Source organism: Kocuria sp. ChxB, from assembly GCF_044359605.1.
GTDB classification, from domain to species: domain Bacteria; phylum Actinomycetota; class Actinomycetes; order Actinomycetales; family Micrococcaceae; genus Kocuria; species Kocuria rhizophila.
Genome location: NZ_CP121123.1, coordinates 1,890,465 through 1,948,135 on the forward strand (window position 1 = coordinate 1,890,465; position 57,671 = coordinate 1,948,135).

Below are 57,671 nucleotides of genomic sequence, written 5' to 3' on the forward strand. Positions count from 1 at the left end.
GTTCGTGGTACACGAAGCGGAACAGGTCCTGCGGGTCCAGCTCCGGCTTGGAGGACATCGCCTCGCGCAGCCGCTTGGCCATGGCCTCGGCGTGCTCGGAGATCTTGCCGGTGACGTCCTCGTCCAGCGCGCCCTGGTCCTGAAGGTAGCGCTGCATGCGGGTGATCGGGTCCTTGGCCACCCACTCGCTGACCTCGTCGCGCTCGCGGTAGCGGGTGTCGTCGTCCGCGTTGGTGTGCGCCTGCATGCGGTAGGTCATGGCCTCCACGAGCAGCGGGCCGCCGCCCTGGCGGCACAGCTCGATGCCACGCCCCAGGACGGAGAGCATGGCCGCGAGGTCGTTACCGTCCACGCGCTCACTGGCCATGCCGTAGCCCACGCCCTTGTGGGCCAGGGACGGCGCGCGGGTCTGCGAGGACAGCGGCACGGAGATCGCGTAGCCGTTGTTCTGCACCAGGAACAGCACGGGCAGCTGGAACACGGCGGCGAAGTTCAGGGCCTCGTGGAAGTCCCCCTCCGACGTCGCCCCGTCACCGCACATGGCCAGCGTCACCGTGTTCTCGCCGCGCAGCTTGGCGGCGTGGGCCACGCCCACGGCGTGCAGCAGCTGTGTGGTGAGCGGGGTGGCCTGGATGGAGACCTTGTACTGCTTGGGGTCGTAGCCGCCGTGCCAGTCACCGCGGTAGGTGCTCATGACCTCCAGCGGATCCACACCGCGGGACATCACGGCCACGGAGTCGCGATAGGTGGGGAACAGCCAGTCGTCGTCCTCGAGGCACAGGGCGGCGGCCACCTGGCACGCCTCCTGGCCGTGGCTGGACGGGTACACGGCCATGCGGCCCTGGCGCACCAGCGCCATGTTCTGGTCGTTGATGCGACGGCCCACCACGAGCTTCTCGTAGGCGTTGAGCAACCGCTCGGTGTCCGGCATGGGGTACTCGTGGCCGGGCTCCTGGCCCTGCTCGGACTCGGGGACGGCGGTGCCGTCCGGGTTGAGCAGACGGATCTCCTTGCTGGCGGGCAGCATGTACTGCTCGGGCGTGATCCCGAAGTTCTTGGAGGCCTCCACCGCCGGATTCACGGGCGGGGTGGGCTCCCGGGTGGCGGACTCGCCACCGGCGGGGATGGGCTCGCTCATGGTGCGTCCCTTTCTTCTCTGGGTGGAACTCGGTGGTGCCGCGACGGCCGCGGGCAGGATCGAGCGGCAACGCGTCGGACACGTCGTCCGGTCAGTATGGGCAATCGGGGCACTCCGTCTCCACACCGGGGGGAATCCGTGGACGGTAGACTCCCCGAAGGGGTTTCCCGTGGACGAATTGCTCGTGAGTGACGGGCGCCATGCGGAAATGTCTTGCACGTCACACTCGTCACGTCCGAGCCACGCGGCCGCACTGTCGGCGCGGTGGGTGGACCGGCGGCGGGCCGACGCGAGCGGCCCCGGGAACGGGTGGTGCGGCGTCGTCGGCGGGTGCTGCGGCGCGGGCCGCGGAAGGGGCGACGGCGCAGGGTGCCGCCCGGCGGCGTCGCCGTGACAGGGCAGGGTCCGCAGACGGCGGGAAAGGTGGAGCGGGTGGCGCAGAGCAAGCGCGTGGAACTGGACGAGACGGACCGGCGGATCCTGGACGAGCTCACGCGGGACGCGCGGCAGTCCGTGACCGCGCTCGCGGCCACGGTGCACATCTCCCGCGCCCACGCGTACGAGCGCATCCGCCGGCTGCACGAGCAGGGCGTGGTGCTGCGCTACACCGCGGTGATCGACCCCGCCAAGGCGGGCCTGGAGGCCTCCGCCTACGTGACGCTGCGCCTGAAGCAGAACACGTGGGACACCCTGGGGCCCAAGCTGCGCCGCATCCCGCAGGTGCAGCACGTGGCGCTCGTGGGTGGCACGTTCGACGTGATGCTGCTCGTGCGCGCCCGGGGCACGGGGGAGCTGCGGGACGTGATCTTCGAGCGCATCCAGCCCATGCCCGAGGTGGTGGACACCCAGACGTTCCTGATCTTCGAGGACGTGGACGTGGGTGGCTGAGCCCGGGGGTGTCTCGCCCTGAGCGGAGTCCGTGGCCCAGCCCCTCAGCACGCTGACATACTGGCACCGACAACGGCGGTGCGGCACCGCCTCCGGGTCACCCACCCGGCCACGACACGGACGATGCGGGGACGACACATGAGTGAGAACGCACGGCTGGCACTCGTCACGGGCGCCACGGGCTACATCGGCGGCCAGGTGGCCCAGGAGCTGCTGCGCCGCGGCTGGCGGGTGCGCCTGCTGAGCCGCAGCGCCGAGAAGGTCCGCAACCTGCCCTGGGGGGACAGCGTCGTCGCCGAGGGCCGCTCCGCCGGCCCCGGTGAGGCCGAGGTGGTGGAGGGCAATGCCTCCGAGGCCGCGGACGTCGCACGCGCCCTGCAGGACGTGGACGTCGCGTGGTACCTGCTGCACTCCATGGGGGACTCGGACGACTTCGTGCGCGAGGAAGTGGAGATGGCCGAGACCTTCGGCACCGCCGCGCACGACGCCCACGTGCAGCGCATCGTGTACCTGGGCGGGCTGCACCCGGACGACGAGCCCGTGGACCAGCTCTCCGACCACCTGCGCTCCCGCGTGGAGGTGGGCCGGGCGCTCATGGACTCCGGGGTGCCCACCGCGGCACTGCAGACCGGCGTGGTGATCGGGGACGAGTCCTCGTCCTTCATCATGATCCGCCACCTCGCGGAGCGGCTGCCCGGTGCCATCGCCCCCCGGTGGGTGCGCAACCGCATCCAGCCCATTGCCGTGGCGGACGTGGTGCACTACCTGGTGGGAGCGGCGGACCTGCCCGCGGACGTGAACCGCACGTTCGACGTGGGCGGGCCCGAGGCCATCGAGTACGCGGACATGCTGGACCAGTACTCCCGCGCCGTGGGCAAGGGCCCGCGGTTCATGATCACCGCCCCCGTGACCACCGCGGAGCTCGCGGCCAACTGGATCGGGCTCGTGACACCCATCGACACCAAGCTGGCCCGGCCCCTGGTGGGCAGCCTGCAGCACGACACCGTGATCCACGAGCGGGACCTGGACGACTACATCGGGGCACCCCCGGGCGGGCACACCCCCTTCGCGGACGCGGTGCGCGCCGCGGTCACGGACCTGGACCTCAACCGCTGGCGGCGGGTCTTCCTCTCGACCTCGGCGGCCGTCGCGGCCACGGCAGTGGTGGGCACGCTCGCGAGCGACCCCGGGTCGACGTGGTACGAGAAGCTGCGCAAGCCGCGCTTCCAGCCCCCGGGCTGGGCGTTCCCCGTGGCGTGGACCGCGCTCTACGCGGACATCGCCGCCATGGGTTCGCTGTCCATCGCGGACCTGGGGGAGGAGGGCCGCACGGACGAGCAGCGGGCCTACATCGCCGCGCTCGGCGTGAACCTGGCGCTCAACGCCGGGTGGAGCATCCTGTTCTTCCACCGCAAGAAGCTGCGGGCCGCGGCCGTGGAGTCCGTGCTGCTCGCGGTGAGCAGCGCGGACCTGGTGCGCCGCAGCGCCAAGGTGTCCCCGGAGAAGGGTGTGGTCCTGAGTCCCTACGCCGGGTGGACCGCGTTCGCCTCCGTGCTCTCCACCACCATCAGCGTGCTGAACCCGCGCCGCAAGTAGCCCGCGGCCCGGTCTGCCGCGCGGCCCGCACGGGCCCGGGCAGTCCCGGGCGGCGGGTCTCGAACATCCCCGACGGATCGCACCGCCGGGCGGAAAGGAACCTCGGTGACGGAACATCGGGTCAGCCCCTACGGGGACACCACGGCGGCCACGCGCAAGCGCACGGTCTGGGTGGTCATCGGCACCGGCCTGGTCGCGGCCGCGTGCCTCGCGTGGTCGCTGCGCATTCCCGCGGGAGACCCGTGGTTCTACCCCGCCACCTTCATCCTGGCCGGCGTGTACATCGCGGGCAGCTCGATCGCGATCCGCATGACGGGCGAACGCCTGCCCTGGCGGGTCACCCCGCGGGGCATGCGGGACGCGGTGGTGGGGGGTGTGGTGCTCGCGGTGGTGTTCATCGCCGGCGGTTTCATGGTCCGCTTCATCCCGTTCCTGAGCGAACCGGTGCACGAGCTGCTCAACCACGCCCGGGTGGGAAGCCTGGTCATGGTGGCCCTCACCACCGCGGTCAACGGTGTGGCCGAAGAGGTCTACTACCGCGGGGCGCTCTGGCGGATCCTGCCACGGGGCCGGCGGATCCTCGTGACCACCATCGCCTACACAGCCGTGACCTCGCTCGCGGGCATCCCGCTGCTCGCCCTCGCGGCCGCCGCGCTCGGTGCGTTCGTGGGCTACCTGCGCGAGCGCACCCGCTCGCTCGTCCCCGGCATCGTCACGCACCTGATCTGGTCCCTGACCATGCTCTTCGTGCTGCCCTACGTGGTCTGAGCCACCACGACGCCGCACGTCCGGGGGCCGCGCTCGCGGCCGGTCTGCGGTGGGTGCGGCCCTCGCCCCTCCCAACGCACGGTGGGACCCGCCCCGCGCCGGGACCGCGCCTGGCCGATCGAGGTGGCCCGGCGGCGTCGTCCCCGGGGCGTGGTGCGGGGCGGCCGCGCTCAGGCGGGGCGGGTGAAGGCCAACCACATGGTGGGGATGACCTGCTGGGCGCCGCGCCCCGTGCCGCCCATGGCCATGTGGTCCGTGAGCTGGCCGGAGTAGCTGGTGAGCAGCATGCGGGCCACGTCCCCCGGGGGCACGGTGAACTCGAGGTGCTGGGTGGCGGCCACCCGCACGAGCGCCTGCTCGATGGCCCGGTACACCCGCTCCCGGATGGGGGCCATGCGCTCGCGCACCTCCGGCGAGCGGAACGCCGCGATGGACAGCTCCACCCGCAGGGCCTGCTGGTTCACGTTCGCCACCTGGTCCGTGACGCCCTCGATGATGCGGGTCACCACCTGGTCCACGTCCAGGCCCGAGCCCAGCCAGTGGTCCAGCTGCGACCCCAGGGTCTCCTCCAGCTGGGCTGCGAGGTCGTCGAACGCGAGGATTGCGAGCTCCCGCTTGGACTCGAAGTTGGAGTAGAAGGCCCCGCGCGTGAACCCGGCGGCCGCGCACAGGTCGTTCACGGAGGCGCCGTCGATGCCCTGCTGGGCGAACACGGCCGGGGCGGAGCGGATCAGTTTGAGCCGCGTAGCACTGCGGGAACGTCTGTCCGGCGCGGCCTCGGGTGTGGCAGTGTCACTCCCGAGGGGCTGCCCGCCCCTCCCGAGACCGGCAGTGGGTGCGGCGGGTTCTTCTGTCTGGTTGCTCACGTGTCCCTCGGTTCGTCTTCCCTTCTCGATACATCAGTGTATCGTGTTCACGAATCCCAATACATTCGTGTATCCCCCTGTGCCAGGAGAAACCGGTGACACCCAAACACGCACCCGCCCACTCGTTCCGGGCCCGACTCGGCCGGCCGTTCGGCCAGTTCGGGTTCTGGCTGCTGCCCATGCTCGCCATCATCGCGGTGGGGGTGATCGGCACCGCCCTGTACCTGGGCGGGCTGTCCAGCCCCGACAAGAACTTCAAGGAGTTCCCCATTGCCGTGATCAACCAGGACAAGGGCGCTGAGGTGCCCCAGGCCAACGGCAAGACCACCCAGGAGAACCTGGGCACGGACCTCGTGAGCGAGTTCGTGGACAAGGCCGCGGAGGACGACAAGATCGACCTGCGCGAGCTGAGCATGGACGAGGCCAAGGAGCAGCTGGACCGCGGTGAGCTCTACGCGGCCGTGGTGGTCCCCGAGAGCTTCTCCGAGGACACCGTGAGCCTGATCGAGGGCTCCCTCACCGAGGGCAACGCCGCCCGCCCCGAGGTCACGGTCTACACCGATCCGCAGGCCGGCTCCCTGGGCACTCGACTGGCCACGGGCGCCGTCGAGCCCGGGGTGCAGGAGGCCAGCAAGGCGCTCGGCGAGCAGCTCACGGAGTCCGTGGCTCCCGCCGAGGACGCGGCCTACAACATGGTGCTGCAGCAGCTGCAGCAGAGCCAGAAGCAGCAGTCCGAGCAGCTCTCCCGCCAGGCCGCCCAGGGTGGCCCCGAGGTGCAGCAGTTCGCGCAGCAGGTGCAGAAGTCCCAGGAGGGCTCCGCCGAGCAGATCGCCAAGGAACTCGCCCCCACCGTCAGCTCGGTGGCCAAGGACACCCTCAAGGACCCCGTGAACATGGTGTCCAAGGCCTACAACGACCTCCCGGACGGCACCGCCCTGGGCATGAGCGCGTTCTACTACTCCATCCTGCTCCTGGTGGTGGGCTTCTCCGGCTCCGTGGCGCTGAACCTGCTCATGGACGGCCGGATGGGCATGGCGCCCTTCGAGATGGGCCCCTTCTTCAAGGACTACCCCCGCGCGGTGCTGCCCCGTCCGGTGGGCTTCCTCATGAAGTGGCTGACCTTCGTGGTGGCCGCCCTGCCCGCGTCCGCGCTGATGATGTGGGTGGCCTCCGCCGTGGGCATGCCCGTGCCCCACGGCTTCCTGGTGTTCCTGCTCGGGTGGCTCGCGATGTCCACGGTCTCCGCGATCGTGCTGGCACTGATCTCCGTGGGCGGCAGCGTGGGCATGCTCCTGTGCCTCGTGTACCTGGTGTTCATGGGCCTGCCCTCCGCGGGCGCCGTGGTGCCGCTCGAGGCCGTGCCGGGCTTCTTCCGGGCCATCGCCCCGTTCGAGCCGCTGCACCACATCTTCACGTCCGTGCGCTCCGCGCTGTTCTTCGACGCGATCCCGGAGGCGGGCCTGACCACGGGCGTGATCGGGCTGTCCATCATGCTGGTGGTCGCCCTCCTGGTGGGTCTGCTCGGCGGCTGGGCGTACGACAAGCGGGTGGGGCTGCGCGGTGCCGACGGCCCGGCCAAGCACAGTGCCGACGCCGCGGTGGCCCCCTCGGAGAAACCCCTCCCCAAGAGTGCGGATAACCCCTCCGTCCCGATCGGTGCGTCAGAATAGGCTGGGAGCACACACAGGACGTCGGCCACGCAGGCCCTTGCAACGACACCGATGGAGACCAGATGAGCAACGAACCGCAGCAGCCGCGCCCCGACTACCGTTCCGGAGCCACCGGTGGCGAGCATGCTTCGGCCCCGCGTGAGCCGGGTTCGGCCGACGCCCGCGGCGCCGGCGAGCAGGGTTGGACGCAGCACCAGGGCCAGCAGGGGTACATTCCGAACCAGGGTGCCCCGCGCTACTCGCAGCCGCAGGGCGGACAGCCGCAGGGCGAGCCCCGCTACGCGCAGAACCCCGGCGGCCAGGGGCGGCCCCAGGGTGATCCCCGCTACGCGCAGAACGCCGGGGGCGCTCCGTACGCACCGCACCAGGGGTACGCGCAGAACCCCGGTGGCTACCAGGGCGACCCCCGCTACGCCCAGCAGCCGGGCGGGTACCCCGCGGGCGCCCGCGGCCCTCAGGACGACGAGAAGACCGTGGCGGTGCTGACCCACCTGTCCAGCCCGATCGCCGCGATCATCTCCGTGGGCTGGCTGAGCTTCCTGGGTCCGCTGATCGTCTGGTTCATCTACAAGGACAAGAGCCCGTTCCTGCGCCAGGCCGCGGCGGGGGCGTTCAACTTCAACGTGTCCCTGTGGCTGCTCAACCTGATCGGCTGGATCTGCGTGTTCACGGTGGTGCTGTCCCCGCTCGGCTTCCTGCTGATCGCGGCGTACTGGATCATGCTGTTCGTGTTCCACATCATCGCGGCGGTCAAGGCCGGGGGCGGCAAGGCCTACCGGTACCCCATGCAGCTGCCCATCCTGCGCTGATCCCACCGCGCCGCCCGCTCCGAGCGCCCGCGGCCCGTTCCCCTCGAACCGCCCGGGGAAGCCTCATGGCTTCCCCGGGCGGTTCGTGCGTGTGGTGGGTCTGGCACTGGGCAGATTGTTGAACAACCTGTAGTGTGCAGTGGTCAGCCGCCGTGTGGCTCTGCTCACACCGACCCAGGGATGGATCCATGGCCTCTGCCTCACCACAGCCGCACGACCCCGTGCCGCACGACTCCGCGCCCCACCGCGACTCCGTGTCGCACCCCGACCTCGAGACGACGGCCCCGGGTGCCATGGCCGCGCAGGGTGCCCCCAAGAACTCCGGTCACCGCAGCGCCCTGCTGGGTGCCATGTTCCTCATGGCCACCAGCGCGATCGGCCCGGGATTCATCACCCAGACCACGGTGTTCACGGTGCAGCTGGGCGCCGCGTTCGCCTTTGCGATCCTGGTGTCCATCCTGGTGGACATCGCCGTGCAGCTGAACGTGTGGCGGGTCATCGGCGTCTCGGGCATGCGGGCCCAGGAGCTGGCCAACCAGGTGCTCCCCGGAGCCGGGTACGTCCTGGCCGCGCTCGTTTTCCTCGGTGGTGCGGTGTTCAACATCGGCAACATCGCGGGAACCGGGCTGGGACTCAATGCCATGCTGGGCATGGATCCCAAGCTCGGCGGGGCCATCTCGGCCGTGATCGCCATCCTGGTCTTCCTGTCCAAGCGCGCGGGCCTCGCCCTGGACCGGATCGTGGTGGCGCTGGGCGCCGTCATGATCCTCATGATGCTGTACGTGGCCATCGTGGCGGCACCCCCGGTGGGTGAGGCGCTCAAGAACACCGTGATGCCGGGGGAAGTGGACTTCCTGGTCATCACCACGCTCATCGGCGGCACCGTGGGCGGGTACATCACGTACTCCGGCGCCCACCGCATGATCGACTCCGGCGTCACCGGAGTGGACAGCGTCCGTGAGATCACCCGCACGTCCGTGCTGGGCATCCTGGTCACGTGCGTCATGCGCGTTCTGCTGTTCCTGGCGATCTTCGGGGTGGTCGCGAGCGGCGTGGCGCTGGCCGGGGACAACATGGCCGCGGACGCCTTCCGGGCCGCCGCCGGGGAAATCGGCGTGCGGATCTTCGGAGTGGTGCTCTGGGCCGCCGCCCTGACCTCCGTGATCGGCGCCGCGTTCACCTCCATCTCCTTCGTCACCTCCTCCACGGGCAGCCCCCGCACGCGCAACCTGCTCACGGTGGGCTTCATCCTGGCGTGCGGAGTGATCTACCTGGTGCTGGGCCAGGCCCCGCAGACGCTGCTGGTCTTCGCGGGCGCGTTCAACGGCCTCATCCTCCCGTTCGGCTTCGCGATCCTGCTGTGGGTGGGCTGGCGCCGCCGGGACCTGCTGCAGGGCTACCGCTATCCCGGGTGGCTGCTGGTCGTGGGTCTGATCGCGTGGGTGCTCTCCGTGTTCCTCGCCGTCAACTCCCTGGCCGGGCTCTCCAAGCTCTGGGCCTGAGACCCCCGGACAGGACAGGGCGCGCACTGATGGAGACCACGCTGACCCCCGCCCAGGCTCGGGAGCGCTTCCGAGCGGGACTCGTGCGCCCCACCGCGGGCATGGCCCCGGGCCACGCCCAGGCGAACCTCGTGATCGTGCCGCGGGAGCTGGCGTTCGACGTGCTGCTCTTCGCGCAGCGCAACCCCAAGCCGTGCCCCGTGCTGGGTGTCCTGGACGCGGGGGAGACCACGGGTCCGTTGCTGGCCGGCGGGGACATTCGCACGGACGTGCCGCAGTACGTGGTCTACGAGAACGGCGTGGAGGTGGACCGCCCCACGGACATCACCCCGTACTGGCGGGAGGACCTGGTCACGCTCATGCTGGGCTGCTCGTTCACGTTCGAGGACGCGCTGCAGGCGCACGGCATCCGCCTGGCCCACATCGACCAGGGTGCCAACGTCCCGATGTACCGCACCTCGCGGCGTTGCGAGCCGGCGGGGCGGCTGTCCGGGCCGCTCGTGGTGTCCATGCGGCCGGTCCCGGCGGCACAGGTGGCGGACGCCGTGCGGATCACCTCCCGCTACCCGGCCGTCCACGGCGCGCCCGTGCAGGTGGGGAACCCCGGGGCGCTGGGGATCGCGGACCTGGGGTCACCGGACTTCGGCGACGCCGTGCGGATCGCCCCCGGCGAGCTCCCCGTGTTCTGGGCGTGCGGGGTCACTCCGCAGGCTGCGGTGATGGAGTCGGCTCCGCCGTTCGCGATCACCCACGCCCCGGGTCACATGCTCGTCACCGACGCCCGGGACGCCGACTACCAGGTGCCCTGACGGGGCGCGGAGGCGAGGGGACCGTGCCCTGGCTCACCCCCGGGGTGGTCCACTCTGCGGGGCACATCTCTGCGGGGCACACCGACAGCAGCCCCGACCGGCGGTGTCGCGGGGTTCTCCGGTGACGCCCGCGGCGGGTCGTCGGAGGACCTGGCCGGCCGACCTCACCCGAGCCGGGTGAGGATCTCGTCCCGCGCCGCGCCCAGGGAGTCCCGCAGCAGCTCTGCCGCGTGGCTCCGGTGGCCGGACTCCAGCGCGGCGAGCACCTCGGCGTTGCGCACGGCGTAGCGCGCGTGGAACTCCCGGTCCTCGAGCATCGCGTGGAACACCAGGCGCATTCTGGCCAGGGCACGGTCCATGTCCCGGAGCAGCGCGGGCGACCCCGCGGCTTCCACGAGGCACCGGTGGAACCGCTGGTTCGCGTCCGCCATGCCGGCCACGTCCGCGCCGTCCCGCGCCGTCAGGGCCGCGGCGACGATCGAGCGGAGGCGCGTCAGCAGCCCCGCGTCCACGGTTCCCCACAGCACCGCCCCGGACTCGAGGATGCCCCGAGCGGCATAGAGGTCCCGGACGTCCTCTGCGGTGGGTTGCGCCACGAACACGCCCCGGTGGGGGATCCGCAGCACCAGACCCTCCGCCGCGAGCATGGCGAAGCACTCCCGCAGGGTGTTGCGGGAGATCCCGAGCTCGGCGGCCACGGCGTGCTCGGACAGTTTGGCACCCGGAGACAGCGCGCCGTCGGCGATCAGGGCCCGCAGCCGGGCGGCGGCGTGGGCGCCGGCCTGGGCCTCCTCCTGCGGCTCGGGCGCGGCGGACGGGCCGCTCACGCGATCTCCGCGATCTTCTGACCCGTGCGCACGGCGTCGCCCTCGGACACGTCTCCACGGCGGAGGGTTCCGGCGCGGTGGGCCTTCACGGGGGTCTCCATCTTCATGGCTTCCACCACCAGCACGGGCTGACCCTCCGTGACCTCCTCACCGTCCTGCGCGAGCCACGTGACCACCGTGCCGTTCATGGGCGCGGTCACGGCTGTCTCGTTCTGCGCGTCCGACGCCGGTGCCGCACCGTCCTGCCCCGGCTCGCCCTGAACCCCGGCGGCGCCGCGGACCAGGGCCTGGGCAAGGCGCGCGGGCAGACCCACCCGCACTGCGCGCCCGTCCACCTCGAGCGTGAACGTGGTGCGCTGGGCGGCTTCGGGATCGAGGTGGGGGGAGGTCTCGAGGTCCTGCGTGAACTCGTCCTCGATCCAGGTGGTGTAGACGCCCAGCTGATCGGGGGAGGTGAACGCGGGCTCGTCCAGCACGGCGCGGTGGAAGGGCACCACGGTGGGCAGCCCGCGGATCGAGAGCTCGCGCAGGGCGGCGCGGGAGCGCACCACGGCCTGGGCCCGGTCCTCGCCCCACACGATGAGCTTGGCCAGCAGCGAGTCGTACTCGGCGGGGACCACGGAGCCGGAGCGCACACCGGTGTCCACGCGCACCCCCGCGCCCGTGGGGGCCTCGAACGCCTCAACGGTGCCCGGGGTGGGCAGGAAGCCCAGGGCGGGGTCCTCCGCGTTGAGCCGGAACTCGATCGCGTGGCCATGCGGGGCGGGGTCCTCGGTGGTGCTCAGCGGCAGGCCCTCCGCGACTCGGAACTGCTCACGCACCAGGTCCACTCCGGCGGTCGCCTCGGTCACGGGGTGCTCCACCTGAAGGCGCGTGTTGACCTCCAGGAAGGAGATCAGCCCGTCCGGTGCCACGAGGTACTCCACCGTGCCAGCGCCGGTGTAGCCGGCCTCGCGGCAGATGGCCCGGGCGGACTCGTGCAGCGTGGTGCGCTGCTCGTCCGTGAGGAACGGCGCCGGGGCCTCCTCCACGAGCTTCTGGTGACGGCGCTGCAGCGAGCAGTCGCGCGTGCCCATGACCACCACGTTGCCGTGGGTGTCCGCCACCACCTGGGCCTCCACGTGGCGCGGGCGGTCCAGGAACCGCTCCACGAAGCACTCCCCGCGTCCGAACGCGGTGGTGGCCTCGCGCACGGCGGCGTCGAACGCGGACTCCACGTCCGCGAGCTCCCGGGCGATGCGCATGCCGCGTCCGCCCCCGCCGAAGGCCGCCTTGATGGCGATCGGCAGGCCGTGCTCCTCCGCGAACGCGCGGGCCTCGGCGGCGTCGGCCACGGGACCGTCCGTGCCCGGGACCAGCGGGGCGCCCGCTCGCACGGCGATCTCCCGCGCGGTGACCTTGTTGCCGAGCGCCTCGATCACGTCCGCGGTCGGGCCGATCCACGTGAGGCCGGCGGCCACGACGGCGCGCGCGAAGTCCGCGTTCTCAGAGAGGAACCCGTACCCCGGGTGCACGGCGTCGGCCCCGCAGCGTTCCGCCACGGCCAGCACGGCGGGGATGCTGAGGTAGGTGTCGGCGGAGGCGGAGCCGGGGAGGGCATATGCTTCGTCGGCCATGTGGACGTGCATCGCGTCCGCGTCCGGCTCGGAGTACACGGCCACCGAGCTGAGCCCGGCGTCCGAGCAAGCGCGCGCCACGCGCACGGCGATCTCCCCGCGGTTGGCGATCAGAACCTTCTTCATGCGGTGTCTCCTGACGTGGGCTGCTCCGCGGGGACGGTCGCGGTGGGGGTGGGCGTCGTTGCGGATTGCGGCATCCCGCGCTCGGTCGTGTGGGATGCAGAGGCGGTGCTGGGTGCCAGTGCCGCCCCGTGGGTCGGTCCGCCCTCCGGTGGCCTCGTCGCCCGTTCCCGGATGCCGCGAATGCCCGCTGGGGGCGTCGAGGTGGGACGGGTGCGCTGCATCATCCCGTGGTTCTGCGCACCGCCTTGGGGGCTCGAGAGCGCCGCGTCCCCGGGTGGGCGTGTGACCGGGTGGAACCGCACCGCAGAACCGGGGAGCAGCTGCGCCGCGAGCGGCAGGTCCTGCGGCAGCACCACCGCGATCACGGGATAGCCCCCGGTCACGGGGTGATCCGCGAGGAAGAGCACCGGCACACCGGAGTGGGGCACCTGCAGGGAACCGGCCACCACGCCCTCGCTGGCCAGTTCGTCCTCTCGGCTACGCGCGAGACCGCCCTCCGGTGGTGTCTCGAAGCGCACGCCCACGCGGTTGGAGTCACTGCTGACACGCCACGTCCGCTCGCGCAGCGCGGAGAGGGCCTCGGGGCTGAACCAGTCCTCACGGGGGCCCGGGAGCACGCGGAGCACGGTGGTCTCCGCCGCGGTGGGAACGTGCACCGCCGGTTCCTCGGGGTGGCCCACGGCTCGGCCCGGCGCGGCCGGGCGCACCGGCAGCACGTCACCAGCGGCCAGGGGAGCGGGCCCGATCCCGGACATCACGTCCGTGGCACGGCTGCCGAGCACCGGGGTCGTGTCGAGACCTCCGGAGACCGCGAGGTAGCTGCGCAGCCCCGCGCTCGGGGTGTCCAGGGTGAGCTGCTCGCCGTCGTACAGGGCGAACGGCGTGCAGAACGGGGCGGCGCGCTCGGTCTCCCCGCCGGTGATCCGGGCGCCCACGGGCGCCCCGGTCAGGGCGAGCACGTGGTGGCCCCGGGCCGTGAGTTGCAACCCGCCCATCGTGACCTCGAGGACCGCGTTTGAGCTGGCATTGCCCACGATCCGGTTGGCCTGCATCGCGGAGGCGCGGTCCGCCGCACCGGAGGCCACCACGCCCAGGTCCCCCAGTCCGGGGCGGCCCAGGTCCTGGATCAGGGTCTGCATCCCGGGGTTCTCGACCACCAGGGCGTGCCCACCGTCGTCAGCGAGGGAGCCATCCGCCGCGCTGATGGGTTGCAGACCGTCGGCGTGCTCACGGCCGGACGTGTCGCGGCCCGGGCCCGCGGTGTCCTGGCCCGGGCCGTCCCCCGACTGAACGGCGGGAGCCGAGTCCCCGGGAAGCTGCGGGCCGCCGCGCGGGTCCGGGGCGGCGTCGTCGGCCAGCGTCACGAGCTCGCGCACGGCCCGGTAGCGCACGGTGTCCCCAGGGCGGATCAGCGCGGGGGAGTCCCGGTGGGTGTCCCACAGGACGGCGTCCGTGCGCCCGATCAGCTGCCACCCGCCCGGTGAGCGCTGGGGGTAGATCGCGGAGAAGACGCCCGCGAGCGCCACGGACCCCGCGGGCACGGCGGTGCGGGGGGTGTCCCGGCGGGGGACGTCCAGGGGGTTGCCCGGTGCGCTGAGGTACGCGAAGCCGGGGGCGAAGCCGCCGAACGCGGCGGTCCACTCCGTGCCGGTGTGGGTGTCCACCACGCCCTGCTCGCTGAGCCCGGTGAGCCGGGCGACCTCGGCGAGGTCGGCGCCGTCGTAGACCACGGGGATCTCCACGGTCTTGCCCCCGGCCTCCCGCTTCTCGCGGGGTTGGGCGGTGGCGACACCGCTCGCGGCCCTCCGCGCCGACCGTGCGTCCGTGAAGGTCACCAGCACGGTGCGGGCGGCGGCAGTCACGTCCGTCTGCCCGGCGAACGGGTGCGCGGTGAGGTGCGCGTGCCAGCGCACGACGTCGGCGAGCTCGCCGCAGTCGAGCAGGAACGCGTGGGTTCCGGCCCAGCGCAGCTCCGGGGCCGGGCGGACCTCGGCGGACGAGGAGGGAACCGTTCCCGTCGTGCCAGGGCGGCCCGTCTGCTGGGCGCCCGGTCCCTGCGCGGCGCGGGGTGTCTGCCGGGGGCGGGGCGCGCTCATGCGAAGGACCGGACGGTGATCCCGGCGCGGTCGAGGCCCGCGCGGACCTCGGCGGCCATCGCGGCGGCGCCGGGGGTGTCCCCGTGCACGCAGATGCTCTCCGCGTGGATCCGCACGGTGGAGCCGTCCACCGCGGTGAGCGTGCCGTCCTCGGCCAGGCGCACCATGCGCTCGGTGACCTGGGCGGCGTCGTGCAGCACCGCACCCGGGTCCCGCCGGGAGACCAGCGTGGCCTCGGGGGTGTAGCCGCGGTCCGCGAACGCCTCCGGCACGGCGCGCAGCCCGGCTTTCTCCGCCGTGCGCAGGGCCACGGAGCCGGGCAGCAGGAGGAGGGGGAGGTCCCCGCCGAAGGCCTTCACGGCGTCCACCACGGCCTGGGCGTGGGCCTCGTGGTGCACGATCGTGTTGTAGAGGGCGCCGTGGGGCTTGACGTAGCGCACGGTGGTGCCCGCGGCGCGGGCCACGGCCTCGAGCGCGCCCATCTGGTACAGGACGTCGTCCGCGAGCTCGGTGGGAGAGCAGTCCAGGAAGCGGCGCCCGAAGCCCGCGAGGTCCCGGTAGGCCACGTGCGCTCCCACGGTGACCCCGGCGGCCACGGCGTCCCGGCAGGTCTGCGCCATCACGGAGGGATCTCCGGCGTGGAAGCCGCAGGCCACGTTGGCGCTGGAGACGGAGCGGAAGATGGCGGCGTCGTCCCCCATGCCCCATGCGCCGAACGACTCGCCCATGTCGCTGTTCAGATCCATGACCGTCATGCGTGACCTCCGTCTCATCGGGTGTGACCCCCCAGCATGCCCGATGGGCCGCAGATTGTTCAACAATCCACCCCGGAATATTTCTCCGGGGCGCCGAATTACAGAGGTAGTTCAAATTTGAAGCACCAGGGCGGGGGACGGTCCCGCCGCGAAGGAGGCAGGCGCCATGCAACTCGGAGTCTTCACCATCGGGGACGTCACCCGGGACCCCACCACGGGCCGGACCCCCACCGAGAACGAGCGCATCAAGGCCACGGTGGCCATGGCCCGCAAGGCCGAGGAGCTGGGGATGGACGTGTTCGCCACCGGCCAGCACCACAACCCGCCGTTCGTGGCCCCCGCGAACCCGCCCGTGCTCATGGCGGCGGTTGCGGCGCAGACCGAGTGGATCCAGCTGTCCACGGCCACCACGCTGATCACCACCACGGACCCGGTGCGGATCGCGGAGGACTACGCGTACGTCCAGCACCTCGCGGACGGCCGCGTGGACCTCACCATGGGACGCGGCAACACCGGCCCGGTCTACCCGTGGTTCGGCAAGGACATCCGTCAGGGCATCCCGCTGGCCGTGGAGAACTACCAGCTGCTGCACCGGCTGTGGCGCGAGGAGGGCGTGAACTTCTCCGGGCGCTTCCGCACACCGCTGCAGGGCTTCACGTCCACTCCGCGGCCCCTGGACGACGTCCCGCCGTTCGTGTGGCACGGCTCCATCCGCTCCCCGGAGATCCCGGAGCAGGCGGCGTTCTACGGGGACGGGTTCTTCCACAACAACATCTTCTGGAACAAGGAGCACACCGAGCGCATGGTGGCGTTCTACCGCCAGCGCTACGAGTACTACGGCCACGGCTCCGCGGACCAGGCGATCGTGGGCCTGGGTGGGCAGGTGTTCATGGCCAGGAACTCGCAGGATGCGGTGCGCCGGTTCCGGCCGTACTTCGACAACGCGCCGGTGTACGGCCACGGGCCCTCGCTGGAGTCCTTCATGGAGCAGACGCCGCTGACCGTGGGCTCGCCCCAGCAGGTCATCGAGCGCACCCTCTCCTTCCGGGAGTACGCGGGCGACTACCAGCGCCAGCTGTTCCTGGTGGACCACGCGGGCCTGCCGCTCAAGGACGTCCTGGAGCAGATGGACTTCCTGGGAGAGGAGGTCTTCCCTGTGCTGCGCAAGGAGTTCGACGCCGCCCGGCCGGCCCACGTGCCGGAGGCCCCCACCCACGCGTCCCTCGTGGCGCGCCGCGCGGCGGGGGAGGATCCTGTCCCGGGCGGCGGGCCGGACTCGCAGGCGGCCAGGGACCGGGCAGCCAAGGACCGGGCCGCCAAGGATCGCGCGGCCGCGGAGGAGGCGGCGTCCCGTCAGGGCACCGGTGGCACGCAGGACCCCACGGCGTAGCGCGGGCCACCGGGGCAGACCTCGAGGGGGGCCCGCCCTGCGGAGGGCGGGCCCCGGGCGGTGAGGACGTGCAGCACAGAGAAGTCAGGAGAGACATCATGACCGAACACTTGAAGATCACCGTGGTGACCGCGGGCCTGTCCGAGGACGCGTCCACCACGCGCCTGGCGCGGGCGATCGCGCGGGCCACGAGCGGCGTCGTCGCCCGCGGTGGTGGGGAGCCCGAGGTGCGCGTGGTGGCCCTGCGGGAGATCGCCCACGGGATCACGGACGCCATGCTGACCGGGACGGCTCCCGCCGCGGTGCAGGACGCGCTGGACGCCGTGCTCGCCGCGGACGGGCTGATCGCGGCCACGCCCACCTACAAGGCGAGCTACTCCGGGCTGTTCAAGGCGTTCTTCGACCTCTTCGACGAGGGCGCCCTGGAGAACCTGCCCACCGTGGTGGCCGCTACCGGCGGCTCCCCGCGGCACTCGCTGGTCCTGGACACCGCCCTGCGCCCGCTGTTCAGCCACCTCAAGGCGCTCACCCTGCCCATCGGGGTGTACGCGGCCACCGAGGACTGGGCGGACGCGTCCCTGCAGGCGCGCATCGAGCGGGCCGGGGCGGCGCTCGCCGGCATGCTCGGAGCCGGGGCGCCGGGGCACGACGCCGCCGGGCCGGGTCCCGCGGACGGCACCGGATCCGGGGCCACGGGGGACGGCGGCTCCGCCGCGGACGATGCCTCCACGGAGTCCGTGGGGGCCCGGCGGAACGCGCCGTCGCGCCCGGATCGTTCCGCGCGGGACGAGTTCGCCGCGGTGCCGAACTTCGAGGACCTGCTGGCGGCGGTGCGAGGATGAGCTCCATGCCCTCAGAAGCACGCCGTCCCGAGGACCGCTCCGAGCCGACCGCCGCGGGGTCGACCACCGGCGCGGAAGGGGCCGATCGCTGGGACACGTGGCGGCTCTACTTCGAGACCACGGCGCGGCTGACGTCCCGGGTGGAGGAGCGGCTCAAGGCACAGGGCTGCTCGCTCATGGAGTACCAGCTGCTCCTGCTGCTCCACGAGGCTCCCGGGCGCTGCCTGCGCATGGGTGAGCTGGCCCGCCGGATGGTGTTCTCGCCGTCGCGGCTGAACTACCAGGTCAAGGTGCTGGGCGAGCGGGGCTGGGTGCAGCGGCGTCGTGCGCCCGGTGACGGCCGCGGTTGGGAAGCCGCGCTGACCGTCGAGGGCGCACAGGCGTTCCGGCGCCTGCGCCCGGACCACGCGCGGGACGTGGAGGAGCTCTTCTTCGCCGCGCTCACGCAGGACGACGTCGCCCGGCTGGGAGACATCATGGCTCGCCTGGCGCGAGGGCTGGGGGAGGGGCGGAGCGCTCCGGAACGTCGGTAGTGCGGGCGCGGCGCAGCACCACGGGCGGCGCGGTCACCGTGGACGGGTGCCGGTGTGGCGGCGGTCAGCCGATCCAGTAGCGGCGGGTGGGGCGGTCGTTCCCGTCCTGGACCACGTTCTCCAGCACCCCACCGCAGGCCTCGATCGTCGCGGCGGAGGCCGCGTTGTCGTCGGCGCACGTGACGAGCACCCGCTCCACACCGGCCGCACTCAGGCGCTGCACCGACTGCCGCAGGATCTCCGTGGCGTACCCGCGCCGCCGGAACGCGGGGCCCACGCCGTATCCCACGTGCCCGCCCACGCGGCGCAGGTGGTCGTTGAGCTCGTAGCGGATGGAGGTTCGGCCCACGATCTCGCCATCCACCTCCGCGAGAAGGTACTCCGCTCGGACGAACCCCGGGGCCAGGTCCTCTCCCTGGGACGCGCGGTCCACGGCCGCCAGGACCTCGGGCCACGTCCCCTCGTCCAGGACGAACGAGAAGTCGTCGCGCAGCAGCTGCTCGTGCAGTGCGCGGACCGCAGACTCGTCCTCGGGGGTGGGCTCTCGCAGCGTGAGCGTCATGGCCCCATGGTGGCACGCTCGCTCCTGGTGCCCCGCCGGTGGTCGTGGCACACTTCCGGTGTCGAGATCCCCCGGCAGTCCCCACCACGGCAGGGAGAGCACCGTGAGCGAAACACCGCAGACGACGACGCCCGCACCCGGCAGCGCGCCCGGTGCCGCGGCGTCGGCCCCTGAGCAGACCCCCGAGCTGCCCGGCGGCGTGGTCCACGATCTTCCTGCGGACCTCGCCGAGGCCCTGCTGACGGAGCCGGAGACCGCCGAGCTGTGGCGCGGGCTGACGCCCCTGGGCCGCAACGAGTTCGTGTGCTGGGTGGAGGACGCCAAGAAGCCCGAGACCCGCGCCCGCCGCATCCGCCGCACGGGCGAGGAGATGCACGAGGGCAAGCGCCGCCCGTGCTGCTGGCCCGGCTGCAAGCACCGGGAGCGCACCGGGCGCTGACACCGGGGCGTCCGTTCCGGCGGCCCCCGTTGTGGTTCAGGCGCGAGAGGCCGCCGGGTCCGAGTGGGTCCTGCGTCGCACACTCTGCCCGCTGACCAGCGGTGATGCCGTTCCAGGCGGGCGCGCGGGCGGCGTCGTCCCCGCCTGGGCGGCACTGCCGAGGGGCTGACGAATGGCGCGAAATGGTGAGCCGCACGACACGATCGGGCGGCGCAGCGCTTAGGCTTCCTCTGTGCACCTCGCGGGTCCTGTGCGGAGTGCGTCATCCTCGCAACCGAGAAAAGGTGTACATCCATGGCCTCGCACCCTTCCGACACCCAGCCTTCCGGCGGGCCGGAGACGCGCGCCCAGTTCGTGGCCGAGCAGGAGGGGTACAGCAAGGGGCTCACCACGCGGCAGATCAACATGATCGCGATCGGCAGCTCGATCGGCACGGGTCTGTTCCTGGGTGCCGGTGGCGGGCTGGCCTCGGCCGGTCCCGCCCTGTTCATCCTCTACGCGGTGGCCGGGTTCTTCGGCTACCTGATCCTGCGGCAGCTCGGCGAACTGGTGATGCACCGGCCGTCCTCCGGCTCCTTCGTGTCCTACACCCGTGAGTTCTACGGGGAGAAGAGCGCGTACTTCGTGGGGTGGATGTACTGGCTCTCCTGGGCCTCCACCACGGTGGTGGACGCCACCGCCATGGCCATCTACGTCAAGTGGTTCGGGCAGTACAGCCAGTTCATCGCGGACCTGCCGCAGTGGCTGCTGGCCGCGGTGGTGCTCGTGGTGGTCATGGCCACCAACCTGATCTCCGTGAAGGTCTTCGGGGAGATGGAGTTCTGGTTCGCGGTGGTGAAGGTCTCCGCGCTGGTGGTGTTCCTGATCGTGGGCATCTGCTTCGTGCTCTTCGGGACCCCCACGGGCGCACCCACCGGGTTCTCCCTGATCAGCGAGAACGGGGGCTTCCTCCCCAACGGTCTGCTGCCCGCGCTCGTGGTCTCGCAGGGTGTGGTCTTCGCGTACTCGGGCATCGAGCTCGTGGGCATCACCGCGGGTGAGACCAAGGACCCGCGCAAGACCATTCCCAAGGCGATCAACACGGTGATCCTGCGCATCGCGCTGTTCTACGTGGGCTCCGTCCTGCTGCTCACGCTGCTGCTGCCCTACACGGCGTACTCCGCGGACGAGTCCCCGTTCGTCACGTTCTTCGACTCCATCGGGATCCAGGGCATCGCGCCCATCATGCAGCTCGTGGTCATCACCGCGGCGCTGTCCTCCCTCAACGCGGGGCTCTACTCCACGGGGCGCATCGTGCACTCCATGGCCATGGCCGGCTCCGCGCCCAGATTCACCGGCAAAATGACGCGCTCGGGTGTTCCCGCGGGCGGCATTCTGCTCACGGTGGGCGTGGGAGCGCTCGGTGTGATCCTCAACTACTACGTCCCGGAGGACGCCTTCAGCATCGTGCTGAACATCTCCGCGATCGGCATCCTGGTGGGCTGGGCGGCCATCACGCTCCCGCACCAGAAGTTCGTGCGCCTCGCCCGGCAGGGCCACTACGAGCGTCCGGCCTACCGCTCACCGTTCGCGCCCTGGACCAACTGGCTCACCATGGTGTTCCTGGTGGGCGTGCTGGTCCTCGTGGCCTTCGACTACCCGCTGGGCACCCTCACGGTCGCCTCGATGGCGCTCGTGATCCCCATCCTGATCGTCGGCTGGTTCATGGTGCGCAAGCGCGTGCGGGCCATCGCGGCCGAGCGCGAGGGCTACACGGGCGCGTTCCCCGTGGTCGTGGGGACTCCGGGTGCGGAGAGCGAGCGACGCCGCGCCGCCCGTCGTACCGAGCGCCCCGGGGACGTGGACCGGCAGTAGCCGCCCCGTCCCCCTCGTCCGAGGACGCCGCCCAGTCCTCCGCGGTCGACGACGCCGCCCCGGCCGCTCCGGGGCGGCGTCGCCATCCGTGGGGTCCAGCGGGGGACGCGCTCACCGGCCCCGCAGCGCCGAGGCGGTCGTGAGGGCCACGAGCAGCATGGCGGCCACACCCAGTCCCGAGAAGCCCACGGCGGCGAGCACGGGACCGGCAAGGGCCCCGCCGGCCGCGCCGCACAGGTTCATCACGAGGTCCGAGGTGCCCTGAAGCCCGGGCCGGTCGTGGGCCGCCACGGACTCGGTGACCATGGTGGAACCGGCCACGGTGGACGCGGACCAGCCGAGCCCCAGCAGGACGAGTGCGGCGAGCACGAACCCGTGCTGGTCCGAGCCCAGCCAGGTGAGCACCAGTGCCGCCACGAGAAGCCCCTGCCCCAGCAGCACCGTGCTCGCACGTCCGATCGTGTCCGCGAGCCATCCGAACACCGGCGAGAGCGCGTACATCCCGGCCACGTGCAGGGAGATGGTCAGCCCCACCACGGACAGCGTGGCGCCGTGGCTGGTCAGGTGCACCGGGGTCATGGACATCACGCTCACCATCACCGCGTGGGACAGCGCGACCACCAGCACGGCTCGCCGCGCCGCGGGCACGGTGCGCAGCAGGGTGAACCCGCCCGCGGGGTCCGGCCTGTTCGCCACGGACCCGCCCCGGGCCAGGGCCACGGCCAGGGGGTCCGGGCGCAGCCCCACGAAGTACACCGCGGCACCCAGGCACTGCGCGCACAGGGCGATCACGAACCCGCCCGTGAACGGCGGCAGCCCCAGCGCGCGGCCGATCGCCTCGCCGGGACCGAAGAGGTTGGGGCCCACCACGGCTCCCACGGTGGTGGACCACACCACCAGGGAGAGGTCCCGCGCCCGCGTGCGGGGGGCGGCCGCGTCCGTGGCCGCGAAGCGGGACTGCAGGTTCAGGGCGGTGCCCGCACCCAGCAGCCCCATGCCCACGAGCAGCACCGGGAGCACGTTCAGGGTCGAGGCCACCACGATGACGGCAGCCCCCAGGACCGCCACGATGGCCCCGGTGGTCAGCGACACCCGGCGGCCACGGCGCTGCGCGAGCCGCGCCAGCGGGATGGCCACCAGCGCGGCACCCAGGGTGTTCATCGTGGACGCCATGCCGGACAGCGCGCTGTTCCCGGAGACCTCGGTGATCAGCAGCGCCCCCAGCGCTAGCGTGGCCCCGGTGCCGAGCCCGCCCAGGATCTGCCCCAGCGCGAGCACGGTCAGCACCCGTTGCTGGAATCCCGGCCCGGGGTCCTGCCGCTCGGCGCTCGCGGCCCGCGTGGTGGCACTCATGACCGCATCATCGCGGACGACGCCGCCGCGCGCCACCGTGCCGCCCGCACCGGGCCCGCCGTGCCGCCCGCATCGGGCCCAGCGTGGCAGCGGGCGCAGCGTGCGGGCGCCAGGGCGGCGGGTTGGTGCGCGTGCGGTGGGCTGGTGTGTCTGCGGTGGGCTGGTGCGTGTGCGGGGGAGACCGGCGCTCCTACCAGGGGCGGACGGCCGGACAGGACCCGGTACGCGGCGCGCGGGGGCTGCGGAGCGGCGTCGTCGTTGCGCGGCCCCGAGCCTGCCCGCATAGGCTGGGGCGCATGAGACAGCTCGGCGACATCTCGTTCCGCACACGCAAGTGGGTCAAGCCCGAGGACCTCAACGCCAACGGCACCCTGTTCGGGGGTTCGCTGCTGCGGTGGATCGACGAGGAGGCCGCGATCTACGCGATCGTGCAGCTGGGCAACCGGCGGGCGGTCACCAAGTACATGTCGGAGATCGAGTTCGTGTCCTCCGCCGTGGAGGGGGACCTCATCGAGATGGGCCTCACGGCCACCCGGTTCGGGCGCACGTCCCTGACCATGCGCGCTCAGGTGCGCAACATGATCACGCGCGAGCTGATCCTGAGCATCGACAAGATCGTGTTCGTGAGCCTGGACGAGAACGGCGAGCCCGTGCCGCACGGCTACACGGAGATCACCTACGACCGTGACCGCATTCCCGCACCCACCAGCCAGAGGAGGCCGCAACCGTGAACCAGCTGACAGCGCAGAGGATCACCCCGTCCTGGATGCACCACGCCGAGGGGCCGTGCTGGAGCCGGACGTGGGGCGGGCTGGCCTGGGTGGACATGCTCGCCGGGGACGTCATGACGTTCACCCCGGAGGACCAGCCGCGCCGGCAGCACGTGGGGGATGTGGCCGCGTGCGTGCGTCCCCGGGCGGGCGGCGGGCAGATCGTCGCCGTGGGACGGGGGATCGTCCTCACGGATGCCACCGGAACGGTGGAACGCGAGATCGGTCTGTGGGACACCCCGGACATCCGCATGAACGAGGGCGGTGTGGCCCCGGACGGCTCCTTCTACGTGGGCTCCATGGCGTACGACCAGGCCGAGGGCGCCGCCACCCTGTACCGCGTGGCCACGGACCTCACGTGGGAGCCCGTGCTCAAGGGCGTGAGCATCTCCAACGGGATTGCGTGGTCCCCGGACGGCACGCTGGCCTACTACAACGACACCCCCACCCACGAGGTCTCCGTGTTCGACTGGAGTGCTGAGGGAGGGCTGCGCAACCGCCGCACGTTCGTGGCTCCCGTGCTGGACGAGCACGCCGCCGCGGCGGCCACGGACCCGGAGGAGACCTACGAACCGGGCAGCGTGTCCGTGAGCCCGGACGGTCTCACCGTGGACTCCGAGGGTGCCGTGTGGGTGGCCCTCAACGGTGCGGGCCAGGTGCACCGCTACCTCCCGGACGGCACCCTGGACACCGTGGTCACGGTGGGCGCCAAGCAGACCACCGCATGCGCCCTGGGCGGCGAGGACCTGCGCACGCTCTACATCACGACGTCGCGCGAGAACCTCCCGGACCACGTCCAGCCCACTGCGGGCTCGCTCTACGCCGTGCGCGTGGCCGTCCCCGGGCAGGTCACCGCGGCGTTCGGGGGCTGAGCCCCCTGTCACGTGCCCCGCGGCTCGGCGGGGCAGTGCGGCGCCGGGCGAAGGGAGGGCGGCGGTTCCGAGGCCTCGTCCCGGTGCCGGGTCTCCCGGCCGCACCGTGTGGGGTGCCCCGCTCGAGACGGCGCCCCGAATGACGGAGCGCCCGGTGCCACGTGGATCGTGGCACCGGGCGCTTCGTCCGTTCCGTCCGGTCCTGCGGAGCTGCCCGTGGGACCGGTCCCCGCTCAGCCGGCCGTGAGCAGACCCGCTCCGGGGATCGCCGCCAGCAGCTGGCGGGTGTACTCCGTCTGGGGATTCTCGAACACGGAGTCGGTGGAACCCCGCTCGACCAGTGAACCCTTCTGCATGACGCACACGTTGTCCGCGATCTGGCGGACCACCGCGAGGTCGTGCGTGATGAACAGGTACGTGAGACCCAGCTCGTGCTGCAGCTCGGCCAGCAGGTTGAGGATCTGCGCCTGCACCAGCACGTCCAGTGCGGAGACGGCCTCGTCGCAGACCACGAGCTCCGGGTTGAGCGCGAGGGCGCGGGCGATCGCCACGCGCTGGCGCTGGCCACCCGAGAGCTCGTTGGGGTACCGGGCGAGCATGGACTGGGGCAGGGAGACCTGGTCCATGAGCTCCCGGACCTTGTTCTCCCGCTCCTTGGACGTCCCCACGCCGTGGACCTTCAGCGGCTCCTCGATCGTGCGGTAGATGTTGTACATCGGGTCCAGGGAACCGTAGGGGTCCTGGAAGATCGGCTGCACCCGGCGCCGGAAAGCGAACATCTCCTTGCCCTTGAGTCGCGCCACGTCCTGGCCGTCGAAGACGATCGACCCGGAGGTGATCGGCTCCAGGCCGAGCATCATCTTGGCCACGGTGGACTTGCCGGAACCGGATTCACCCACCACCGCGGTGGTGGTGCCGCGGGGAATGTCGAAGGACACCTTGTCCACCGCCGTGAAGTCCTCGGACCGGCCCCAGGACCCGCGCAGCTTGTAGACCTTCGTCAGATCCTTGACCTGGACGAAGTCCTGTCGCAGCGCGGTCTGCATGGCCGTCTGCGGGCGCTCCGCGAGCAGGTCCTCGGACTCCTCCCCGCGGGTGCGGGCCACCTCGATGCGCCGGGACGCCAGCGAGGGCGCGGAGTCCACGAGCTTCTGGGTGTAGGGGTGGCGCGGGGTGCGCAGCAGCTGCAGCGCCGGGCCCGCCTCCACCACGCGGCCCTTGTACATCACCACGACCTTCTGGGCGCGCTCCGCGGCGAGGCCCAGGTCGTGGGTGATCAGCAGCACCGCGGTGCCCAGCTTGTCCGTCATGGTCTGGAGGTGGTCCAGGATGGTGCGCTGCACCGTGACGTCCAGGGCCGAGGTGGGCTCGTCCGCGATCAGCAGCCTCGGCTGGCACGAGAGCCCGATCGAGATCAGGGCTCGCTGGCGCATGCCACCGGAGAACTCGTGCGGGTACTGCTTCGCGCGCTTCTCCGCGTCCGGCAGACCGGCCTGGCTCAGCACCCGGGCGACGTCCTCGTCCTTCGCGGGCAGCCCGTTGGCCTTGAGCGTCTCCCGGACCTGGAAGCCCACCTTCCACACGGGGTTGAGGTTGGACATCGGATCCTGCGGGACCATGCCGATCTGGCTGCCGCGCAGCTTGACCTTGCGCTTCTCGCTGGCGTGCGTGATGTCCTCGCCGTCGAAGATGATCTGACCCGAGTTCACGCGGCCGTTGGCGGGCAGCAGCCCGATCGCGGCCAGGGCCGACGTGGACTTGCCCGAGCCGGACTCACCCACGATGGCCACGGTCTCCCCGGGCATCACGGTGAAGTTCGAGTCCTCGACGGCCTGCACCTCGCCCGTGGCGGTGGTGAACGCGATCCCGAGATCGCGGACCTCCAGCAGGGGACGGTTCTTCTCCTCAGACATGTTCATCACTTCTTCCGGGCCTTGGGATCCAGCGCGTCACGCAGCGCGTCCCCGAGCATGATGAAGCTCAGGACGGTCAGCGAGAGTGCCAGGCCGGGCCAAAATACGGGCATCGGGTTCGAGCGGAAGGCGTCCTTCGCGTCCGAGATGTCGTTGCCCCAGCTCATGGTGCTGGCCGGGAGGCCGATGCCGAGGTAGGACAGGGTGGACTCGGCCACGATGAACGTGCCCAGCGAGATCGTGGCGATCACGATCACCGGTGCCATGGCGTTCGGGATGATGTGGCGCACCAGGATGCCGAACGAGGAGACGCCCAGGGAGCGGGCGCTGACCACGTAGTCCGCGTTGCGCACCTCGACCACCGCCCCGCGCATGATGCGCGCGATCTGTGGCCAGCCGAAGAGCACCAGCACCACCACCAGGGTCCAGACCCCGCGGTTGGCCTTGAAGAACGGCAGCTGCATGACCACGAGTGCCCCCAGGATCAGGGGCAGGGCGAAGAAGATGTCACCCAGTCGCGCGAGGATCGCGTCGAGCCAGCCGCCGAAGTAGCCGGCCAGGGCACCGATGATGCCGCCGATGATGACCACACCGATGGTCGTGAACAGGCCCACCATCAGCGAGGCCCGGGTTCCGGCGATCACGCGCGAGTACACGTCGCAGCCCTGGGCGGTGAAGCCCATGGGGTGTCCCGGGGTGGCCTTGCCGTTGGAGTTCTCGAGCAGGCACTGGGTCGAGGCCGCGGAGGGGTCCTCGGTCCAGAACAGCTGCGGGAAGAGGGCCACCACGATCACCAGGACGATCAGCAGCGCCGCGATGATGAAGGTGGGCTTCTTCCGCAGCTGCCGCCAGGCATCGCGCCACAGGCTCACGGGCGCGCCCTCGGCCGAGCGGGAGTCCGTGGCCGCCACGGGAGTCTGTGCCACGTCCGCGACGAAGTGCTCCATCATGACGCCGGTGCTCAGCCCACCCAGGTCCTTCTGGTGGGAGCCGGCCGGGGCGTCGGCGGTCTCCCGGATCTCCCGGGCGGCGGCCTCGTGGGAGCGGGCCTCGGGGTTCAGGTCCCGGCCCGCGGAGTCGTTGTTCTCGAAGTTGTTCTCAGGCATAACGGATCCTCGGGTCGAGCCAGGCGTAGAGGAGGTCAACCAGCAGATTGGCCACGCAGAAGATGATGACCATCACGGACACCACGGAGACGACCATGGGTGCGTCCCCGAGGGTCAGGGCCTTGTACAGCTGATTGCCGATGCCGGGGACGTTGAAGATGCCCTCGGTGACGATCGCGCCGCCCATCAGAGCTCCCAGGTCCATGCCCAGGAAGGTGGCCACGGGGATCATCGAGTTGCGCAGGATGTGCACCCGGATCACACGGCCGCGGGTCAGGCCCTTGGCCGTTGCGGTGCGCACGTAGTCCGCGCTGGCGTTCTCCGCCACGGCGGTGCGGGTCAGGCGCAGCACCTGGGCGAAGGAGACCAGGCCCAGCACGATGCCCGGCAAGATCAGGTCGCTCCAGTCCGCGGCGCCGGAGACCGTGGGTTTCGCGAGCCCCCACTTGACGCCCACGAAGTACTGCATCACGAAGCCGAGCACGAAGATCGGGACGGCGATGACGATCAGCGAGACCACCAGGACGGTCGAGTCGAACCAGCCGCCCTTCTTCAGTCCGGCGTAGAGGCCGAAGGTGATGCCGAAGATGGCCTCGAAGACCAGCGCGATGATCGCGAGTCGGACGGTCGCCGGGAACGCGTCCGCGAGCACCTCACTGATCTCGCGTCCGGAGAAGTTCACGCCCAGGTCACCGGTCAGCAGACCGCCGATGTAGCTGAAGTACTGGACGAAGAACGGGTCGTTCAGGTGGTACTGCTCGGTCAGCGCGGCGGCGACACCGGGCGTGCAGCCCTTGTCCCCGCACAGCGCGTCCAGCGGATCACCGGGGGTCATGAAGACCAGGAAGTAGACCAGCAGCGTGGCTCCGAAGAACACGGGGATCAGCTGCAGAAGTCTTTTGACCAGATACCAGGCCAAGAGTCGCTCCTCTCTGGAACACGGGGACAGGGAGGCGCCAAGGTCACGCGCCTCCCTGCTCCGTGTGCTTTAGGGGGTCAGAAGATCAGTTCGCGGTCTTCTCGACCTTGTAGTACTCGGGAACGCCGTCCCAGCCGGTGCCCACGCCCGAGACGTTCTCGGACCACGCGGTGTTGGCCTGGTTGTACCAGAGCGGGATCGAGGGGAGGTCCTCCAGCAGCATGGAGTCGGCCTCCTGGAACTTCTTCACCCCGTCCTCGGTGCTCTTGGCCTCGAGACCCTCGTTCAGCTTGGCCTCGAACTCCGGGTTGTCGTAGCGGGAGTCGTTGGAGGATGCGCCCTTGGAGAAGGTGGGGCCCATGAAGTTGTACATGGACGGGTAGTCGGCCTGCCAGCCTGAGCGGGTGGCGCCGGTCAGCTTCCCGGCCTTGGCGTCCGTGCGCAGCTCCTTGAAGGTGGAGTAGGACTTGCCCTCCACCTCGATGCCCAGGTTGTTCTTGATCTGGTTGGCGACCGCGTCAACCCACTCCTTGTGTCCGCCGGCATCGGCGTTGTAGGCGATGGTCAGCTTCTGGGACTTGTTGTAGGGCTGGATCTTCTCGGCCTTGGCCCAGAGCTCCTTGGCCTTCTCCGCGTCGAACTTGGTGTTCTCCGAGTTCGGCAGGTCCTCCTGGTAGCCCTCGATGGTGGGGGCGGTGAAGTCGGTGGCGGGCAGGCGCGTCTCGTTGAAGATCACCTTGGTGATCTCTTCACGGTTGATGGACATGGAGAGGGCCTGGCGGCGCAGCTTGCCGGCCTCGCCCTTCCAGTTGTCCTGGTACTCCGGAACGGCGATGGTCTGGATGCCGGCGTAGGGCTTGTCGGAGTAGCGGTCGCCCAGGTCGGACTTGTAGTTGCCCAGTGCCCCGGTGGGCACCTGCTGCAGCACGTCCAGGTTGTTGGAGATCAGGTCCTGGTAGGCCGTGTCCGGGTTCTGGTAGAGCTTGAAGGTGATGCCGCCGTTCTTGGCGGCCTCCGGGCCCTTGTAGTCCTCGTTCTTCACCAGCTCGATGGCGGAGTTGTGCTGCCAGGCGCCGTCCTTGGCCATCTTGTACGGGCCGTAGCCCACGGGGTTCTCGCCGAAGGCCTTCATGTCCTTGAAGGCGGAGGAGGGCATCGGGGCGAAGGCGGTGTAACCCAGGCGCTGCTCGAAGTCCGACTGCGGGGAGACCAGCTTGACGGTGAAGGTGGTGTCGTCCACGACCTTCAGCCCGGACATCTTGTCGTCCTTGCTGCCCTCGGCGGAGACCTTCTCGTAGCCCTCGATCGGCTCGAAGAAGCTCGAGGTGCCCTGGGCGTTCTTGGCCGCGGCGCCGTAGTTCCAGGAGTCCACGAAGCTCTGGGCAGTGATGGCCTCACCGTTGGTGAACTTCATGTCCGGCTTGATCTTGATGGTCCAGGTCTGCTTGTCCTCGGACTCGATGGACTCGGCGAGGTCGTTCTGGGTCTTGCCCTCGGAGTCGTAGGTCACCAGGCCGTTGAAGATCTGCTGGACGACCACGCCACCGCCGGTCTCGGTGGTGTTGGTGGGAACCAGCGGGTTCTGGGGCTCCACGGAGTCCGCGGTGATGATCGCGTTGCCGTCGCCGGCCTCGCCGGAGCTGTTGGAGTCGCCGCCGCCGCCGCAGGCGGTCAGGGCCAGGGTCGCAGCTGCGGCGACACCGAGAGTTTTGGAAATGCGGGAGATGCGCATCTCGCCTCCTTGAAAGCGAAATAGAACAAGACGAGAGCCGATGAAACCAGCTTCCGGGAGTACGGATGGATGTGCCGACGTCCGGTGGTCAGGTTGCCGATCTTGTGGCTCGGAACACTCGGAAGTGTAGCCCAGGTAACTCGCCACGCGGGACGTTCCAGGGGGTTCGCACCCCACGGGTGTCGCGGCCGTGCCCCCCGGCCCGGCGCCCAGGCTGGACGGGGCGCGACGGATCCGCGCGCGGCCCCGGCGTGTCGGGCCACCGCGCGCGTCCCGCACCTGCCGCGGCGGCGTGGCGGGAGCAGGGTCGCGGCAGGGCGCGGATGGGTCGAGAGCACCGCTGCTGAGGTCAGGGCTCCTCACCCACTCCTCGCGGGGCCGGGGCAGGCAGAAGGTGTCATGCGGCCGGGGTCCGGTGCGCGCCGGAGCCGGCCGTGCGGCGTCGTGCTCCCGTGCGACTCCGTCTCATTGCCGCTAGTCTCGTGCCAGAAGACCCATGGTGCTGCCGAGGAGGCCCAGATGAGCGAGACGCACGGAGCGGGGGTGGATGTGGTCACGCGCTCCATCCGCATGCTGGCGGATCACGGGTACACGGAGACCACCGTGGAGCAGCTTGCCCAAGCGGCGGGCATCAGCCGGGCCACGTTCTTCCGCAAGTACGGCAGCAAGGAGGACATGGTCTTCGCGGACCACGCCGCCACCCTGCAGCAGCTGGAGCTGCTGCTGCGCCGCCCGGGGCAGTCGCTCCAGGCCGGCCTCACGGAGGGCGCACAGCTGGTGTTCCGCCACCACCTCGACCACCGGGACCGCGCTGTGGCTCGGCACGACCTGCTGCAGCGCGTGGAATCCCTCCGGGACCGGGAGATCGCCATGTCCTCCCGCTACGAACGCGTCTTCCACGCGTTCCTGCGCCGGGTGCTGCCCCAGTCCCCGGACCGCAGAGTCACCGCGGTGGCGCTCGCCGCGGCCACGGTGGCGGTGCACAACGCCTGCCTGCGCACCTGGCTGCGTGCTCCCCGCCCGGCGCACGGCGAGCAGCTGGTGGGGGTCCTGAGTCAGCGGATCGCGTGGCTGTGCGGTGTGTTCGGGGTGGGTCGTGCCTTCGTGGCGCATCCCGTGGACCTCACCTTCCTACCGCCGGATCTCACCGTGCGGTTCGACGACGCCGCGGCGCCGCCACCCCCGGCACCGGCGCCGGTCGTCGTGGTCGTACCGCAGGGCGAGGACCCGGCCGCCGTGGCCGAGCGCACCGCGCGCTCGGTCTACGAGGCACTGGGCGGACAGTCCGCAGGGTGGGCGAACCCCGGGACCGCGTAGCCCAGGTCGACCGGCCACCCCACGGGTGGCTCTCCCACGTTGTGAGGGGCGGGGTGTCGGGGTGGGTGCGAGTGGCACGAAATGTCTTGACGTGAGACTGCGTCTCAGGGCACACTGACACTCAAACACTGTGGTGCACACCACCCCTCGACCTGACACAGGAGCCCCGCGTGAGCGAACAGTCCTTCCCGTCCACCGTGACCATCGCCGTGACCACCCCGGTGCTGCCGGGACGTGAGAAGCCCATCGCCCTGGTCAGCCTGGACTCCACGGACCCCAACGGTCTCGTGATCTGGGGCTCCCAGGCCATGCGCGATCTGCAGCGGGAGCTCTCCGCGATCGACACCACGCAGGTGGAGGCCGTGGTCGTCACGGGCAACCAGAAGTCCTTCGGGGCCGGTGCCAACCTCAAGGAGATCCGTGCGGCGCAGCTGAGCGGCACCTCGGACGAGTACGTCGGCTCCGGCCACGACGCCTTCGGGGTGCTCGCGGAGATGGACGTGCCCACGTTCTCCCTCATCACGGGAGTGGCCCTGGGTGGCGGCTTGGAGCTCGCGCTGCACACCGACTACCGTCTCTCCATCTCCGGCAAGGCCCCCATGGGTCTGCCGGAGTGCCACCTGGGCTTCTTCCCGGGCTGGGGCGGTGTCCACCTCCTGCCCCACCTCGTGGGAGCGGAGGCCGCGCTGAACATCATCGTGACCGACTCCATGCGCGGCAAGAACCTCAACCCGGCCAAGGCCGCGGAGATCGGGCTCGTGGACGCCGTGCTCGAGGGCGCTCCCGGCTCGGAGCAGTGGGACACGTCCTGGCAGAACTGGGTGGTCGAGGTCCTCGAGGGCAAGCACGAGCCCCGCCGCACCACGGAGGACGCCCAGACCTGGGACGCCGCGGTGCAGAAGGCGGCCGCCAAGGCGGAGCAGGCCTGGCACGGCGCCGCTCCCGGCCCCGTGGCCGCCATCGAGCTCGTGGGCCGCGCCCGCACCGACTCCCGCCTGGAGAACGCGGAGGCCGCGGTCGAGGCGTTCAAGACCATCGTGCAGTCGGAGCCCGCGCGTGCCTCTCTCTACGCGTTCGAGCTCGTGAGCGCCCGCAGCAAGCAGGCCGCCAACGTCCCGGACGCTCCCGTGCGGGAGATCAAGAAGGCAGCCGTGATCGGCGCGGGTCTCATGGCGGGTCAGCTGGCGTCCCTCATCGCGCAGGGTGCCCGCATTCCGGTGGTCATGACGGACCTGGACGACGAGCGGCTGGCCGCCGGTGTGCAGCGCACCCGGGACCGGTTCACGGCCCAGGCCAAGAAGGGTCGCATGACGGAGGAGCAGGCCGAGCAGCTCGGCGCGCTCATCACGGGCGCCCGGAGCCCGGAGGACCTCGCGGACGCGGACTTCGTCATCGAGGCGGTCTTCGAGGAGCTGGACGTCAAGCGCCAGGTCTTCGCGCAGTGGGAGCCCGTCATCAAGGAGGACGCGATCCTCGCCACGAACACCTCCTCGCTGTCCATCACGGCCATGGGCCGGGACCTCCAGCACCCCGAGCGGCTCGTGGGCTTCCACGTGTTCAATCCGGTGGAGGTCACCCCGCTGCTCGAGATCGTTGCGGGCGAGAAGACCGACGACTCCACCCTGGCCACCGCGTTCGACCTCGCCGCCAAGCTGCGACGGATCGCGGTTCGGGTGGAGGACGCCCCGAGCTTCGTGGTCAACCGCGTGCTCACCCGCATGTTCGACGAGATCGGCCGCGCCATGGATGCCGGGGGAGACCCGCAGGCCGTGGACCACGCCCTGGATCCCATGGGTCTGCCCATGACCCCGCTGCAGCTGCTGGACTTCGTGGGTCCCGCGGTGCTGGTGCACATCACCCACACCATGAACGACGCCTACCCGGACCGGTTCACCCTCTCCCCGTGGCTCGACGCCGTGGCGGACGCCGGCCTCAAGAACACCCTGCCGACGCGCGGCGAGACGTCCGAGACCTACCTCTCCGAGGGTGCGAACGAGGCCCTCGAGCGCACCCGCCGGGACAGCGGCGTCGCCGCACAGTCCGGTGACGGCGCGGACGGCGAGCTGCTCACGCGCGTGCAGGATGCCCTCGCGGACGAGATCGGCCACATGTTGGACGAGGGCGTTGTCGCCACCGCCCGGGACATCGACCTCTGCATGATCCTGGGGGCCAACTACCCGTTCCACCTGGGTGGCATCACCCCGTACCTGGACCGCTGCGGCGCCGCCGAGCGTGTCCGGGGCGCCCGGTTCGACGCCGCCCAGCAGTAGCACTTTCCAGAAGGACTGAGGAGTCACCATGAGCAAGGACAGCACGGAGACCACTGGCATCACCATCAGCCACCCGGAGGACTTCCCCACGGGCACCCTGGAGCCGCACTACGACCTGAACGAGCCCCTGGCCACGGACGAGGCCGGGATCTTCGAGGGCATCACGGAGGAGGACCGCGCGCACCAGCTGCGGGCCAGGACCTTTGTGCAGGAGGACGTCCTGCCCGTCATCGCCGAGTACTGGGACCGCGGCGAGTACAACCTCGACCTCGTGCGCCGCATGGGCGAGCTCGACCTGCTCCGCGACGGCGTGGACGTGCCCGGCATGCCCCCCATGTCCAAGATGGCCGCCGGCCTGGTGGCCATGGAGCTCTCGCGCGGTGACGGCTCCATCTCCACGGTGTCCGGTGTCCAGGGCGGGCTGGCCATGCGCTCGATCGCCCTGTGCGGCAGCGACGAGCAGAAGCAGCGCTGGCTGCCGGACATGGCCACTGGCAAGCTCCTCGGTGCGTTCGCGCTGACCGAGCCGGCCCACGGCTCCGACTCCATCGGGCTCGAGAGCAAGGCCACCCCGGTGGAGGGCGGATACATCCTCAACGGCGCCAAGAAGTGGATCGGCAACGGATCCATGGGCGGGATCACCGTGGTGTGGGCACGCAGCGACGAGGACGGCGCCGTCCACGGGTTCGTGGTCCCCCAGGAGTCGGAGGGCTACACGGGCACCACCATGAAGGCCAAGCTGGCCCTGCGGGCCATCCACCAGGCTGAGATCACGCTCGAGAACGTCTTCGTGCCCACGGAGAACGTCCTGCCGCACGCCAAGAGCTTCCGGGACACCTCCGCTGTGCTGTTCGCCACCCGCATCGGGGTGGCCTGGGCCGCGGTGGGCCACGCCCAGGCGTGCTACGAGACCGCGGTGCACTACGCCAAGCAGCGCCACCAGTTCGGGCGCCCGCTGGCCGCATCGCAGATCGTGCAGGAACGGCTCACCCGCATGCTCAGCGAGCTCACCCAGATCCAGACCCTCGTGATGGCCATGGCCCGCAAGGAGGAGGCCGGGACGCTCAGCGGTCCGCAGGCCTCGCTGGCCAAGTACACCGCCACGCGCACCGCGCGCCAGGTGGCCATGAACGCCCGGGACCTGCTGGGCGGCAACGGCATCCTCATGGAGAACCGTGTGGCACGGCACTTCGCGGACATCGAGGCCATCCACACGTACGAGGGCACCGAGACGGTCCAGGCGCTCATCATCGGCAAGTCCGTCACGGGGATCTCCGCCTACAAGTGACCCGGCGGGGTGTGCCCCGACCGCCGACTCCTCAGGAGCACCATGTTCGCCAACACCGAGCCCATGACTCCCCTGCGCTTCCTGGAGCGCAGCGCGGAGGTCTTCCCTGATCGCCGTGCGGTCGTGCACGGGTCCCGGGAGTGGACCTACCGGGAGTTCCAACGGGACGTGCACCGCTTCGCCACGGCGCTGCTGCCTCTGGTGGCCGGGGCGCAATCCCCCGGACCCGAGGGGTACCGCCGGGAGGAGGACCCGGCGGAGGGAACGTCCCGAGCGGCGTCGTCGACCAGCGAGGAGTTCCAGGGGGTGGATCTTCTGGAGCGGGACTGGCCCACCGTGGCCATGGTGGCCCCCAATGTGCCTGCCGCGCTCATGGCGCACTACGCGGTGCCCGCGGCCGGGGCCGTGCTGGTGCCGCTCAACCCGCGGTTGAGCGCTCGGGAACTGAACTACATCCTCGAGCACTGCGGGGCCCGCGTGGTCCTCGCGGACGTCTCAGCGCTGGAGACCGTGGCCGAGGCGCTCGCGAACCGTCCCGGGGTCGCACTGGTGCAGATTCCCGACGACCAGGCGGGCCTGCCGGCCGTGCGGGACGGGGTGGGAGCGGGCGTGCCCACGCTCGAGGAGTTCCTGGACGGCACGCCATCGGCTCCGCCCCAGACCGAGGGCACCGCCGGCGGGGCAGTGCGCTGGGCCGTGGCGGACGAGAACACGCCCATCACCCTGAACTACACCTCGGGCACCACGGGCAGGCCCAAGGGAGTGCTGTACTCCCACCGGGGGGCGTACCTGAACAGTCTGGGTGAGGTGTTCCACAACGGCTTCACGGGCGAGACCCGGTACCTGTGGACCCTGCCCATGTTCCACTGCAACGGGTGGTGCACCACGTGGGCCGTGACGGCCGCCGGCGGTACGCACGTGTGTCTGCGAGCGGTGCGCCCGGACGCCATCTGGCAGGCATTCGACCAGGAGGGCATCACCCACCTGTGCGGCGCCCCGGCGGTGTGCTCGGTGATCGTGGATGCGGAACAGGCGCACCCCCTGGAACATCCCATCCGCATCACCACGGCGGGAGCCCCGCCCGCGCCGAGCATCATCGAGCGCCTGGAGACCGCCGGTTTCGAGGTGGTCCACGTGTACGGGCTCACCGAGGTGTTCGGCCCCATCACCATCTGCGAGCCCCAGGAGCAGTGGCGGTCCCTGTCCGCGTCAGACCGGGCGCGGCAGATGTCCCGGCAGGGAGTTGCCATGATCCAGGCGGAATCTGCTCGGATCGTGGATCCCGACATGCAGGACGTCCCCGCAGACGGGGAGACGCTCGGGGAGGTCGTGCTCCGGGGCAACAACGTGATGATCGGCTACTACAGGGATCCAGAGACCACACGCGAGGCGTTCCGGGGCGGCTGGTTCCACACCGGGGACCTCGGGGTGATGCACCCGAACGGGTACATCCAGCTCACGGATCGCGCGAAGGACGTGATCATCTCCGGAGGCGAGAACATCTCCTCGATCGAGGTGGAGCAGGCGCTCTACTCCCACCCGGACGTTCTGGACGTGGCCGTGGTGGGGGTGGCCCACGAGAAGTGGGGGGAACGACCTGTGGCCCACGTGGTGCGGGCAGGCGGCTCCCAGGTCACGGAGGACGAGCTGCGTGAGCACGTGCGCTCGCAGCTCAGCGGATTCAAAGTGCCGGACACCGTGACCTTCAGCGACGAGCTGCCCCGCACGGCCACGGGCAAGGTACGCAAGAACTTGCTGCGCAACTGACGAACTTGGCGGCCCCAGTGCCGCTGGCACGGGACCACGCGCCGGCGGGGGAGGTTGCGCCCCAGCGAGGGAGCCCCACTGGGCAGGGCAAACGCCGTTTTGCACAGGTCAGCGGCCGTGTGTAATGTATTCCGAGTCGCCGCAAGGACGGACAGCCGAGAGCTGGCCTGGACGGTCGACCAGCCCCCTTCCTCCACAGGAACCAACCGCGTGAGAACGTCGAGTTGCGGACCGGATGAGGAACGGATAAGCTAGTCGAGTTGCCAACAGGACAGCACGAGAGCTTCCGAATCACGGCAACGCAAACTTCCAATCCGAAGCCCTGGATCAGGGTTTAGATGTGGTGTGTTGTTTGTCAACTCAATAGTGTGTCTAGTTTGTTGATACCAGAAGTTTTATATTTTTGGTTGAGGCCCAGCATCTTTTCAGGTGTTTTCCCGTTTCCTGGGGTGTTGGGTGTCAGCTGGGATCCCACCGTACCGCGTTTCGCGTGGTGGGTGGTTTCTGTTGAATTTTTTGACGGAGAGTTTGATCCTGGCTCAGGACGAACGCTGGCGGCGTGCTTAACACATGCAAGTCGAACGCTGAAGCTTGGTGCTTGCACTGGGTGGATGAGTGGCGAACGGGTGAGTAATACGTGAGTAACCTGCCCTTGACTCTGGGATAAGCCTGGGAAACTGGGTCTAATACTGGATACGACATGTCACCGCATGGTGGTGTGTGGAAAGGGTTTTACTGGTTTTGGATGGGCTCACGGCCTATCAGCTTGTTGGTGGGGTAATGGCTCACCAAGGCGACGACGGGTAGCCGGCCTGAGAGGGTGACCGGCCACACTGGGACTGAGACACGGCCCAGACTCCTACGGGAGGCAGCAGTGGGGAATATTGCACAATGGGCGAAAGCCTGATGCAGCGACGCCGCGTGAGGGATGACGGCCTTCGGGTTGTAAACCTCTTTCAGCACGGAAGAAGCGAAAGTGACGGTACGTGCAGAAGAAGCGCCGGCTAACTACGTGCCAGCAGCCGCGGTAATACGTAGGGCGCAAGCGTTGTCCGGAATTATTGGGCGTAAAGAGCTCGTAGGCGGTTTGTCGCGTCTGCTGTGAAAGCCCGGGGCTTAACCCCGGGTGTGCAGTGGGTACGGGCAGACTTGAGTGCAGTAGGGGAGACTGGAATTCCTGGTGTAGCGGTGAAATGCGCAGATATCAGGAGGAACACCGATGGCGAAGGCAGGTCTCTGGGCTGTTACTGACGCTGAGGAGCGAAAGCATGGGGAGCGAACAGGATTAGATACCCTGGTAGTCCATGCCGTAAACGTTGGGCACTAGGTGTGGGGAACATTCCACGTTTTCCGCGCCGTAGCTAACGCATTAAGTGCCCCGCCTGGGGAGTACGGCCGCAAGGCTAAAACTCAAAGGAATTGACGGGGGCCCGCACAAGCGGCGGAGCATGCGGATTAATTCGATGCAACGCGAAGAACCTTACCAAGGCTTGACATACACCGGACCGGGCCAGAGATGGTCTTTCCCCCTTGTGGGGCTGGTGTACAGGTGGTGCATGGTTGTCGTCAGCTCGTGTCGTGAGATGTTGGGTTAAGTCCCGCAACGAGCGCAACCCTCGTTCTATGTTGCCAGCACGTGATGGTGGGGACTCATAGGAGACTGCCGGGGTCAACTCGGAGGAAGGTGGGGATGACGTCAAATCATCATGCCCCTTATGTCTTGGGCTTCACGCATGCTACAATGGCCAGTACAATGGGTTGCGATGCCGCGAGGTGGAGCTAATCCCAAAAAGCTGGTCTCAGTTCGGATCGTGGTCTGCAACTCGACCACGTGAAGTCGGAGTCGCTAGTAATCGCAGATCAGCAACGCTGCGGTGAATACGTTCCCGGGCCTTGTACACACCGCCCGTCAAGTCACGAAAGTTGGTAACACCCGAAGCCGGTGGCCTAACCCTTGTGGGGGGAGCCGTCGAAGGTGGGACTGGCGATTGGGACTAAGTCGTAACAAGGTAGCCGTACCGGAAGGTGCGGCTGGATCACCTCCTTTCTAAGGAGCACTGTGGCTGGCCGTGTGGCCGGCGCCCACGATCCTCACCGTTGTGGTGGGGGTGTGGTTGATGCTCATGGGTGGAATATCAGCAAGCGGACATGCTGCTCCCTGACACGGGAACACGACCGGGCACGAGTTCTGGTGGTGGTGTTGGGGTGGTGGTGTGGTGGCACATTGTTGGGTTGTCGATCAACACGCTGGTGTTGGTTGGTTTCCCGCAGCACCACGAAGCTGGGACGGTTGTTCTGGTGGGGTGGTGCTGGTGGGTTGTTGTTTGTCAACTACATAGTGGACGCGAGCATCTTTGACGCCGCGCACCCTGTTGGGGTGTGTGGTGTGTTCTTTGATGATTTATTTGTGTTGTGTGGCGTATAAGTTGTTACGAGCACACGGTGGATGCCTTGGCATCAGGAGCTGATGAAGGACGTGGAAATCTGCGATAAGCCTCGGGGAGCTGATAAACGAGCTGTGATCCGAGGGTCTCCGAATGGGGTAACCCGGCTGCGTGTTATGCGTAGTCACTCGTATCTGAATTCATAGGGTGCGAGGAGGAACGTGGGAAGTGAAACATCTCAGTACCCATAGGAAGAGAAAACAACAGTGATTCCGTGAGTAGTGGCGAGCGAAAGCGGATGGTGGCTAAACCGGTTGTGTGTGATACCTGGCGAGGGTTGCATGATCGGGGTTGTGGGATGCGTTGTTCCTGGGGTCGCCACCCTGGGCGCTGTGGCGTGGTGGTAGTCGAACTGGTGGTGAGTGCCAGACCGTAGGGGGTGTGAGTCCCGTAGACGAAACTGTCATTGTCGTGGTGTGACGTTCTCCCGAGTAGCACGGGGCCCGTGAAATCTCGTGTGAATCTGCCAGGACCACCTGGTAAGCCTGAATACTTCCTGATGACCGATAGCGGATCAGTACCGTGAGGGAATGGTGAAAAGTACCCCGGGAGGGGAGTGAAATAGTACCTGAAACCGTGTGCTTACAAGCCGTTGGAGCCTTTAGGGGTGACAGCGTGCCTTTTGAAGAATGAGCCTGCGAGTTAGTGTTACGTCGCGAGATTAACCCGTGTGGGGTAGTCGTAGCGAAAGCGAGTCTGAATAGGGCGTTGTGAGTGGCGTGATCTAGACCCGAAGCGGGGTGATCTACCCATGGCCAGGTTGAAGCGCGTGTAAGAGCGCGTGGAGGACCGAACCCACTTCAGTTGAAAATGGAGGGGATGAGCTGTGGGTAGGGGTGAAAGGCCAATCAAACTCCGTGATAGCTGGTTCTCCCCGAAATGCATTTAGGTGCAGCGTTGCGTGTTGCTTGCTGGAGGTAGAGCTACTGGATGGCTGATGGGCCCTACAAGGTTACTGACGTCAACCAAACTCCGAATGCCAGTCAAGTTGAGCGTGGCAGTGAGACTGTGGGGGATAAGCTTCATAGTCGAAAGGGAAACAGCCCAGACCATCAACTAAGGCCCCTAAGCGTGTGCTAAGTGGGAAAGGATGTGGAGTTGCTTAGACAACCAGGAGGTTGGCTTAGAAGCAGCCACCCTTGAAAGAGTGCGTAATAGCTCACTGGTCAAGTGATTCCGCGCCGATAATGTAGCGGGGCTCAAGTACACCGCCGAAGTTGTGGCATGACACCGTATAGCTGAGCCGTTTGTGGTTGAGGTGGTGTTGTGGGTAGGGGAGCGTCGTTGGGGTAGTGAAGCTGCGGGGTGACCCAGTGGTGGAACCTCAACGAGTGAGAATGCAGGCATGAGTAGCGATAGACGGGTGAGAAACCCGTCCGCCGGATGATCAAGGGTTCCAGGGTCAAGCTAATCTGCCCTGGGTGAGTCGGGACCTAAGGCGAGGCCGACAGGCGTAGTCGATGGACAACGGGTTGATATTCCCGTACCGACGAAGAACCGACCCTACTGAACCGGGGATACTAACCACCCGAACCACCATGACCGTGTGCCCTTGTGGTACGCGGGGTGTGTGGGGAGCGTGGGACCTGATCCGGGGAGGTAAACGTGTTAACAGGTGTGACGCAGGAAGGTAGCCGAGCCAGGCGATGGTTGTCCTGGTCTAAGCATGTAGGGTGACCCGTTGGTAAATCCGCGGGTTGTGTGCCTGAGATGTGATGGGACTCTCTTAGGTGAGGGAATTCGGTGATCCTATGCTGCCAAGAAAAGCATCGACGTGAGGTTCTAGTCGCCCGTACCCCAAACCGACACAGGTGATCAGGTAGAGAATACTAAGGCGTTCGAGAGAATCATGGTTAAGGAACTCGGCAAAATGCCCCCGTAACTTCGGGAGAAGGGGGGCCCTGTCTGGTGAGCACACGTGCTGTGTGAGCTGGGTGGGGTCGCAGAGGCTAGGGGGAAGCGACTGTTTATCAAAAACACAGGTCCGTGCGAAGTCGTAAGACGATGTATACGGACTGACTCCTGCCCGGTGCTGGAAGGTTAAGAGGACCTGTTAGACCCTTGGGTCGAAGCGGAGAATTTAAGCCCCAGTAAACGGCGGTGGTAACTATAACCATCCTAAGGTAGCGAAATTCCTTGTCGGGTAAGTTCCGACCTGCACGAATGGAGTAACGACTTCCCTACTGTCTCAACCATGAACTCGGCGAAATTGCAGTACGAGTAAAGATGCTCGTTTCGCGCAGCAGGACGGAAAGACCCCGAGACCTTTACTATAGTTTGGTATTGGTGTTCGGTGTGGCTTGTGTAGGATAGGTGGGAGACTGTGAAGCTATCACGCTAGTGGTGGTGGAGTCGTTGTTGAAATACCACTCTGGTCACTCTGGACATCTAACTTCGGCCCGTGATCCGGGTCAGGGACAGTGCCTGATGGGTAGTTTAACTGGGGCGGTTGCCTCCTAAAGAGTAACGGAGGCGCCCAAAGGTTCCCTCAGCCTGGTCGGCAATCAGGTGTTGAGTGTAAGTGCACAAGGGAGCTTGACTGTGAGAGTGACAGCTCGAGCAGGGACGAAAGTCGGGACTAGTGATCCGGCGGTACATTGTGGAATGGCCGTCGCTCAACGGATAAAAGGTACCTCGGGGATAACAGGCTGATCTTGCCCAAGAGTCCATATCGACGGCATGGTTTGGCACCTCGATGTCGGCTCGTCGCATCCTGGGGCTGGAGTTGGTCCCAAGGGTTGGGCTGTTCGCCCATTAAAGCGGTACGCGAGCTGGGTTCAGAACGTCGTGAGACAGTTCGGTCCCTATCCGCTGCGTGCGTTGGAAATTTGTGGAGGCCTGTCCTTAGTACGAGAGGACCGGGACGGACGAACCTCTGGTATGTCAGTTGTTCCGCCAGGAGCATCGCTGATTAGCTACGTTCGGGATTGATAACCGCTGAAAGCATCTAAGCGGGAAGCTTGCTCCGAGATGAGATTTCCTAACCCCTTCGAGGGGTGTGAGGTGCCCAGTAGACGACTGGGTTGATAGGCCAGGTGTGGAAGCGTTGCAAGGCGTGGAGCTGACTGGTACTAATACACCGAAGACTTATACACACACAAACAGTCATCAAGTGTGGTGTTCGCGTTCACTATGTGGTTGACCACCAACAACCCTCACCCCACGGGGGGACACGCAACCCGGGCCCGAGAGCCCGGGCCGGCGAGGGCCGGGGGGCGTGTTCCGGTGAGGTGGTTCGGGTAGTGTGGTTGGCAACAGAATATTGTTCCCGTAGACAACGGGAAACCAGGTTTCCCCCACCATAGGGCGGGGGTACAGGTTTCCGGTGGTTATAGCGTGGGGGAAACGCCCGGTCCCATCCCGAACCCGGTAGCTAAGACCCACAGCGCTGATGGTACTGCACTCGGTAGGGTGTGGAAGAGTAAGTCACCGCCGGAATCAACGTAGAAAAGGGTCGAGGCCCCACCAGGACCACTCACAACGAGTGGACCAGGTGGGGCCTCCCCACATTTAACACACCATTTTCGGTCTGTTCCCCCGGCAGGCCGGGCCGGCAGCGGGGCGCGTGGGGTCCATCGTCTTTCTGGGCGTGCCAGTTCGCGCGCAATGCCTCCGGGCGCGCGTCTTTTCATGTGCTTGCGCATTCCTCCGGGTAGCCTGGCGGAGTGATTACGGGTGAGTTCAAGTCCAAGATCGACCGGGTGTGGAACACGTTCTGGACGGGCGGCATCTCCAACCCGCTGGAGGTGATCGAGCAGATCACCTACCTGCTCTACATCAAGCGCCTGGACCAGGAGCAGGAGCTCATCGATCGGAAGGCGAGCCGCACGGGCCGCAGCCCGGAGGACCCCATCTTCGGGTCGGGAGACGAGCAGAAGCTGCGGTGGAGCTACCTCAAGAACCAGGACCCGGCCACGGCCTACGAGCTGATGGACCGCGGGGTGTTCCCGTTCCTGCGGCGCCTGGGCGGGGAGAGCGCCTACACGGAGCACATGCGGGACGCCCGGTTCACGATCCCCACGCCGGCGCTACTGCACAAGGTGATCGACCTGCTGGACGGCCTGGACCTCCGCCCGGACACCAACGGGGATCTCTACGAGTACCTGCTGTCCAAACTGGCATCCGCCGGTGTGAACGGGCAGTTCCGCACGCCCCGGCACATCATCGACCTCATGGTGGACCTCACCGAGCCCAACGCCGAGGACACCATCTGCGACCCCGCGTGCGGCACGGCGGGGTTCCTGGTGTCCGCGTCCGAGTACCTGCGGGAGCACGACGAGTCCCTGTTCACCGATCCCCGCAAGCGCGCCCACTACGCCTCGGGCATGTTCCACGGCTACGACTTCGACTCCACGATGCTCCGCATTGCGAGCATGAACATGCTGATGCACGGCATCTCGGCTGCGGACATCCGGTACCGGGACTCCCTGGCGGAGGTGTCCCGCTTCGAGGACAAGTACAGCCTGATCCTTGCTAACCCGCCGTTTAAAGGCTCCCTTGATTACGAGGGCACTTCACAAAGCCTGCTGAAGACGGTCAAGACCAGGAAGACCGAGTTGCTCTTCCTGGCCCTGTTCCTGGAGATGCTGGAGACCGGCGGGCGCGCTGCCGTGATCGTGCCGGACGGGGTGCTGTTCGGTTCCTCCAAGGCGCACAAGGACCTGCGCCGCATGCTCGTGGAGGAGCAGAAGCTGGACGCGGTCATCAAGCTCCCCTCGGGCGTTTTCAAGCCGTACGCGGGGGTATCCACGGCCATTCTGCTGTTCACCAAGACGGACAGCGGCGGCACGGACAACGTGTGGTTCTACGACGTGCGCGCGGACGGCTACTCCCTGGACGACAAGCGAACCCCCGTAGAGGCCAACGACCTCCCGGGCGTCCGCGAGCACTACCGCCTCTTCTCGACGGGCGACTACGCCGAGCTGGGCCGCGCGCGCACCGAACAGTCCTTCGTGGTCCCCAAGGACGAGATCGCGGAGCAGGGGTACGACCTGTCGCTGAACCGCTACAAAGAGGTGGCCTACAAGGAAGAGGAACATCGCAGTCCGCAGGAGATCCTCGACGAGATTGACCGGTTGAACGTTGAGATTGGGAAGGCGCTGAATCAGCTTAAAGGAGACCTCGCATGAACATAGCTCGGGTGGGTGACATCGCAACCCAGATCCGGGGAGTCACATTCAGTAAGGGGGACAGTAGAGACTCCCCATGCGAAGGGTATCTTCCAGTGGTTCGCGCGAACAACATTAAAGACGACGGTTTGGATTTGTCCGAGTTTGTCTACGTCCCCGTGTCGAAAATACGAGACAACCAGCGGCTGCGGAGCAATGACGTCGTTGTATCCTCCTCAAGTGGCAGCTTGTCCTCAGTGGGTAAAGCGGCCTATGTTGCGAATTCAATGGATGTTGCATGGGGTGCTTTCCTCAAGGTATTGCGTCCGGGCGGTCAGGTTGACGGAAAGTATTTCTCTCACTTTTTTCGAACCGATAGCTATCGAAGAAATGTGAGCGCCTTGGCTGCGGGCGTTAATATCAACAATTTAAAGAAGGAACACCTCGACAACCTCCAAATGCGATTGCCCCCACTGGGCGAGCAGCGTAGGATTGCGGGGATCCTGGATCAGGCTGACGCCATCCGCACGAAGCGCCGTGCCTCCCTCGCTCTCCTTGATGAACTTACTCAGTCAGTTTTTCTCGATTTATCAGTCTCCTCGGAACCGCAGAAAATGCGATTCGGCGATCTCGTCCAAAACTTCCGCAATGGTTTGTCCCCTTCGAACAGCGGTGAATTTGGGGCGCAGGTGCTGACTCTTGGTGCAATTACACATGGGAGGTTCGACCCTACATCACGACGGGCAGCGATGTTCGACCGAATACCCGAGGAGAATGTTCGTGTGCGAAAGCAAGACTTCTTGGTATGTCGGGGGAATGGAAATATCGACCTGGTGGGCCAGGGGGTGTTCCCCCAGTCGGACGACGATCAGGTCGTCTTCCCGGACACCATGATTGCCTGCCGTTTAGATGCTGACAAAATTCGTCCACCTTACTTGGCGGCACTGTGGGGTCAGCGAGTAGTCCGGCAACAGATAGAAGTGGGTGCGAGAACGACGAACGGTACTTTTAAGATTAACCAAAAAATCCTTGGGGACGTTTCTCTTCCGATCCCGCCTCTCGCCGTCCAGCAGGAGTTCGCCGCCCGCGTCGAGAAGATCAACGCGCAGCGCGCTCTCGTGGAGCGGGCGCTGGAGAAGGACGAGGAGCTGTTCGCGTCCTTGCAGTCGCGGGCGTTCTCGGGCGAACTGTAGGGTCGTTTCAAACGCATTGAGCCGGGGAGGGCGCGTGGGCAACTTCGATTTCATGAGGGCCGAGTGGCCGGAGCTCTACGAGGACTGCGCTCGCGCGGAGTCCTACGTGATGAGCGATCCGCGGTCCGCGTGCTTCTACAGCCGCCGCGCCATTGAGGTGCTCGTGGGGTTCCTGTTCGACATGGAGAACCTGCGGGAGGCCTACGCCTCGGACCTGGCGGCCCGCACGAACGACTCCGCCTTCGTGGCCGTCACGGGCCCGGCGATCCAGGCCAAGCTGAACCTGATCCGCAAGAATGGCAACACCGCCGTGCACCGGACCGGGCCGATTTCTCGGCAGCAGTCGTTGCCGGTCCTTAAGGAACTGCACCACGTGATGATCTGGGCGGCGCTGCGCTACACCCGCCACCCGGACACCGTGGACCCGCACGCGGTGTTCGACCCTCAGGTGGCCGCACAGGCCGCGCCCCTGACCCGCGAGCAGGTGGTGCAGCTTGCGCAGAAGTTCAAGGACCAGGACGCCAAGTACCAGAAGCTGCTCAAGGAGCGGGACGACCTCGCCGCGCAGCAGCAGGCCACCATCGAGGAGCTGCAGGCCGCCGTTCGCGCCGGCCGAGAAGTTCCCGTTGCGCGCGACGACCGCGACCTGAACGAGAACGAGACCCGCGCGACCAACATCGACACCCTGCTCTTCGAGGCCGGGTGGGAGCTCTCCGATCCCCGGGACCGGGAGTTCACCGTGTCCGGGATGCCCACCGCTTCCGGTACGGGCCGCGTGGACTACGTGCTGTGGGGCACTGACGGCCGCCCCCTGGCCATTGTGGAGGCCAAGGCCAGCCACGTGAGCCTGCGCGACGGCCAGCACCAGGCCAAGCTCTACGCGGACGCCCTGGAACGCGAGCACGGGCGTCGTCCGGTGATCTTCCTGTCCAACGGCTACGAGCACGAGATCTGGGACGACGCCGCCGGCTACCCGCCGCGCCGCGTCCAGGGCTTCTACACCCGGGACGAGCTGGAACTTGCCATCCAGCGGCGGGGCACCCGCGCGGCCCTGGCCCAGGCGCCGATCGACGAGAGCATCGCGGGCTTCGAGCGCCCCTACCAGACCCGAGCCATCCGCGCGGTGGACGATGCCTTCGACCGGAAGCAGCGCGCGGCCCTGCTGGTCATGGCCACGGGCTCCGGCAAGACCCGCACGGCCATTGCCCTGGTGAAGCAGCTGCAGGAGCAGAACTGGGCGAAGAACGTGCTGTTCCTCGCGGACCGCACGGCCCTGGTGCGCCAGGCCAAGCGCGCCTTCGCGGAGCTCCTCACGGACACCGCGTCCGTGAACCTGGTGGACGAACGCCACGGCACCGGGCGCGTGTACCTCTCCACGTACCCCACCATGCTGAACCTGATCCACGAGAACGAGGGCGGAGTGCGGCGCTTCGGCCCCGGGTTCTTCGACCTGGTGATCGTGGACGAGGCGCACCGCTCCGTGTACCAGAAGTACCGGGCCATCTTCGAGCACTTCGACTCCCTGCTGCTGGGCCTCACGGCCACGCCCAAGGACGACATCGACCACAACACCTACCAGCTCTTCGCCCTGGAGGACGGGGTCCCCACGGACGCGTACACCCTGGAGGAGGCCGTGGCGGACGGCAAGCTCGTGCCGCCCCGCGGCAAGGAGATCAGCACCGGGTTCATCCGCCGGGGCATGCGCTACCACGAGCGCACCGAGGAAGAACGGGAGCGCTGGGACGAGATCGACTGGGGCGAGGGCGAGATCCCGGACGAGGTCTCCTCGGAGGAGATCAACCGGGTTCTCTTCAACACGGACACCGTGGACAAGGTGCTCGCCACCGTCATGGAGTCCGGACATCGGGTGGCCAACGGGGACCGGCTGGGCAAGACCATCATCTTCGCCCGCAACCAGCGCCACGCGGAGTTCATCCAGGAGCGGTTCGACGCCCAGTACCCGGGCTACGGGGGTCGCTTCGCCAGCGTGATCACCCACGGCAGCCGCCACGCGCAGTCCCTGATCGACAACTTCAGCGACCCGGAGAAGGAACCGCACATCGCCATCTCCGTGGACATGCTGGACACCGGCGTGGACGTCCCGGACGTGGTGAACCTGGTGTTCTTCAAACCGGTGCGCTCCAAGACCAAGTTCTGGCAGATGATCGGCCGCGGCACCCGGCTGCGCCCGGACCTCTTCGGCCCGGGGCGGGACAAGGAGGACTTCCTGGTTTTCGACTGCTGCGGGAACCTGGACTTCTTCAACCAGGACCTTCCCGAACCCAAGGGCTCCGTGCCCAAGTCCCTGAGCCAGCGCATCGTGGAGCACCGCGTACGGATGATCTGCGGGATCGACTCGCAGGCCAAGCGCGACCACGCGGCCGGTGACCTGCGGCAGCTGCGGGAGGACACGGCGTCGTCGTTGCAGCGGTACGTGCTGGGCATGAACCGCGAGAACGTGCTGGTGCGCCCGCACCTGCGACTCGTGGAACGTTTTGGCCAGCCCGAGGCGTGGCAGACGCTGGACGAGTCCTCAGCCCAGGACGTCGTGGACAACCTCGCGGGGTTGCCGTCCAGCGAGCAGGACCCGGACGTGGACGCCAAGAGCTTCGACTTGCTGGTGCTGCGCTACCAGGTGGCCCTGCTGGACGGGGACGACGCCGCGGGGGAGAGCTACCGTGCCCGGATCCAGGAGATCGCGGAGCAGCTGCGCGGCAAGGACAAGATCCCGGCCGTCCAGAAGCAACTGGAGATCCTCGACGCCGCCGCCGGGGACGAGTGGTGGCAGGACGTCACCCTGCCCATGCTGGACGTGCTGCGCCAGCGTGTTCGCGGGCTGGTGGGGCTGATCGAGAAGACCCGGCGCAACCCCGTGTACACCGACTTCCAGGACACCCTGGAGGAGATCCGGGACGTGGAGCTGCAACCCCGTGCACCCGGCACGGACCTGGCCCGCTTCGAGCAGAAGGCCCGGGCGTTCCTCACCCAGCACATGGACCACGTGGCCATCGAGCGCCTGCGCCGCAACAAGCCGCTCACGGCGGCGGACCTGGCGAGCCTCGAGGAGATGATGATCGAGCACGGGGTGGGGGACCGGGACGCCCTGCGGGACGCCGCCGAGCGGAACCAGGGCATGGGCCTGCTCATCCGCAAGCTCGTGGGCATGGAACGGGTTGAGGTGTCCACGCTGTTCGCGGAGTACCTCAACGACTCCACCCACACCGTGGAGCAGATCCGGTTCATCGAACGGGTGATCGACGAGCTCACCCGCAACGGAGCCATGGAACCGGGGCGGCTCTACGAACCGCCCTTCACGGACATCGCCTGGTCCGGGCCGGAGGTCCTGTTCGAGGAGGAGGACGTGGATCGGATCATCGACCTCTCCACCCTGGTGCGCAGGCGAGCCGTCCCGGCGGAGGCACTGCCGCCCACGGGCTGACGGGTTGGCGGACCGACGGGCGCCGTGGTGTGCGGGCCGGCGGGAAGCGGACTCCACTGATTGTCACGGAGCCCCGAACATGCCGCCCCGCCCACGCTGTGCATACTGCGCGGCGCGGGCGGGGCGGGGCTGCGGCCCCGGAGCCCCCGTCTCCCGGCTCAGGCGACGCCCGATGAACTGAGGACGGGTCGCGCGCCGGCGCGGGCGGCGTCGTCGTCCTCCCGCTCGAGCTCCGTGCGCACGGACACCGCGGCGGCCACGAGGCGGTCGAGTGCTGCCTCCGTCTCGGGCCAGCCACGGGTCTTGAGCCCGCAGTCCGGGTTGACCCACACGCGCTCCGCGCCAATGGCGCGGGCGGCATGGCGCACCCTGCGAGCCACCTCCTCGAAGGAGGGCACGCGCGGGGAGTGGATGTCCCACACACCGGGTCCCACGTCCCTCGGGAAGTCCGCGGCGGCGAGACCGTCCACGATGCCCGAGCCGGAGCGGGAGGCTTCCAGCGTGGTGACGTCCGCGTCCAGACCCTCGATCGCATCCAGCACGGTCTCGAACTCGGAGTAGCAGAGGTGGGTGTGAATCTGCGTGTCCGCGGCGGCGGCGCCGGTGGCCAGTCGGAACGCGCCCACGGACCACTCCAGGTAGGCCGGACGGTCCGTCTCGCGCAGCGGCAGCAGCTCCCGCAGGGCGGGCTCGTCCACCTGCACCACGGCGGTGCCGGCGGCTTCGAGGTCGGTGATCTCGTCCCGCAGCGCCAGTGCCACCTGATCGGCCACCTCGGCCGCGGGGACGTCGTCGCGCACGAAGGACCACGCGAGAATCGTGACCGGACCCGTGAGCATGCCCTTCACCGGACGGTCGGTGAGCGACGCCGCGTAGCGCGTCCAGTCCACGGTGATGGGCACGCGCCGGGAGACGTCCCCGAACAGGATGGACGGGCGTGTGCACCGCGAGCCGTAGGACTGCACCCAGCCGTGGCGGGTGGTCGCGAAACCCTCCAGGGACTCCGCGAAGTACTGGACCATGTCGTTGCGCTCCGCTTCTCCGTGCACCAGCACGTCCAGCCCCAGCTCCTCCTGGGCGCGCACCGCGCGGGCGATCTCGGACCGGATGGCCTCCCAGTAGGCGGCGCCGTCCAGGCGACCCGCCCGGTGGGCGGCGCGGGCCGCCCGGATCTCGGCAGTCTGCGGGAAGGAGCCGATGGTCGTGGTGGGCAGCAGCGGCAGCCTCAGCCGCTCCTGCTGCGCCGCCCGGCGTTCGGCCGCTGAGGGGCGCCGTCGGTCCTCCGGGGAGACGGCCGCGGTGCGCTCGCGGATCTCGGGGCGGCGCGTCGCGGGGTGGGTGGCCCGGGCCTCGCGGATGCGGGTGTCGGTCTCCAGGGCCTCGCTGATCTCCTTCCAGCCGTGCTCGACGCCGCGCGCCAGCTCGACGACCTCGCTCACCTTCTGGTCCGCGAACGCCACCCAGCTGCGCACGTCCGGGTCCAGCCCGGTCTCCCGGGTGATGTCGTGCGGGACGTGCAGCAGCGGCGTCGCCGTGCCCACCGCCACGGGGCCGCGGGCCCCGGCACGCAACCGGTCCAGGGTGTCCGTGGCGCCCGCCAGGTTCGTGCGCCACACGGTGCGTCCGCCCACGACGCCGCCCACCACCGGCCGCTCGCCCCACGCCTCGAGCGCGGCCCGGGTGGGGACGGCCCCGCGGTCGAGGTCCACGGCGAGGGCGTCCACGCCCGTGCGGGCCAGCGCGAGGTGGGCGTCCTGCCCGGCGTCCCCGTAGCCCACGGTCACCAGCACCGAGGGGTGGTCCGACAGGGCGGTCAGCCGCGTGTACGCGGTGGTCACCGCGGAGAGGATCCGTTCGCGGGACGCACCCCAGCCGTCCGCGGCGAGGGCGGGCTCGTCCAGCTGCACCCACGGCACACCGGCCGCGTGCAGAGAGCTGAGGATCGAGACGTACTGGGCCAGGACGTCGTCGAGCCCTGCCAGGGGGTCCACCCGCGCGCCGTGGGCCGCGGGGGTCTCCGGGCGCGAGAGCAGCAGGAAGGTCACGGGACCCACCAGCACGGGGCGGGTCCGCACGCCGGTGCGCCGCAGGGTGTCCCGGTACCGGGAGACCAGGCTCTCCGGGTGCGCCCGCAGGGCGGTGCCCGGATCGAGCTCGGGGACGTAGTAGTGGTAGTTGGTGTCGAACCACTTGGTCAGCTCCAGCGGCTCCAGATCGTCCGTCCCCCGGGACAGGGCCGTGATCAGCTCGATCCCGCGCTCGGTGTCCGGCGCGGCGGGGAGGAGGCCCTCCGCCCGGAACCGGGCCGGCACGGCACCCAGGGCGAGCGCGGTGTCCAGGACGTGGTCCACGGCGAAGCCCTCGGAGGGCACGGCGGTGTCCTGCGTGAGCCCCAGTTCGCGCAGCCTGAGGGTCGTGCGCTCCCGGAGGTCGCCGAGAGTGTCCAGGACGGTCTGGGCCGGGTGCCGTGCGGGCTCCGCCCAGTAGGCCTCGAGGGCCCGCTTGAGTTCCCGGTCCGGGCCGATGCGCGGGTAGCCCAGGATCGTGGCGCTGGGCAGGGGGGTGGGATTCGTGACGGTCATGATCTCTCCTTGTAGGGGTTGGTGTGATGACGTGAAAAGGGTGTGAGGCAGCCGCGTCGCGGGTGGGCCGGCGACGGCGCTGTACGGGGTCACTGGGCGTGACGGGCGCGGCGGGCGTACCGGGGCACGTGCTCCAGCGCGCGTGGGCAGAGCCGCGCGTGCGGCTCTGCGGTGGGCGGTGCGCACGACGCCGCACGGTCAGGCCGCGGGGCTGCGGCCCCGGTACTCGCGGGCCGCATCCCGGACGCGCAGGTGCTCCAGGATGGTGAGCGCCGCGTCCGGGCGGTTGAACGTGTACAGGTGGAAGCCTGCGCAGCCCAGGTCCAGGAGGTCGTCGATCAGCGACAGCGTGGCCGCGGTGCCCCGGTGCCGCAGCTCCTCGGGGGAGCCCGAGGTGAGGAACCGGGTGAGCCGCTCGGGAACGGGCACTCCGGTGATCTCCGTCATCCGCTGCAACCGTTTCGGGTTGGTCAGGGGCATGAGACCCGCGACCACCGGGATGTGGATCCCCTCGGAGCGCGCCCGCTCCAGGAACGACGCGTAGTCCTCGGGCTCGTAGAGCACCTGCGTGATCGCGTAGTCCGCCCCGGCCTCCTGCTTCTCCCACAGGGACGCGAGATCCGCCTCGGGGTCACGCCCCCGGGCGGGGGACGGGTAGCACGCCACCGACACGGACAGCGGCCGCGTCCCGGGGCGGAACCCGTCCCCGAAACGACGCCGCTCGACGTCCCGGATGAGCCGCACCAGCTCCGAGGCCCGGCCGATCCCCCCGGGCGGGGTCCGCCACTGCCCGGCGCCCAGGGGCGGGTCCCCGCGCAGCGCGAGGAGGTCGCGGACGCCGTCGTCCAGCAGCTGCTCCACCGAACGCTCCAGCCCCGCGCGGTCGGTGCCACCGCACGTGAAGTGGGCCATCACGGGGGTCCTGGTGGTGCGGCGCAGATGGCGCAGCGCCTCGCGGGACACACCACGACCACCCGAGTGGCCGTGCGTGACGGAGAAGAAGTCGGGCCCGGCCTGGGCCATGGCGTCGATGCTGCGCCACACGGTGTCCGGGTCCGCGGTGGGGCGGGGCGGGAACACCTCGAAGGAGACGAGCGTGGAGCGCCGGGGGCGGCGCACCAGCCAGGACGTGCGCGCGGGCGGTTCGGCGCAGGACGGCTCGGACGAGTCCGGGCTGGGCGGTGGTGCGGCGGGTGCGCCCGCGCGGCAGGTGGCCGCCGTGGGAACGCCCCTGGGGTGGCTGGCACGTGCGGGATCGTGCTCGCCCGTCGAGGAGGTGGGGCTCGCGGGAGCGGCTGAGCCGGCGGGGTGGGCGCCTGACGTGGGAGCGGGCTCGTCCGTGGTGCGGGCCGCGGCCACGAGCTGCGGCCTGTCCTCGGCGCGGGCGGTCGGCGGTGTGACGGGCATATGAGAAAACCTCCGGCGGTAGGACGCCGGAGGTGGACCCCGTGCGCCGTACTTGCCAGCCACGCGGTTGCGCGGCGGCCGGATCGTCATCTGGGGCACCCCACTACAGCAGGAGGGTTGCCGCCCGGCCAGCCAGAGCTTTTCGCCGGGTCTCATGATCCTTTGGTGGGTGAGACGGTAGCACGAGGGCCCCGGGCCGTGGAAGGCGCCCGGTGCGGGCCGGTGCGGACCGGTGCGCCCCCGGGGCCGGACCCCGGGGACACACGTGTGGTCAGCGCCCGACCACGACCTCCAAGTTCTCACCGGAAGCCGGGTCGAAGAAGCACGTCTCGCGGGCGTTCGGCCGCACGTGGATCGTGGACCCCGCCTCCATCTGCAGAAACTTGTCCGCGCGGACGGTGGCGCGGTCCTTCTCCAGCCGCATGGCGCGGGCGTCCTCGGTCCCGGATTCCGGGGTGTCCGGCAGCACGCAGTGGATGAACGCCTCGGAGCCGAGCTTCTCCACCAGGTGGACCCGAAGGGGCAGCGCGGGGGTCCCCGGCGCGTCGCCCTCGCCCGTGATCTCCCACGACTCCGGACGGACACCCACGGTCACGGTGTCCCGCACGTGCGCCGAGAACTCGGCCGGCACGGGCACCCGCAGCCCGCTCGCGGCGTCGAGGACCGCGTGGCCGTCCCGGACGGGGACGTCGTGCACGATCGTCATGGCCGGCGACCCGATGAAACGGGCCACGAACACGTTCGCGGGGTGCTCGTAGAGGTGGATCGGATCGGCCACCTGCTGCAGCTGTCCGTCGCGCAGCACGGCCACGCGGTCGCCCATGGTCATGGCCTCGACCTGGTCGTGGGTCACGTAGATGGTGGTGACCCCCAGCTCCCGCTGGAGGTCCGCGATCTGGGCGCGGGTGGACACGCGCAGCGTGGCATCCAGGTTGGACAGCGGCTCGTCCATGCACCACACCTTGGGGTTGCGCACGATCGAGCGGCCCATGGCCACACGCTGCCGCTGGCCCCCGGACATGGCCGCGGGACGCTTGTCCATGAGGGGCCCGAGCTCCAGCATGGCGGCGGCGCGCTCCACCCGCTGCTCGATCTCGGCGCGGTCCAGCTTCTCGTTCTCCAGCGCGAAGGACATGTTCTGCCGCGCGGTCATGTTGGGGTACAGGGCGTAGGACTGGAACACCATGGCCACGTCCCGGTCGCGGGCCCGGGTGCCCGTGACGTCGCGGCCGTCGATGAACACGGCGCCCTCGTCCACGGGCTCGAGACCCGCGAGCATCCGCATGGCCGTGGACTTGCCGCTGCCGGAGGGACCCACCAGGACCAGGAGCTCACCGTCGCGGATGCTGAGATCGAGCTGGGACACCGCCGGGGGCTTGCCCGGGTCGAAGATGCGGGATGCGTGCTTGTACTCGACGGTGGCCATGGTGCTCCTCGGGCTCTCGGGTGGTGACGGTGGTGACGGAATCGATGCCCCGGCGTGACGGGCGGCTCGGGCTCGCCGTGGTGCTCAGTGGTGCGGGGGCCGTTCGGGGCGGGCCCCGGGTGGCGGCCCCGAGAGGAGCCGCCACCCGCGGAGGATCACAGCTTGGGCTTGATGTCCGAGTCGATGATCTTCTGGGTCTCGTCCTGCAGCTGCTGGAAGACCGTCTTGACGTCCTCGCCGCCAAAGGTGATGCGGTCCAGCGCGCCGCCGATCCGCTGACCGCCGCCGGAGACGAACACGCGGGCCGCGTCCTGCGGCTGGGTGTTCTCGTTCAGCTGCTTGATCGCGGTCATGGCGTTGGGGTTCTCGTCGAGGAACTTCTTCTCCTCGGGTTTGTCCATGGCGTCCTTGCGCACCGGCATGTAGCCGGTGGCCTGGGTGAACGTGATCGTGTTGTCGGTGTTCGTCATGAAGTCGATGAACTTGGCGGCGGTGAGCTTGCGCTCGTCGCTGATGCCGTTGGGGATCGCCAGGCCGGCGCCACCGGTGGCGCAGCCGGGCTTCGGGCCGGGCAGGTAGGTGGTGTAGAAGTCGAACGTGGCAGCCTCCTTGAGGCCACCCAGGGAGCCCGTGGACTCCAGCAGGGCGGCACCGTTGCCGATCCCGAAGTCGTTGGCGCCGTCCTGCACGATCTTGATGTGCCCCTCCGCCACGTGCTTCTTGAGGTACTCGCCGGCCTTGATGGAGTTCTCCTCGGTGAAGGTGGCGGTCCAGTCACGGGAGTAGGCACCCCCGAACGTCCAGATCATGCCCTGGAAGTACCAGTCCATGTAGTTGGCACCGTCCGGGAGGATCAGCGCGGGCTTGCCGCCGTTGGCCTTGACCAACTGGGGTGCCCACTGTGCGAACTCGTCCCACGTGCGGGGTCCGCGGTCCAGGGGCAGACCGGCCTTCTGCATCATGTCCTTGTTGAAGTACATGATGCAGGTGGAGCGGGCGTACGGCGCGCAGTAGTGCTTGTCGTTGAAGTTGTAGTCCTCGCGCAGCGTGTCCACGTAGGTGCTGGAGTCGATCCCGGCCTTCTGCCACAGGTCGTCCAGCGGGGTCACGGCCTCGTTCAGGGCGAAGTTGAACCAGTTCACGTCCGACGCCACGAACACGTCCGGGAGGTCCCCGCCCGCGAGAGCGGCGTTGACCTTCTGCGCCACCTCTTCGTAGTCGGCACCGCCGTCGATCAGCTCGGCCGGGGTGTCAGGGTTGGCCGAGTTCCACGCGTCGATGAGCTTCTGCTCCAGGCTCTTGGAGCTGGCGGGGTGGTTGGACCAGAACTGCAGGGGGCCGGAGGCCTCCTGCCCACCGGAGGAGCTTCCGCCCCCGGAGCCGGCGCAGCCGGACAGGGCCACGGTGGCGGTTCCGAGGCCCAGCAGGCCGAGGGCGTGACGACGTGAGAGTTCCATGTGTGCTTCTTCCTTCAGGAGGTGGTGGATGTGCTGGAGGGTGGTGTGTGGAGGGTCAGCCCTTGACCGCGCCCGCGGTCAGACCCTTGATCATGTGGCGCTGCAGCAGGATGAACACGATGATCATGGGGATGGTCGCGATGACCGTGCCGGCCATGACCGGGCCCCAGTTGCTCAGGCCCTCGTTGTTCTGCAGCTGGGTGAGGCCGATGGGCAGCGGGGCCACGGCGTCCGTGTCGGACATCAGGAACGGCCACAGGTACTGGTTCCACTCGGTCACCACGGTGATGAGGATGAAGGCGATCAGGGTGGGCCAGGACATGGGCAGCACCACGCGGAACAGCTTGCGCAGGAACCCCGTGCCGTCCATCTCCGCGGCCTCCATGACCTCGCGGGGCAGGCTGAGGAAGTGGTTGCGCATGAGGAACGTCCCGAAGGCCACCCCGGCCAGGGGGATGATGATGCCCTGGAACGTGTTGCGCCAGCCCAGCTCCGCCACGAGCGCGTAGTTGGAGATGATCGTGATCTGGCTCGGCACCATGAGGGACGCGATGACGAACAGGAACAGCACCTTCCGCCCAGGGAACTCGAGGAACGCGAAGGCATAGGCGGTGAGCACGCCCAGCACCACCTCGATCACGGTCAGGACCGTGGTGATGATGATCGAGTTGCGCAGGTACTGGCCGAAGTTGACCGTCTCGAACACATACCGGTAGTTCTCCGGCGCGAAGGGGTTGGGCCACCACGTGATGGGGTCGGAGTAGATGTCCGAGTGCTCCTTGAGCGACGTGATGATGATGAAGTACACCGGGACCGCCACGACCGCGAAGGCGAACGCCATGGCCAGGTAGCCGAGAATGCGGGAGATCTTCATGAGAACTGCTCACTCCGCTCTTGGAAGCGCACCTGAACGGCGGTGATCACCAGGACGATCAGGAACATGATGGTGGCGACCGCGGCTCCGTAGCCCGCCCGGTTGTTGACGAACGTCTCCTGGTAGACCTGGTAGACCATCGTGGTGGTGGACGTGCCGAAGGGCCCGCCACCGGTCATGACCTGGATGATGTCGAACACCTGGAACGAGTTCAGCAGCACGGTGATGGACAGGAAGAACGTGGTGGGTCGCAGCTGGGGCAGGGTGATGCGCCAGAAGCGGCGCCAGGCCGGTGTGCCGTCGATCTCGGCGGCCTCGTCCAGGTCGGTGCGCCGCGCCTGCAGGGCGGCCAGGTAGATCACGAAGGTGTAGCCCAGGTTCTTCCACACGTAGGTGACCGTGATCATGAACAGGGCCCAGCCCGGCTCCTGGTAGAAGTTGGGGGACTCCAGGCCCACCCGGCGCAGCAGGTCCTGCACCAGCCCGTAGCTGGGGTCGAAGACGAACTGGAACGCCACGCCCACGGCCGCACCGGAGATCACGTACGGCGCGAACACGAAGGAGCGGACGAAGCCGCGTGCCCTGAGCTTCTGGTCCAGCAGCAGCGCGAGCGCGAGCCCGAGGACCATGGACCCCACCACGGCGAACCCCGTGAACACCACGGTGTTCCAGAGGATCTGCCAGCTGACGGGGTCCTTGAACCACTCGACGTAGTTGTCCAGGCCGATGAACGTGGCCTTGGGCGAGGAGATGTTCCAGCTGTAGAAGGACAACCGGATGTTGTCGATCAGCGGCCGGTAGGTGAACACGGCCAGCAGCAGGAGGTTCGGGACGGTCAGCGCGAACGCCAGGGCTACTTGCTTGGCGTTCCAGCGGCGCCGGCGCCGAACGGTGGCAGGAGGGTGGCTGGTTGAGGGCACGGCTTCACGACCAGCGGGCAGGGATGTACTCACAGGTAATCATCGTGGAGGGTCGTTGTGACGGTCTGGCAAACAGCATCGGGGGCCATCTGTCACCCCGAGTTCGCCTGGCGGCAACCTGGCGCTGCTATCCGGCACAAGGTTCGCAGCACTGCCGCGCCGGGCCGCGCGAGCCCCCACCCGTCCTGGCCGTCGGGCACAAGTGTGCGCGCGGCCCGGCCAGGCCCGCGGGAGGGTGGGCCTGGTCCCGACGCGGTGGGCGGGACTGGTCCCAGCGGGACGGAGGCAGGTGCTAGACAGGATCCATGGCACTTCTGGAGCAGCTACCCCGGGACCTCGTGAGCGCACTGGGGGTGAGCGGTGCCCGCAGCCTGAGCGGCGGGGACAGCGCCAACGCCTTCCGGCTGGAGACCGGCGACGGTCCGGTC

41 protein-coding genes, 3 rRNA genes and 1 riboswitch (2 of these 45 cut by a window edge) are annotated in these 57,671 nt (G+C 68.7%); of the genes, 26 read left to right on the top strand and 18 right to left on the bottom strand.

Annotated features, from left to right (window positions below):
* Positions 1-1,138 carry the 5' portion of a thiamine pyrophosphate-dependent dehydrogenase E1 component subunit alpha gene (locus P8S73_RS08420; RefSeq protein WP_019310789.1) on the bottom strand. Its footprint begins 65 nt before the window's first position, so the window shows 1,138 of its 1,203 coding nt (coding positions 1-1,138); the start codon lies at positions 1,136-1,138; the stop codon falls past the left edge of the window.
* Between the two features lie 432 nt (positions 1,139-1,570).
* Here P8S73_RS08420 and P8S73_RS08425 point away from each other — a divergent pair, with 432 nt between their 5' ends.
* The 3 genes from P8S73_RS08425 to P8S73_RS08435 all read left to right on the top strand — a co-directional run bounded on the left by P8S73_RS08425 (position 1,571) and on the right by P8S73_RS08435 (position 4,390).
* Positions 1,571-2,026 (top strand): Lrp/AsnC family transcriptional regulator, encoded by a 456-nt coding sequence (locus P8S73_RS08425; protein ID WP_019310788.1) that lies wholly within the window; start codon positions 1,571-1,573, stop codon positions 2,024-2,026.
* A gap of 138 nt (positions 2,027-2,164) precedes the next feature.
* Entirely contained in the window at positions 2,165-3,622 is a 1,458-nt protein-coding gene (locus P8S73_RS08430; protein ID WP_019310787.1) for a tryptophan-rich sensory protein, read from the top strand.
* 105 nt (positions 3,623-3,727) lie between these two features.
* Positions 3,728-4,390 (top strand): CPBP family intramembrane glutamic endopeptidase, encoded by a 663-nt coding sequence (locus P8S73_RS08435; protein ID WP_059281568.1) that lies wholly within the window; start codon positions 3,728-3,730, stop codon positions 4,388-4,390.
* A 170-nt stretch (positions 4,391-4,560) separates the two neighbouring features.
* Here P8S73_RS08435 and P8S73_RS08440 read toward each other — a convergent pair whose 3' ends face one another.
* A complete protein-coding gene (locus P8S73_RS08440) occupies positions 4,561-5,103 on the bottom strand; it encodes a TetR/AcrR family transcriptional regulator (protein ID WP_396350335.1) in 543 nt (180 codons plus the stop codon).
* A gap of 248 nt (positions 5,104-5,351) precedes the next feature.
* Between P8S73_RS08440 and P8S73_RS08445 the strand changes: the two genes are divergently transcribed.
* From P8S73_RS08445 to P8S73_RS08460, 4 genes are all read left to right on the top strand, one after another.
* Positions 5,352-6,926 (top strand): DUF3533 domain-containing protein, encoded by a 1,575-nt coding sequence (locus tag P8S73_RS08445; protein ID WP_039102116.1) that lies wholly within the window; start codon positions 5,352-5,354, stop codon positions 6,924-6,926.
* A 62-nt stretch (positions 6,927-6,988) separates the two neighbouring features.
* Positions 6,989-7,735, top strand: coding sequence for a DUF4870 domain-containing protein (locus tag P8S73_RS08450; protein ID WP_082019331.1), 747 nt, complete (start codon positions 6,989-6,991; stop codon positions 7,733-7,735).
* 293 nt (positions 7,736-8,028) lie between these two features.
* Entirely contained in the window at positions 8,029-9,237 is a 1,209-nt protein-coding gene (locus P8S73_RS08455) for an NRAMP family divalent metal transporter (protein WP_039102135.1), read from the top strand.
* A gap of 29 nt (positions 9,238-9,266) precedes the next feature.
* Positions 9,267-10,046, top strand: a complete 780-nt coding sequence (locus P8S73_RS08460) for a putative hydro-lyase (protein ID WP_019310781.1) — start codon at positions 9,267-9,269, stop codon at positions 10,044-10,046.
* A gap of 164 nt (positions 10,047-10,210) precedes the next feature.
* Here the strand turns inward: P8S73_RS08460 and P8S73_RS08465 are convergent, their stop codons facing one another.
* From P8S73_RS08465 to P8S73_RS08480, 4 genes are read right to left on the bottom strand one after another with little or no spacing between them, the layout of a single operon-like run.
* Positions 10,211-10,873 carry a GntR family transcriptional regulator gene (locus tag P8S73_RS08465; protein WP_396350336.1) on the bottom strand — a complete coding sequence of 221 codons (663 nt, stop codon included), beginning with the start codon at positions 10,871-10,873 and terminating at the stop codon, positions 10,211-10,213.
* On the bottom strand, positions 10,870-12,615 hold the full coding sequence (locus P8S73_RS08470) for an acetyl/propionyl/methylcrotonyl-CoA carboxylase subunit alpha (protein ID WP_396350337.1): 1,746 nt from the start codon (positions 12,613-12,615) through the stop codon (positions 10,870-10,872). The genes P8S73_RS08465 and P8S73_RS08470 overlap by 4 nt, the downstream gene beginning before the upstream one ends.
* A complete protein-coding gene (locus P8S73_RS08475) occupies positions 12,612-14,711 on the bottom strand; it encodes a 5-oxoprolinase/urea amidolyase family protein (RefSeq protein ID WP_396350338.1) in 2,100 nt (699 codons plus the stop codon). The genes P8S73_RS08470 and P8S73_RS08475 overlap by 4 nt, the downstream gene beginning before the upstream one ends.
* Complete coding sequence (locus P8S73_RS08480) at positions 14,708-15,466, bottom strand: LamB/YcsF family protein (protein ID WP_039102120.1); 759 nt, start codon at positions 15,464-15,466, stop codon at positions 14,708-14,710. The genes P8S73_RS08475 and P8S73_RS08480 overlap by 4 nt, the downstream gene beginning before the upstream one ends.
* A gap of 166 nt (positions 15,467-15,632) precedes the next feature.
* Between P8S73_RS08480 and P8S73_RS08485 the strand changes: the two genes are divergently transcribed.
* From P8S73_RS08485 to P8S73_RS08495, 3 genes are all read left to right on the top strand, one after another.
* Positions 15,633-16,856: an LLM class flavin-dependent oxidoreductase gene (locus P8S73_RS08485; RefSeq protein WP_396350339.1), complete on the top strand. Its 1,224-nt coding sequence runs from the start codon at positions 15,633-15,635 to the stop codon at positions 16,854-16,856.
* Positions 16,857-16,954: 98 nt separating this feature from the next.
* Entirely contained in the window at positions 16,955-17,698 is a 744-nt protein-coding gene (locus P8S73_RS08490) for a CE1759 family FMN reductase (RefSeq protein ID WP_144802618.1), read from the top strand.
* A 5-nt stretch (positions 17,699-17,703) separates the two neighbouring features.
* The gene (locus tag P8S73_RS08495; RefSeq protein WP_257745142.1) at positions 17,704-18,231 is read left to right on the top strand and encodes a MarR family winged helix-turn-helix transcriptional regulator; all 528 of its coding nucleotides are present in this window, start codon (positions 17,704-17,706) and stop codon (positions 18,229-18,231) included.
* 64 nt (positions 18,232-18,295) lie between these two features.
* On the opposite strand, the gene P8S73_RS08500 is transcribed toward P8S73_RS08495, so the two are convergent.
* Positions 18,296-18,793 (bottom strand): GNAT family N-acetyltransferase, encoded by a 498-nt coding sequence (locus tag P8S73_RS08500; RefSeq protein WP_144802623.1) that lies wholly within the window; start codon positions 18,791-18,793, stop codon positions 18,296-18,298.
* Positions 18,794-18,896: 103 nt separating this feature from the next.
* On the opposite strand from P8S73_RS08500, the gene P8S73_RS08505 reads away from it, so the two are divergent.
* The gene (locus P8S73_RS08505; protein WP_135010648.1) at positions 18,897-19,232 is read left to right on the top strand and encodes a YdeI/OmpD-associated family protein; all 336 of its coding nucleotides are present in this window, start codon (positions 18,897-18,899) and stop codon (positions 19,230-19,232) included.
* Between the two features lie 294 nt (positions 19,233-19,526).
* Positions 19,527-21,086 carry an amino acid permease gene (locus P8S73_RS08510; protein WP_208547083.1) on the top strand — a complete coding sequence of 520 codons (1,560 nt, stop codon included), beginning with the start codon at positions 19,527-19,529 and terminating at the stop codon, positions 21,084-21,086.
* Positions 21,087-21,197: 111 nt separating this feature from the next.
* Here P8S73_RS08510 and P8S73_RS08515 read toward each other — a convergent pair whose 3' ends face one another.
* The gene (locus P8S73_RS08515; RefSeq protein ID WP_244246311.1) at positions 21,198-22,439 is read right to left on the bottom strand and encodes an MFS transporter; all 1,242 of its coding nucleotides are present in this window, start codon (positions 22,437-22,439) and stop codon (positions 21,198-21,200) included.
* Positions 22,440-22,735: 296 nt separating this feature from the next.
* Between P8S73_RS08515 and P8S73_RS08520 the strand changes: the two genes are divergently transcribed.
* Positions 22,736-23,170, top strand: coding sequence for an acyl-CoA thioesterase (locus tag P8S73_RS08520; protein ID WP_135010649.1), 435 nt, complete (start codon positions 22,736-22,738; stop codon positions 23,168-23,170).
* Positions 23,167-24,081: an SMP-30/gluconolactonase/LRE family protein gene (locus tag P8S73_RS08525; protein WP_135010650.1), complete on the top strand. Its 915-nt coding sequence runs from the start codon at positions 23,167-23,169 to the stop codon at positions 24,079-24,081. The genes P8S73_RS08520 and P8S73_RS08525 overlap by 4 nt, the downstream gene beginning before the upstream one ends.
* Before the next feature lie 233 nt (positions 24,082-24,314).
* Here the strand turns inward: P8S73_RS08525 and P8S73_RS08530 are convergent, their stop codons facing one another.
* From P8S73_RS08530 to P8S73_RS08545, 4 genes are all read right to left on the bottom strand, one after another.
* Positions 24,315-25,994, bottom strand: a complete 1,680-nt coding sequence (locus P8S73_RS08530; protein WP_371441075.1) for a dipeptide ABC transporter ATP-binding protein — start codon at positions 25,992-25,994, stop codon at positions 24,315-24,317.
* A 5-nt stretch (positions 25,995-25,999) separates the two neighbouring features.
* A complete protein-coding gene (locus tag P8S73_RS08535) occupies positions 26,000-27,100 on the bottom strand; it encodes an ABC transporter permease (protein ID WP_019310765.1) in 1,101 nt (366 codons plus the stop codon).
* Positions 27,093-28,019 (bottom strand): ABC transporter permease, encoded by a 927-nt coding sequence (locus P8S73_RS08540; RefSeq protein WP_070637516.1) that lies wholly within the window; start codon positions 28,017-28,019, stop codon positions 27,093-27,095. The genes P8S73_RS08535 and P8S73_RS08540 overlap by 8 nt, the downstream gene beginning before the upstream one ends.
* Before the next feature lie 85 nt (positions 28,020-28,104).
* Positions 28,105-29,751, bottom strand: a complete 1,647-nt coding sequence (locus P8S73_RS08545) for an ABC transporter substrate-binding protein (protein ID WP_039100639.1) — start codon at positions 29,749-29,751, stop codon at positions 28,105-28,107.
* Positions 29,752-30,270: 519 nt separating this feature from the next.
* On the opposite strand from P8S73_RS08545, the gene P8S73_RS08550 reads away from it, so the two are divergent.
* The 11 genes from P8S73_RS08550 to P8S73_RS08600 all read left to right on the top strand — a co-directional run bounded on the left by P8S73_RS08550 (position 30,271) and on the right by P8S73_RS08600 (position 48,577).
* Entirely contained in the window at positions 30,271-31,068 is a 798-nt protein-coding gene (locus P8S73_RS08550) for a TetR/AcrR family transcriptional regulator (RefSeq protein WP_019310762.1), read from the top strand.
* Positions 31,069-31,238: 170 nt separating this feature from the next.
* Entirely contained in the window at positions 31,239-33,338 is a 2,100-nt protein-coding gene (locus P8S73_RS08555; RefSeq protein ID WP_070637518.1) for a 3-hydroxyacyl-CoA dehydrogenase NAD-binding domain-containing protein, read from the top strand.
* Between the two features lie 28 nt (positions 33,339-33,366).
* Entirely contained in the window at positions 33,367-34,626 is a 1,260-nt protein-coding gene (locus P8S73_RS08560) for an acyl-CoA dehydrogenase family protein (RefSeq protein ID WP_039100637.1), read from the top strand.
* A 42-nt stretch (positions 34,627-34,668) separates the two neighbouring features.
* Positions 34,669-36,393, top strand: coding sequence for an AMP-binding protein (locus P8S73_RS08565; protein ID WP_019310759.1), 1,725 nt, complete (start codon positions 34,669-34,671; stop codon positions 36,391-36,393).
* Positions 36,394-36,909: 516 nt separating this feature from the next.
* Positions 36,910-38,440 (top strand): 16S ribosomal RNA (locus P8S73_RS08570).
* Between the two features lie 80 nt (positions 38,441-38,520).
* Positions 38,521-38,751 carry a hypothetical protein gene (locus P8S73_RS08575; protein WP_396350340.1) on the top strand — a complete coding sequence of 77 codons (231 nt, stop codon included), beginning with the start codon at positions 38,521-38,523 and terminating at the stop codon, positions 38,749-38,751.
* Between the two features lie 61 nt (positions 38,752-38,812).
* A 23S ribosomal RNA gene (locus P8S73_RS08580) occupies positions 38,813-41,932 on the top strand.
* Positions 41,933-42,158: 226 nt separating this feature from the next.
* Positions 42,159-42,275: ribosomal RNA gene (rrf, locus tag P8S73_RS08585) — 5S ribosomal RNA — on the top strand.
* The 16S, 23S and 5S rRNA genes sit together here, the layout of an rRNA operon.
* Positions 42,276-42,502: 227 nt before the next feature.
* Complete coding sequence (locus P8S73_RS08590; RefSeq protein ID WP_135010913.1) at positions 42,503-43,966, top strand: class I SAM-dependent DNA methyltransferase; 1,464 nt, start codon at positions 42,503-42,505, stop codon at positions 43,964-43,966.
* Complete coding sequence (locus tag P8S73_RS08595; RefSeq protein WP_135010914.1) at positions 43,963-45,138, top strand: restriction endonuclease subunit S; 1,176 nt, start codon at positions 43,963-43,965, stop codon at positions 45,136-45,138. The genes P8S73_RS08590 and P8S73_RS08595 overlap by 4 nt, the downstream gene beginning before the upstream one ends.
* 34 nt (positions 45,139-45,172) lie before the next feature.
* Positions 45,173-48,577, top strand: coding sequence for a DEAD/DEAH box helicase family protein (locus P8S73_RS08600; protein ID WP_135010915.1), 3,405 nt, complete (start codon positions 45,173-45,175; stop codon positions 48,575-48,577).
* Between the two features lie 158 nt (positions 48,578-48,735).
* Here P8S73_RS08600 and metE read toward each other — a convergent pair whose 3' ends face one another.
* The 6 genes from metE to P8S73_RS08630 form a co-directional block, all read right to left on the bottom strand.
* Entirely contained in the window at positions 48,736-51,159 is a 2,424-nt protein-coding gene (gene metE, locus P8S73_RS08605; protein WP_135010916.1) for a 5-methyltetrahydropteroyltriglutamate--homocysteine S-methyltransferase, read from the bottom strand.
* Between the two features lie 198 nt (positions 51,160-51,357).
* Positions 51,358-52,566: a methylenetetrahydrofolate reductase gene (locus P8S73_RS08610; RefSeq protein ID WP_135010917.1), complete on the bottom strand. Its 1,209-nt coding sequence runs from the start codon at positions 52,564-52,566 to the stop codon at positions 51,358-51,360.
* A 43-nt stretch (positions 52,567-52,609) separates the two neighbouring features.
* Positions 52,610-52,726, bottom strand: a riboswitch (SAM riboswitch).
* A gap of 111 nt (positions 52,727-52,837) precedes the next feature.
* Positions 52,838-53,992, bottom strand: coding sequence for an ABC transporter ATP-binding protein (locus P8S73_RS08615; protein ID WP_047979311.1), 1,155 nt, complete (start codon positions 53,990-53,992; stop codon positions 52,838-52,840).
* Positions 53,993-54,147: 155 nt separating this feature from the next.
* On the bottom strand, positions 54,148-55,449 hold the full coding sequence (locus P8S73_RS08620; RefSeq protein ID WP_047979312.1) for an ABC transporter substrate-binding protein: 1,302 nt from the start codon (positions 55,447-55,449) through the stop codon (positions 54,148-54,150).
* A gap of 55 nt (positions 55,450-55,504) precedes the next feature.
* Positions 55,505-56,323: a carbohydrate ABC transporter permease gene (locus tag P8S73_RS08625; protein ID WP_047979313.1), complete on the bottom strand. Its 819-nt coding sequence runs from the start codon at positions 56,321-56,323 to the stop codon at positions 55,505-55,507.
* The gene (locus P8S73_RS08630; RefSeq protein ID WP_235005149.1) at positions 56,320-57,276 is read right to left on the bottom strand and encodes a carbohydrate ABC transporter permease; all 957 of its coding nucleotides are present in this window, start codon (positions 57,274-57,276) and stop codon (positions 56,320-56,322) included. The genes P8S73_RS08625 and P8S73_RS08630 overlap by 4 nt, the downstream gene beginning before the upstream one ends.
* A gap of 272 nt (positions 57,277-57,548) precedes the next feature.
* Here P8S73_RS08630 and P8S73_RS08635 point away from each other — a divergent pair, with 272 nt between their 5' ends.
* Positions 57,549-57,671: the 5' end (the start) of a fructosamine kinase family protein gene (locus P8S73_RS08635; RefSeq protein ID WP_047979195.1), read on the top strand. The gene runs 747 nt beyond the window's last position; 123 of the gene's 870 nt are visible here — the first part of the coding sequence; its start codon is at positions 57,549-57,551; the stop codon falls past the right edge of the window.

Coding starts and splice junctions, on each gene's coding strand:
- P8S73_RS08620 (WP_047979312.1), bottom strand. CDS start 55,449: ATGGAACTCTCACGTCGTCACGCCCTCGGCCTGCTGGGCCTCGGAACC.
- P8S73_RS08625 (WP_047979313.1), bottom strand. CDS start 56,323: ATGAAGATCTCCCGCATTCTCGGCTACCTGGCCATGGCGTTCGCCTTC.
- P8S73_RS08510 (WP_208547083.1), top strand. CDS start 19,527: ATGGCCTCGCACCCTTCCGACACCCAGCCTTCCGGCGGGCCGGAGACG.
- P8S73_RS08550 (WP_019310762.1), top strand. CDS start 30,271: ATGAGCGAGACGCACGGAGCGGGGGTGGATGTGGTCACGCGCTCCATC.
- P8S73_RS08475 (WP_396350338.1), bottom strand. CDS start 14,711: ATGAGCGCGCCCCGCCCCCGGCAGACACCCCGCGCCGCGCAGGGACCG.
- P8S73_RS08460 (WP_019310781.1), top strand. CDS start 9,267: ATGGAGACCACGCTGACCCCCGCCCAGGCTCGGGAGCGCTTCCGAGCG.
- P8S73_RS08560 (WP_039100637.1), top strand. CDS start 33,367: ATGAGCAAGGACAGCACGGAGACCACTGGCATCACCATCAGCCACCCG.
- P8S73_RS08565 (WP_019310759.1), top strand. CDS start 34,669: ATGTTCGCCAACACCGAGCCCATGACTCCCCTGCGCTTCCTGGAGCGC.
- P8S73_RS08610 (WP_135010917.1), bottom strand. CDS start 52,566: ATGCCCGTCACACCGCCGACCGCCCGCGCCGAGGACAGGCCGCAGCTC.
- P8S73_RS08530 (WP_371441075.1), bottom strand. CDS start 25,994: ATGTCTGAGGAGAAGAACCGTCCCCTGCTGGAGGTCCGCGATCTCGGG.
- P8S73_RS08485 (WP_396350339.1), top strand. CDS start 15,633: ATGCAACTCGGAGTCTTCACCATCGGGGACGTCACCCGGGACCCCACC.
- P8S73_RS08595 (WP_135010914.1), top strand. CDS start 43,963: ATGAACATAGCTCGGGTGGGTGACATCGCAACCCAGATCCGGGGAGTC.
- P8S73_RS08450 (WP_082019331.1), top strand. CDS start 6,989: ATGAGCAACGAACCGCAGCAGCCGCGCCCCGACTACCGTTCCGGAGCC.
- P8S73_RS08545 (WP_039100639.1), bottom strand. CDS start 29,751: ATGCGCATCTCCCGCATTTCCAAAACTCTCGGTGTCGCCGCAGCTGCG.
- P8S73_RS08430 (WP_019310787.1), top strand. CDS start 2,165: ATGAGTGAGAACGCACGGCTGGCACTCGTCACGGGCGCCACGGGCTAC.
- P8S73_RS08515 (WP_244246311.1), bottom strand. CDS start 22,439: ATGAGTGCCACCACGCGGGCCGCGAGCGCCGAGCGGCAGGACCCCGGG.
- P8S73_RS08470 (WP_396350337.1), bottom strand. CDS start 12,615: ATGAAGAAGGTTCTGATCGCCAACCGCGGGGAGATCGCCGTGCGCGTG.
- metE (WP_135010916.1), bottom strand. CDS start 51,159: ATGACCGTCACGAATCCCACCCCCCTGCCCAGCGCCACGATCCTGGGC.
- P8S73_RS08495 (WP_257745142.1), top strand. CDS start 17,704: ATGCCCTCAGAAGCACGCCGTCCCGAGGACCGCTCCGAGCCGACCGCC.
- P8S73_RS08490 (WP_144802618.1), top strand. CDS start 16,955: ATGACCGAACACTTGAAGATCACCGTGGTGACCGCGGGCCTGTCCGAG.
- P8S73_RS08480 (WP_039102120.1), bottom strand. CDS start 15,466: ATGACGGTCATGGATCTGAACAGCGACATGGGCGAGTCGTTCGGCGCA.
- P8S73_RS08535 (WP_019310765.1), bottom strand. CDS start 27,100: ATGCCTGAGAACAACTTCGAGAACAACGACTCCGCGGGCCGGGACCTG.
- P8S73_RS08500 (WP_144802623.1), bottom strand. CDS start 18,793: ATGACGCTCACGCTGCGAGAGCCCACCCCCGAGGACGAGTCTGCGGTC.
- P8S73_RS08615 (WP_047979311.1), bottom strand. CDS start 53,992: ATGGCCACCGTCGAGTACAAGCACGCATCCCGCATCTTCGACCCGGGC.
- P8S73_RS08455 (WP_039102135.1), top strand. CDS start 8,029: ATGGCCGCGCAGGGTGCCCCCAAGAACTCCGGTCACCGCAGCGCCCTG.
- P8S73_RS08520 (WP_135010649.1), top strand. CDS start 22,736: ATGAGACAGCTCGGCGACATCTCGTTCCGCACACGCAAGTGGGTCAAG.